Annotated in this window: 60 protein-coding genes (1 of these 60 running past the window's edge); 7 read left to right on the top strand and 53 right to left on the bottom strand. The window is 60.0% G+C overall.

All coding sequences use genetic code 11. The features are described 5' to 3' along the window. On the top strand, window positions 1-596 hold a 596-nt coding region (locus J3489_RS37710), incomplete at its 5' end, for a substrate-binding domain-containing protein (protein ID WP_242540138.1). A gap of 99 nt (window positions 597-695) precedes the next feature. On the opposite strand, the gene J3489_RS19685 is transcribed toward J3489_RS37710, so the two are convergent. After that, on the bottom strand, window positions 696-1,880 hold the full coding sequence (locus tag J3489_RS19685; protein ID WP_207000796.1) for a porin: 1,185 nt from the start codon (window positions 1,878-1,880) through the stop codon (window positions 696-698). Between the two features lie 531 nt (window positions 1,881-2,411). Between J3489_RS19685 and J3489_RS19680 the strand changes: the two genes are divergently transcribed. Further along, a complete protein-coding gene (locus J3489_RS19680) occupies window positions 2,412-2,732 on the top strand; it encodes a hypothetical protein (RefSeq protein ID WP_242540137.1) in 321 nt (106 codons plus the stop codon). Window positions 2,733-3,185: 453 nt separating this feature from the next. Here J3489_RS19680 and J3489_RS19675 read toward each other — a convergent pair whose 3' ends face one another. From J3489_RS19675 to J3489_RS19635, 10 genes are all read right to left on the bottom strand, one after another. Continuing rightward, entirely contained in the window at window positions 3,186-3,491 is a 306-nt protein-coding gene (locus J3489_RS19675; RefSeq protein WP_207000794.1) for an acylphosphatase, read from the bottom strand. Window positions 3,492-3,540: 49 nt separating this feature from the next. Beyond that, window positions 3,541-4,347: a tetratricopeptide repeat protein gene (locus J3489_RS19670; RefSeq protein WP_207000792.1), complete on the bottom strand. Its 807-nt coding sequence runs from the start codon at window positions 4,345-4,347 to the stop codon at window positions 3,541-3,543. A 29-nt stretch (window positions 4,348-4,376) separates the two neighbouring features. Next, window positions 4,377-5,303, bottom strand: a complete 927-nt coding sequence (gene ku / locus J3489_RS19665; RefSeq protein WP_207000790.1) for a non-homologous end joining protein Ku — start codon at window positions 5,301-5,303, stop codon at window positions 4,377-4,379. A 120-nt stretch (window positions 5,304-5,423) separates the two neighbouring features. Next, entirely contained in the window at window positions 5,424-7,934 is a 2,511-nt protein-coding gene (ligD, locus tag J3489_RS19660) for a DNA ligase D (protein WP_207000787.1), read from the bottom strand. 72 nt (window positions 7,935-8,006) lie between these two features. Further along, a complete protein-coding gene (locus J3489_RS19655) occupies window positions 8,007-8,249 on the bottom strand; it encodes a DUF2442 domain-containing protein (RefSeq protein ID WP_207000785.1) in 243 nt (80 codons plus the stop codon). Window positions 8,250-8,374: 125 nt separating this feature from the next. Further along, the gene (locus tag J3489_RS19650; RefSeq protein WP_242540136.1) at window positions 8,375-9,601 is read right to left on the bottom strand and encodes a type II toxin-antitoxin system HipA family toxin; all 1,227 of its coding nucleotides are present in this window, start codon (window positions 9,599-9,601) and stop codon (window positions 8,375-8,377) included. 223 nt (window positions 9,602-9,824) lie between these two features. Further along, window positions 9,825-10,079 (bottom strand): excisionase family DNA-binding protein, encoded by a 255-nt coding sequence (locus J3489_RS19645; protein ID WP_207000781.1) that lies wholly within the window; start codon window positions 10,077-10,079, stop codon window positions 9,825-9,827. A 497-nt stretch (window positions 10,080-10,576) separates the two neighbouring features. Continuing rightward, window positions 10,577-10,831, bottom strand: coding sequence for a BPSL0761 family protein (locus J3489_RS38490; protein WP_289623113.1), 255 nt, complete (start codon window positions 10,829-10,831; stop codon window positions 10,577-10,579). Continuing rightward, window positions 10,815-10,985 (bottom strand): hypothetical protein, encoded by a 171-nt coding sequence (locus J3489_RS19640; protein WP_207000780.1) that lies wholly within the window; start codon window positions 10,983-10,985, stop codon window positions 10,815-10,817. Before J3489_RS19640 ends, J3489_RS38490 begins: the two co-directional genes overlap by 17 nt. 568 nt (window positions 10,986-11,553) lie before the next feature. Then, window positions 11,554-12,048, bottom strand: a complete 495-nt coding sequence (locus tag J3489_RS19635; RefSeq protein ID WP_207000778.1) for an HAD domain-containing protein — start codon at window positions 12,046-12,048, stop codon at window positions 11,554-11,556. Between the two features lie 695 nt (window positions 12,049-12,743). On the opposite strand from J3489_RS19635, the gene J3489_RS19630 reads away from it, so the two are divergent. Together J3489_RS19630 and J3489_RS19625 are read left to right on the top strand one after the other, a co-directional pair. Then, window positions 12,744-13,046 carry a helix-turn-helix domain-containing protein gene (locus J3489_RS19630; RefSeq protein ID WP_207000776.1) on the top strand — a complete coding sequence of 101 codons (303 nt, stop codon included), beginning with the start codon at window positions 12,744-12,746 and terminating at the stop codon, window positions 13,044-13,046. A 785-nt stretch (window positions 13,047-13,831) separates the two neighbouring features. After that, entirely contained in the window at window positions 13,832-15,808 is a 1,977-nt protein-coding gene (locus J3489_RS19625) for a hypothetical protein (RefSeq protein WP_207000774.1), read from the top strand. Window positions 15,809-15,978: 170 nt separating this feature from the next. Here J3489_RS19625 and J3489_RS19620 read toward each other — a convergent pair whose 3' ends face one another. Continuing rightward, entirely contained in the window at window positions 15,979-16,128 is a 150-nt protein-coding gene (locus J3489_RS19620) for a hypothetical protein (RefSeq protein WP_207000772.1), read from the bottom strand. A gap of 364 nt (window positions 16,129-16,492) precedes the next feature. On the opposite strand from J3489_RS19620, the gene J3489_RS19615 reads away from it, so the two are divergent. Further along, the gene (locus J3489_RS19615) at window positions 16,493-17,116 is read left to right on the top strand and encodes a hypothetical protein (RefSeq protein ID WP_207000770.1); all 624 of its coding nucleotides are present in this window, start codon (window positions 16,493-16,495) and stop codon (window positions 17,114-17,116) included. Between the two features lie 167 nt (window positions 17,117-17,283). On the opposite strand, the gene J3489_RS19610 is transcribed toward J3489_RS19615, so the two are convergent. Beyond that, entirely contained in the window at window positions 17,284-19,191 is a 1,908-nt protein-coding gene (locus J3489_RS19610; RefSeq protein ID WP_207000768.1) for a hypothetical protein, read from the bottom strand. A 337-nt stretch (window positions 19,192-19,528) separates the two neighbouring features. Between J3489_RS19610 and J3489_RS19605 the strand changes: the two genes are divergently transcribed. Both J3489_RS19605 and J3489_RS19600 read left to right on the top strand, forming a co-directional pair. Next, the gene (locus J3489_RS19605; protein WP_207000766.1) at window positions 19,529-19,999 is read left to right on the top strand and encodes a hypothetical protein; all 471 of its coding nucleotides are present in this window, start codon (window positions 19,529-19,531) and stop codon (window positions 19,997-19,999) included. Between the two features lie 131 nt (window positions 20,000-20,130). Continuing rightward, the gene (locus tag J3489_RS19600) at window positions 20,131-21,801 is read left to right on the top strand and encodes a beta-propeller fold lactonase family protein (RefSeq protein WP_207000765.1); all 1,671 of its coding nucleotides are present in this window, start codon (window positions 20,131-20,133) and stop codon (window positions 21,799-21,801) included. Here J3489_RS19600 and J3489_RS19595 read toward each other — a convergent pair. From J3489_RS19595 to J3489_RS19400, 40 genes are all read right to left on the bottom strand, one after another. Next, entirely contained in the window at window positions 21,782-22,375 is a 594-nt protein-coding gene (locus J3489_RS19595; protein ID WP_207000763.1) for a hypothetical protein, read from the bottom strand. The two genes, J3489_RS19600 and J3489_RS19595, sit on opposite strands and share 20 nt — an antisense overlap. Before the next feature lie 46 nt (window positions 22,376-22,421). Next, window positions 22,422-22,682 (bottom strand): hypothetical protein, encoded by a 261-nt coding sequence (locus tag J3489_RS19590; protein ID WP_207000760.1) that lies wholly within the window; start codon window positions 22,680-22,682, stop codon window positions 22,422-22,424. Window positions 22,683-22,684: 2 nt separating this feature from the next. Further along, window positions 22,685-23,275 (bottom strand): hypothetical protein, encoded by a 591-nt coding sequence (locus tag J3489_RS19585; RefSeq protein ID WP_242540135.1) that lies wholly within the window; start codon window positions 23,273-23,275, stop codon window positions 22,685-22,687. A gap of 53 nt (window positions 23,276-23,328) precedes the next feature. Beyond that, window positions 23,329-23,889, bottom strand: coding sequence for a lysozyme (locus J3489_RS19580; protein ID WP_207000759.1), 561 nt, complete (start codon window positions 23,887-23,889; stop codon window positions 23,329-23,331). Then, entirely contained in the window at window positions 23,886-24,182 is a 297-nt protein-coding gene (locus tag J3489_RS19575; RefSeq protein WP_207000758.1) for a hypothetical protein, read from the bottom strand. The genes J3489_RS19580 and J3489_RS19575 overlap by 4 nt, the downstream gene beginning before the upstream one ends. 61 nt (window positions 24,183-24,243) lie before the next feature. After that, window positions 24,244-24,540 carry a hypothetical protein gene (locus tag J3489_RS19570; RefSeq protein WP_207000757.1) on the bottom strand — a complete coding sequence of 99 codons (297 nt, stop codon included), beginning with the start codon at window positions 24,538-24,540 and terminating at the stop codon, window positions 24,244-24,246. Window positions 24,541-24,605: 65 nt separating this feature from the next. After that, a complete protein-coding gene (locus tag J3489_RS19565) occupies window positions 24,606-25,100 on the bottom strand; it encodes a hypothetical protein (RefSeq protein ID WP_207000756.1) in 495 nt (164 codons plus the stop codon). A 9-nt stretch (window positions 25,101-25,109) separates the two neighbouring features. Then, window positions 25,110-26,060: a hypothetical protein gene (locus J3489_RS19560; RefSeq protein WP_207000755.1), complete on the bottom strand. Its 951-nt coding sequence runs from the start codon at window positions 26,058-26,060 to the stop codon at window positions 25,110-25,112. A 1-nt stretch (window position 26,061) separates the two neighbouring features. Next, window positions 26,062-28,986, bottom strand: coding sequence for a phage tail protein (locus tag J3489_RS19555; protein ID WP_207000754.1), 2,925 nt, complete (start codon window positions 28,984-28,986; stop codon window positions 26,062-26,064). Window positions 28,987-29,032: 46 nt separating this feature from the next. After that, window positions 29,033-29,455 carry a hypothetical protein gene (locus tag J3489_RS19550; protein WP_207000753.1) on the bottom strand — a complete coding sequence of 141 codons (423 nt, stop codon included), beginning with the start codon at window positions 29,453-29,455 and terminating at the stop codon, window positions 29,033-29,035. Then, a complete protein-coding gene (locus tag J3489_RS19545; RefSeq protein ID WP_207000752.1) occupies window positions 29,452-30,342 on the bottom strand; it encodes a phage/gene transfer agent baseplate hub protein in 891 nt (296 codons plus the stop codon). Before J3489_RS19545 ends, J3489_RS19550 begins: the two co-directional genes overlap by 4 nt. Continuing rightward, window positions 30,339-30,947, bottom strand: a complete 609-nt coding sequence (locus J3489_RS19540) for a DUF2460 domain-containing protein (protein ID WP_207000750.1) — start codon at window positions 30,945-30,947, stop codon at window positions 30,339-30,341. The genes J3489_RS19545 and J3489_RS19540 overlap by 4 nt, the downstream gene beginning before the upstream one ends. Window positions 30,948-30,950: 3 nt before the next feature. After that, window positions 30,951-33,650 (bottom strand): hypothetical protein, encoded by a 2,700-nt coding sequence (locus J3489_RS19535; RefSeq protein ID WP_207000748.1) that lies wholly within the window; start codon window positions 33,648-33,650, stop codon window positions 30,951-30,953. A gap of 232 nt (window positions 33,651-33,882) precedes the next feature. Further along, entirely contained in the window at window positions 33,883-34,194 is a 312-nt protein-coding gene (locus J3489_RS19530; protein ID WP_207000746.1) for a hypothetical protein, read from the bottom strand. Then, a complete protein-coding gene (locus J3489_RS19525; protein WP_207000744.1) occupies window positions 34,191-34,484 on the bottom strand; it encodes a hypothetical protein in 294 nt (97 codons plus the stop codon). Before J3489_RS19525 ends, J3489_RS19530 begins: the two co-directional genes overlap by 4 nt. Then, on the bottom strand, window positions 34,484-35,236 hold the full coding sequence (locus J3489_RS19520) for a hypothetical protein (protein WP_207000742.1): 753 nt from the start codon (window positions 35,234-35,236) through the stop codon (window positions 34,484-34,486). Before J3489_RS19520 ends, J3489_RS19525 begins: the two co-directional genes overlap by 1 nt. Window positions 35,237-35,248: 12 nt before the next feature. Beyond that, window positions 35,249-35,452, bottom strand: coding sequence for a hypothetical protein (locus J3489_RS19515; RefSeq protein ID WP_207000741.1), 204 nt, complete (start codon window positions 35,450-35,452; stop codon window positions 35,249-35,251). 8 nt (window positions 35,453-35,460) lie between these two features. Next, window positions 35,461-35,886: a hypothetical protein gene (locus J3489_RS19510; RefSeq protein WP_207000739.1), complete on the bottom strand. Its 426-nt coding sequence runs from the start codon at window positions 35,884-35,886 to the stop codon at window positions 35,461-35,463. Then, on the bottom strand, window positions 35,883-36,368 hold the full coding sequence (locus tag J3489_RS19505; RefSeq protein ID WP_207000738.1) for a hypothetical protein: 486 nt from the start codon (window positions 36,366-36,368) through the stop codon (window positions 35,883-35,885). Before J3489_RS19505 ends, J3489_RS19510 begins: the two co-directional genes overlap by 4 nt. Then, entirely contained in the window at window positions 36,365-36,961 is a 597-nt protein-coding gene (locus J3489_RS19500) for a head-tail connector protein (protein ID WP_207000735.1), read from the bottom strand. Before J3489_RS19500 ends, J3489_RS19505 begins: the two co-directional genes overlap by 4 nt. 1 nt (window position 36,962) lies before the next feature. Then, window positions 36,963-37,175, bottom strand: a complete 213-nt coding sequence (locus tag J3489_RS19495; protein ID WP_207000733.1) for a hypothetical protein — start codon at window positions 37,173-37,175, stop codon at window positions 36,963-36,965. Window positions 37,176-37,249: 74 nt separating this feature from the next. Further along, window positions 37,250-38,725, bottom strand: coding sequence for a hypothetical protein (locus J3489_RS19490; RefSeq protein ID WP_207000731.1), 1,476 nt, complete (start codon window positions 38,723-38,725; stop codon window positions 37,250-37,252). 112 nt (window positions 38,726-38,837) lie between these two features. Further along, entirely contained in the window at window positions 38,838-40,655 is a 1,818-nt protein-coding gene (locus tag J3489_RS19485; RefSeq protein WP_207000730.1) for a DUF6582 domain-containing protein, read from the bottom strand. A 9-nt stretch (window positions 40,656-40,664) separates the two neighbouring features. Then, complete coding sequence (locus tag J3489_RS19480; RefSeq protein ID WP_207000728.1) at window positions 40,665-43,034, bottom strand: phage portal protein; 2,370 nt, start codon at window positions 43,032-43,034, stop codon at window positions 40,665-40,667. Window positions 43,035-43,085: 51 nt separating this feature from the next. After that, window positions 43,086-43,382, bottom strand: coding sequence for a hypothetical protein (locus J3489_RS19475; protein ID WP_207000726.1), 297 nt, complete (start codon window positions 43,380-43,382; stop codon window positions 43,086-43,088). Window positions 43,383-43,391: 9 nt separating this feature from the next. Next, the gene (locus J3489_RS19470) at window positions 43,392-44,654 is read right to left on the bottom strand and encodes a DNA-packaging protein (RefSeq protein ID WP_207000724.1); all 1,263 of its coding nucleotides are present in this window, start codon (window positions 44,652-44,654) and stop codon (window positions 43,392-43,394) included. Then, on the bottom strand, window positions 44,602-45,222 hold the full coding sequence (locus tag J3489_RS19465; protein ID WP_207000721.1) for a terminase small subunit: 621 nt from the start codon (window positions 45,220-45,222) through the stop codon (window positions 44,602-44,604). The genes J3489_RS19470 and J3489_RS19465 overlap by 53 nt, the downstream gene beginning before the upstream one ends. A gap of 78 nt (window positions 45,223-45,300) precedes the next feature. Beyond that, the gene (locus J3489_RS19460) at window positions 45,301-45,858 is read right to left on the bottom strand and encodes a hypothetical protein (protein WP_207000719.1); all 558 of its coding nucleotides are present in this window, start codon (window positions 45,856-45,858) and stop codon (window positions 45,301-45,303) included. Window positions 45,859-46,005: 147 nt separating this feature from the next. After that, window positions 46,006-46,539, bottom strand: coding sequence for a hypothetical protein (locus J3489_RS19455; RefSeq protein ID WP_207000717.1), 534 nt, complete (start codon window positions 46,537-46,539; stop codon window positions 46,006-46,008). Window positions 46,540-46,784: 245 nt separating this feature from the next. Next, complete coding sequence (locus tag J3489_RS19450; protein WP_207000714.1) at window positions 46,785-47,432, bottom strand: hypothetical protein; 648 nt, start codon at window positions 47,430-47,432, stop codon at window positions 46,785-46,787. Between the two features lie 192 nt (window positions 47,433-47,624). Beyond that, a complete protein-coding gene (locus J3489_RS19445) occupies window positions 47,625-47,828 on the bottom strand; it encodes a hypothetical protein (RefSeq protein WP_207000712.1) in 204 nt (67 codons plus the stop codon). Beyond that, window positions 47,828-48,247, bottom strand: a complete 420-nt coding sequence (locus J3489_RS19440; RefSeq protein ID WP_207000711.1) for a hypothetical protein — start codon at window positions 48,245-48,247, stop codon at window positions 47,828-47,830. The genes J3489_RS19445 and J3489_RS19440 overlap by 1 nt, the downstream gene beginning before the upstream one ends. Beyond that, a complete protein-coding gene (locus J3489_RS19435; protein ID WP_207000709.1) occupies window positions 48,240-48,401 on the bottom strand; it encodes a hypothetical protein in 162 nt (53 codons plus the stop codon). Before J3489_RS19435 ends, J3489_RS19440 begins: the two co-directional genes overlap by 8 nt. Window position 48,402: 1 nt before the next feature. Beyond that, a complete protein-coding gene (locus J3489_RS19430) occupies window positions 48,403-48,822 on the bottom strand; it encodes a transposase (protein WP_207000707.1) in 420 nt (139 codons plus the stop codon). After that, entirely contained in the window at window positions 48,819-49,058 is a 240-nt protein-coding gene (locus J3489_RS19425) for a hypothetical protein (protein ID WP_207000705.1), read from the bottom strand. The genes J3489_RS19430 and J3489_RS19425 overlap by 4 nt, the downstream gene beginning before the upstream one ends. Next, complete coding sequence (locus tag J3489_RS19420) at window positions 49,055-49,387, bottom strand: hypothetical protein (protein ID WP_207000703.1); 333 nt, start codon at window positions 49,385-49,387, stop codon at window positions 49,055-49,057. The genes J3489_RS19425 and J3489_RS19420 overlap by 4 nt, the downstream gene beginning before the upstream one ends. Window positions 49,388-49,392: 5 nt before the next feature. Further along, window positions 49,393-49,653, bottom strand: a complete 261-nt coding sequence (locus tag J3489_RS19415; RefSeq protein WP_207000701.1) for a hypothetical protein — start codon at window positions 49,651-49,653, stop codon at window positions 49,393-49,395. A gap of 49 nt (window positions 49,654-49,702) precedes the next feature. Continuing rightward, window positions 49,703-49,903 (bottom strand): hypothetical protein, encoded by a 201-nt coding sequence (locus J3489_RS19410; protein WP_207000698.1) that lies wholly within the window; start codon window positions 49,901-49,903, stop codon window positions 49,703-49,705. Then, window positions 49,900-50,421, bottom strand: a complete 522-nt coding sequence (locus tag J3489_RS19405; RefSeq protein WP_207000697.1) for a hypothetical protein — start codon at window positions 50,419-50,421, stop codon at window positions 49,900-49,902. The genes J3489_RS19410 and J3489_RS19405 overlap by 4 nt, the downstream gene beginning before the upstream one ends. Beyond that, on the bottom strand, window positions 50,421-50,766 hold the 3' portion of the coding sequence (locus J3489_RS19400; RefSeq protein ID WP_207000695.1) for a hypothetical protein. Its footprint extends 191 nt past the window's final position; 346 of the gene's 537 nt are visible here — the last part of the coding sequence; its start codon lies beyond the right edge, outside the window; it ends in the stop codon at window positions 50,421-50,423. The genes J3489_RS19405 and J3489_RS19400 overlap by 1 nt, the downstream gene beginning before the upstream one ends.

The raw sequence follows: 50,766 nt of genomic DNA, 5'->3' as shown, positions 1-50,766 counted from the left end.
TCACCGACATACCGCTGTCCGGCCGCATCGCCTACGCAGGGCTCGACAATCGTGTCGCTGGCGCCACGGCCGCTTATCTTCTAGGCCTGTGGTTGGGACCCAAGCCGGCGAATGTGTTGATAACTATGAGCGACGAGCACTTTCGGGGCGAGGAAGAGCGCGAGATAAGCTTTCGTCGGGCATTGCGCAAACACCACCCTCAACTCAAATTGATTGATGCGAGCGGTGGACAGGGTCTCGATTTGCCAACAGAAGAACGGGTCCGCAGCGTTCTCAACGACGCCACGGGCATCGCTGCGGTGTACTCCATGGGCGGTGGCAACGTCGCGATTCTTCGCGCACTTGAGACCCACCAGAAAACGCCTCTCCTCTTTATCGGACACGACCTGGACCGGGATAACGTGCAGCTTCTACGAGAAGGCCGGATACAGGCAATCTTGCATCATGACCTCCGGCAAGACATGCGCTCAGCGTGCCATCACGTCATGCACTATCACAAGCTCTTGCCAGCATCGTCAGTCGCGCCATCTTCTTCGGTCATGGTCGTGACGCCCGAAAATATTCCGGACTACATTGCCAGTCGTTTCCGCGATTGATTCGACTGTTCACACGTGCTTTCCTTTCGAGTTCGGATGAGGTCAGTTGCGCCACCTGAGGGGCACGAGAGAGCAGCCATTCCCGGCCCCGGGAAAGCATCAGAACCTCGTCGCCAGCCCCGCAATGACGCCGAACTGGCTCGCGCCGTAGTTGGGGTTGGTGCTGGAGCCGCTGCCGTTGACGGGGTCGTTGTTGATGTTCGCGCCGTACAAGCCACCGTCGAGCCCGAGGTTGGACGTCGAACTGTTCCGCATGTAGGCCAATTCAGTGTAAAGCAGGGTTCGCTTGGACAGCGAATAGTTCGCGCCGAGTGTGTATAGGGTTGCGTTGCCGTTACCGTTGTTTGCGTTTGCGTGATAGACAGCACCGGTGATAGCGAGCGCGGGTGTTGTCTGCCAGATTGCGCCAAGCCATTCATGATTGACAGTCGTCGGGAGACTGGCACCTGCCGGCAGCGCTGAGGGAGTCGCCGTGCCGAAATAACCTGCGTTCGACGCGTCCGGGGCGCTGAGATGCTGGTAGCCGACATACGCGGTCACCGGGCCAAACGCATACGTCAGGCCAGTGAGAATCGAGCGGGAAGCGAGATACACGTTGCTGAATTGGCCGTTTCCGTCACGGACCTCGTCGTAGGTCGCTTGCCAGAAAAGACCCTTGTTCGCGTAGGATAGCTTGATGCCGTCTGTGCGGCCCTGCGAGCTCCCGAGTCCGGTGGACGTGCCGAGTTGACCGGGCGCGCTACCAGGATTGCCGGCGTTCCACGTCGGGGAGTTAGTCAAATCGTACTGGCCTTGCAGGGTGAAGCCGGCAATTGTCGGAGACAGGTACTCCACTCCGTTCGCTGCCTGCGAGAAGATGCGGCCTCGAACCAGCGTCCCAATCGCATACTTCTTCGTTTGCTGTGGGTCGACGTCGCCCGAATACTGGCTGATTTCGGCCGAGCCCATGTTCCCGAATTTAATTTGCCCCCATGTGTCGTTCTGCAGACCCACAGTCGCCTGTCCCTCGAAGAAGCTTCCATTCGCAAAGCTTCCGTTCATCGTATTCAGTCGGGACTCGAGCTGGAAGATTGCATGAGTGCCCCCGCCGAGGTCCTCCGCACCTTTGAGGCCGAATCTCGATTGCGCCCAGCCTCCACTTTGCGCGCCAAAGACGTGCCCCTTTGGCAGACCCGTCTCGTACACGATACCGTTGTCCACGATGCCGTATAACGTGACGCTGCTTTGAGCCATAGCGGTAGCCGTCGCCGACAGTGCGACTACGCCGAACAGAAGTTTCTTCATCGTTGTCTCCATTAATATAGTTGTACTACGTAATTGTCGTGCTCTCGCATGCGCACAAAGTTTCTACTCAATCGAAAACGCTTGAAGTCGCCTTGACGAGCACCCAACTTCTCATTGAGCAACTTGACTGACAACGTCTAGTTGCACAAATGCCGGTCGGCAGAAAGTGGGAAGCCCAAGCAAGCACAAGAGGGAGGCTCATGCGGAAGGCGATAATTTCCGTGATTCGCGCCTCCTGAACTGCTCCTGTGTATTTTTGCCGGAGTGTATATTCCCCATTCGCTCCAGCGAAGAGCAGAAAGGGGAATCTCTTTCGCGGAATCAGGGAAAATGCACCTTAAAGCAAGCGTGCAAAAGCCTTTCGGCGTTATGCTGTCTCACGTCCTCGCGGTTAACCCCCGTATCGCTTTCGACGTCCCATCGATTACGGTTCGGGCGTTCCAACTCGAAGAAACACGTTCTTCCCAGGAACCAGTCCAAACGGTCTGTGAGCACGCTCACGTCGCCTAACGCATCCATACGGAGATACGCATGAAGTTCAAGCAACTGTCTATCTTTGCTGTCTCGGCAATTATGGCTTCGAGTCTCCTCTCGGTCTCGGCATTGCCCGCTCACGCAGCGGCAAGCGACGCCGGTGCTTCAAATGCAGCCACGTCAAAACAGGAGTTAAAAGCGCAAAAGAAGGCTGAGCGCAAGGCGCGTCGCGCAAAGAAGAACGCTGAGCTGAAAACGTTGGAACAGAACGGGTATAACCCAGCGGGGAACCAAACGGACTATCCGCAGAATCTGCAGAATGCCCAACAAAAGGCCCAGCAGAAGGCCACCGGTCAGAAACCGGCGAGTGCGCCGTAACGCTTCGATTGTGAAGAATGGCTAGCGCGGTCAGGGCAAAGACCGGACCGCGCAGCAACATCACTTGCAATGCGTTGTGCTCTTCATGTCATGCAGCGTTGAATCATGGTCAGAAGTAACCGCGCGAAGCGGTCGAGCCGGACGGCGCAAAAACCCACTCCCTGGAGAAAGGCTGCAACGAAGAAAATGACAGCAAAGGTAGGTGGGCGGCGCCTCCTTCCGGGGAAATAGAACCCACCCCGCCAATACCGCTCCTAGCAGCGTCACGAGGTGCTTAAGCTTAACGACACAACGTCCTCGAAGTCGCAAGGACCACCCTATATTGCAAGTTTCTCGATTTATCGTCGTAGCCGAACGAAGGCCGCATGACACGTGACGTACTCGTGCACCCACGTGTCCGATAGTCTCGCTGGAGGTTGCCTACCTTCGATGATAGACGGCGCCTGATATCAACTATACCGTCGCGGCGAGTTTGAATTCATCGAACCTGGCGACTGGCGGAGCCAGCTCTTTGACTTCGAGCCGGTCGACCAGTGCCGCATGCGCACCGTCGACTAGCCAGTCGCAGAGTCGCCCGAGTTGTTCAGCATTACCCTGCGCCACCGCTTCGACTGAACCGTCCATGCGATTACGCACCCAACCAGTGACACCCAGAGTTGTCGCCTGCTCGACACATGCTTGCCGATAGCCGACGCCTTGCACGCGACCATAGACTCGCACTAGTCGAGTCTGCAGGTCGTTCACGCACGGAGACGTCATGGCATCCCTTCTTGAGAAGCGCAGAAGCGCGTTTTGGGCAATTTTCCTGTCACTCGGTCAGCCGACGATACGCACTCAGATGGCGTATCAGCCCCTGCTGGTCACCACGCGTCTCCAGCAGGATTGCGAGATTGTGATGGGCGTCCGCGTAGGACGGGTCAAGCTCGAGACATCGTTGATAACTGCGCTCAGCATCGTCTAGCCGGCCCAGTTCCTCAAAGGCGATGGCCCGATTGAAGTGCAGGACGGAGTCTTCGGGGAAGTGGGACAAGGCTTCATCAAATACATGGAGCGCGTCTTCGCAGCGCGCATCGAGTTCACACAGCAGCGCACCCAGGTCAACGTAAGCGGCGTAGTACGGTTGCGGGGAAAGCGCGATTGCCTTTCTGTATGCCTGTTCAGCGCCCATCATGTCCGACGTTCTCAGCTTTTCAGCGAGGTCGTACCATTCCTCAGCCTGACGCGCGAGGTCCTTCTGTGCCGGTGCGGTGTCAAGGAACACGACGTCGCCTTTGATTTCAGCGACCTCAAAATCCAGTAGAAGCTGTCCCGTCACCGCATCCCATTGAGAGGGGCCTGTCCTTACCGCCACATCGTTGCCGACCGCTGATACGCGAATACCGGTTAGTGGCAGTTCATCTGGGAGTGCCTCCCTGAGCCGCGAGAGCGCCTGAATTATCTTGCGAGGCGGTATCTGGGCAGCGCGCAACTGCAGCGCGGTTCGCAGCAGAACGACATCCTGAAAGGTGAAGCGATATCCGTTTCGCGGCCCCCGACTGGGCGTGACGAAACCCGCTGTGACCAGACCAGAAACCACCGCGCGGGAAACGCCGAGCATCGATTGCAACTCGCGCATCGAAATCTCGCGCGCGGAATCTCTTGACGTCACTTGCGTGCTCGGACCTTTGCGGGCTCTTCTGCAGGCGTTTTGGGAGCGCGCGCCGCAGGCTTGCGCGTCTTCGGCACCGCCGCAATTTCCGCGACGGGCTCCTCCGCGCTCTTGCGCTTAGGTGTGGAAGCGGGCTTCGCTTTTGCCCCTCCCTTTAGACTGGCGCGCAAAGCTTCCATGAGGTCAATGACCTGCGCACCGCCCGCCGTGGCTTCGTCGGGCTCGTGAATGACGACCTGCTTGCCTTCAATCTTTTCGTCGATGGCGGCAAGAATGCGCTTCTTCTCGTCATCCTCGTACGCAGTCGGGTCGTAATTGTCTTCGGCCCCCTGGTCGATAATCTGCAGCGCGAGCTTCAACTCGGCGTCGGACACTTGTATGTGTTCGATGTGCAGCTCCTCGAGCGACCGAACCTCGTCCGCGAAAAGCAATTGCTGAAAGACGAGTCCATCGGCTTCCGGCCGCACCTGTACGATTCGGGTCTTACCCTTGAATGCCCATTTGGCAAGCGCGCATCGGCCACTCTCGGCCAGCGCCTGCTGCAACAGGCTGTATGGCTTCCCACCGCGTTTGTCAGGTGCAATGTAGTACGCCTTGTCGTAATAGACCGGATTGACCGCTTTCTCCGGTATGAAGGCGAGTATCTCGACGACGTGACTGGCAGCGTCCTCCAGCGCTTTGAGTTCGTCGGCGGTGAACACGACAAACTTGTCCTTTTCGAATTCATAGCCCTTGTTCATGCTCGAGCGTTCGACGACCGCTCCTGTCGTCTCGGAAACGTACTGCTGCTTTACCCGAGAACCGTCTGGAGCGAGCATATGGAACCTAACGTCAGACGAACTCTCCGTCGCGGTGTACAGCTTCACCGGTATGGAAACTAGCCCGAAGGATAGGGACAAGGAGGCTATGGAACGAGCAGGCATGGAGTTCTCCTCTCGGATTGGCGGTTCAGCAAATCGCCGAGCAAGGGGTATGCCGCCGCCGGTGGCGCCAAGCTGCGTGGTTGCGAGCGTCACAGGTTCCTGCGCTGGCCGCCAGTCGATTTATTGTAGGCGCTTTAACGCTGACGCCAACGTCTGCTTCGTCGACCAGTAATCCGTCCACGGGTCCTGAGACTGGAAGCTGAGGTACTCGCGCGCCGTCTGCACCGTCCATTGCGCCCCGCTCTTCAGGGCAGACAACTGCTCCCAAGAGACTGGCATCGAAACTCCCATGCCGAGCCGGGCGCGGGCTGAGAAGGCTGCCGCCGTCGTTTGTCCCATCCCGTTGCGCAGGAAATCGACATAAACCTTGCCGACGCGGTTGGCGGCGCCCGATGTCGCGGAAAAACGTTCAGGAATCGTCTTCGCCAAGTGTCGAACGAACGCCCGCGAGAAGGATTTGACCGACTCGTAGTCGAGTCGGGGCGTCAATGGCACGACGATATGGAGCCCCTTGCCGCCGCTCGTCTTCAACCATGCCTTGAGCCCCAATTCGACCAGGAGTGTGTGAACCAGCAGCGCTGCCTCCTGAATCTGCCCCCATTTCACTCCTTCCCCAGGGTCAAGGTCGAAGATGACCCGGTCGGGCTTGTCGAGCCGCCGCACCATCGAGTTCCAGGTGTGAAATTCCACGACGTTCATCTGCGCCGCCGACAATAGCGCATCGAGCGTGTCGACCGTCAGCAACGCCGGGTGTCCTGGCCACAGATTCTGGTCGTGCGCCGTCAGACCGGGCATCCCCGTCTTCTCCGCGTGCTTCTGGAAGAACAACTCGTCTGTGAGGCCCGTGGGCGCGCGAAGCATCGCCAATGGGCGGTCCTTCAGGTGTGGCAGCATCCATTGCGCGACGCTCGCGTAGTAGCGGGCCAAGTCGAGCTTAGTGACGCCAGTCGACGGGTCAATGATTCTTTCGGGGTGGGTGACTTTAACCTCAGCAACACGATTTGCCGAAAGTGTCTTCCCCGCTTCGCGAATGACACTGCATGCCGACTTGTCGGCGCGTAGTCCTTTGAACGCGGCTTGTCGAATGAGACCATCCGTGGTCCAGTCAGCAAATTCGACTTCAGCAACCAACACGGGTTGAACCCAGCGCTCACTGCCAGCAGCACGCCTTGACCACCGTCGAGATTTGGCAGCAGCGACCTCCAATGGCGCGGAATCCACTTCGAGCGGGGTAAGGCGGGTCCACAGGTCCCGCGCAGTCCGCGCGTCCCAGCCGGTACCAACGCTGCCGGCGTCGTGAAGCTTGCCATCCGCGTAATACCCCAATAGCAAGCTGCCAATTTCGCCAGCCGTACCGCCACGATTGGTAAAGCCGCAGATGACGAGCTCCTGCCGGAGCCGGCATTTCGCCTTCAACCACGTCTGCGACCTCCCCGAGACATACGGCGCATCACGGCGTTTGAGCATCAGGCCTTCAAGTCCCAAACCGGAGGCGGCTTCGAATACCTGCGCCGGTGGCGCTTCGAAGTCTTGGCTGAATCGAATGCTTTCGCCCGCATCTTCCAGAAGCCGCGCGAGGAGCGTTCGCCTAGCCCACAGCGGCACTTTCCGCAGGTCCTTACCGTCGAGGTACACGACGTCAAACAGGAAGTAGACGATGTTCCTGTTGGAAGCAGCGTCCATCGCATCCTGCAACTCGGCGAAATCCGGAATGCCGTCTTTGAGCACGACAATTTCGCCGTCGAGCCACGCACTGGAGACTGCTAGCTTTTCCACCTCTACGGCAAGACCTACGAGCTTCTTTGTCCAGTCGTGTCCTCCGCTCGTGAAGAGTCGCACGCGCCCCTTGTCGACACGTGCGAGCATGCGGTATCCATCCAGCTTAGCTTCGGTTATCCAGTCACCTCCTGTTGGCAAAGAGGCTGCGGCGGTCGCGAGCTGCGGCTCGAGTTTCGCGGGAAGCGGCGCCGGCGCTGAAGCAGAGAGGTCGATTTCCCAATCGGCTCCGTGCGAGGGCCGAGTCGACTTGGGTTCGCGCTCTTCCACAAACCCAAGCGGCTTCATGACCACGCTGTCAGGGAGCGCCTTGATGACATCGTATTCCGAGAGCGGTTGCGCCCACTCGTCGCGCTTCTTGAAGAGCATCCACGGGTCTTGCTTGTCTTCTGGCTTCGCGATACGCACCAGCTCCCACAAACCGGCGAGTTTTTCACCGTGGAGGCGAAAAACGAGTTTGCCGGCATTCATTCCCTCATGCGGGTCGCCGACCGGCTCCCACGTGCCGTGGTCCCATACAAGTACGGTTCCGGCACCGTACTGCTTCGGTGGAATCGTGCCCTCGAAGCTCGCGTAGTCGACCGGATGGTCTTCAACGTGAATCGCCATCCTCTTTTCCTTCGGGTCGTAGCAGGGACCTTTCGGAACGGCCCAGGACAGCAGGACCCCATCCAGTTCGAGTCGGAAGTCATAGTGCAGTCGGCCAGCCCAATGCTTTTGCACGACAAATATCCACGGGCGGGCGTCCGCCAAAGCTCCCCCGGACAATGAAGAAGGTTCAGGCGTGACATGAAAATCACGCTTTTTGCGGTAGGTGGACAACGGTGACCGCGTCCGGTCAGAAGGGGCTGCCATAGTAGGAGTCTAAGACCGTTTGCCGGAAACAGCGGCGCCCGCGTAACGACCGAGGTGTGAAGCCGTGAGGGTCTACCGCTGCGACAAATTGCCAATGCCGTTCAGCAGTCCGTCGACGTTTATGTCTTCATCGAGTTCGTCCCAGTGCAGTCCACTGCCCGAAAGCGAGATACGCACAGAAGCGCGCTGCGCTGGCGTCGCCGAAAGCAGCCGAGGAAACCACGCTAACGGGACATGCAACTCTCTCCCGTCCGCCAAGCTGACGACAAACTCCGCTTCGTCAAGACGAACTGCTGTAGCCCTTGCTCGCCCCATTGTTTGACCTCGTACCCAAACGTCGCTCGCAGGCCACTAGATTGCTCTATCTAGCCCGTGGTAGTCCGGCGGAGAAAGCTACCGGGGAGCGCGCGGTACGAGATAGGCTTGTGCCTGCCTACTCTTCAACCCTTGAAGCCACGCCGCTGCGAGAGCAAGTCCGTGCCGTCGATGCGTTGCTCCAGTTCCTGGATATCTCCCTGCGTGACGCCGCAGGCGATGAAATGCTCTTTCCAGACGTCGACCACTGCGATGACCTTCATCACTTCAGCAGCGGCCTCAGTGGATGAGAGTCCGAACAGATTGCATTGAGACATCGCGTTGGCGAGCGTCGCCTCGCGACCATCGTCGCCGATGCCGAATTCGTGTCTGCCTTGCCCTGAGTTGGTAGGCACCACGTCGTAGGCAGGCGTCAGGCCAAGCCAGTTAATGCGCTTTGCGCCAAGGGGCTCGCCTGATTTTTTTGTGACAAACAGGGAATGGTTCTTTTCATGGTCGTCGGTATTGTCAACGAGGATGTTGAAAACCATCCGACGGAAGAGCTCTGACACTTCGTGCAGATTTCTGTTTTCGGTGACATCACCCATCCGGCGCAGGAGTTGAGCCAGTGCAGGGTAGCTGAGCTCGGGTTCCGCGTAAGGTGTTGCCTCTCTCAAGGCAGTTCCTGCGGAAATGCAGTGGAGGCGTGCAGTCCCCTTGCGGTCAAACCGTCGAACAGCGATGGCATTCTCTCCCGTCAGCGGAATAACCTGGGTTTCAGCAACAGTGATGTCTGCCTTCGCGCAAAGCGTCATGGTGGCGTGTTCGATAAGTGGCACATCGATGGGCTCGTTGCTGAAAAATTTGATGACCCATTGTTCCCCGTCGATTTCAATCAGCGCCTTGGGTTTCGCTCCACCAAAGCTACTTCCTGCTGTGACCATCTTGCGGTCGATGTCCGAGATGGGTTCTCCCGCATTAATCTTCGCGACAATTTCACTCAGAACCTGCACGCATTGAAGACTCGGAAGTGGCCCGACCCGTCGGGGAAGATATTCTGTTGCAGACGTGGAGACGGTCACGGCACCAAAGCGCTCATCGCCGGCAAAATACAGGTACTCCATTAACGACAGGCGACGAGGCCGGTCGACGTACTGGATGACGCGTTCACCCCACCGGTCCGGACGTGCGTCGTCGACTGCGCCGACTGCCGTACCCTTTTCGCGCGGCAAATGCTCAGTATCGACAAGGGGCAGGTCTTCGCTGAGCGGAAATCCGTTCTCTAGCCAGGACTGCGCGTAACGCAGGGAGACCCCGTTGTCGACGAGCCGGAGTGTTCCGACCAGGCGCGGCGAGGTCGGGTCTTCTGGCATCCAGAGGAATAACTCGTCAAACCGCGTAGCAGCGGAATTTGGCACGCACTTAGTCGTTGCGGCTCCAGTCATATCATGCGGCACTACCGCCGTCTGAAGGATTTCTGGCAACACTAAAAACGTTAGTGATGTTCACTGCGGAAATGCGCTCGCTCCTACCGTGCGTATGCCCTTTTGCCAGGCGCGGCCTGTACGAAATTCGAAGCCGTTTGACCGACTGTTGTCATAAGTCGGGGGGATTCAAGTCCTCGGTTTGGGTTCTAAAAAACGCGCCTGCTTCCACCTTCTTCTTCGCTTTGTAGTCGAGCACGTCGACCCTTCGTAAGAATCGGTTCTGGCCGGTTACGTGATGAAGGGGGAGCTTGCCCTCTTCAATAAGCTTCAACACATGCGGATGAGAAACGAATAGTAATTTCGCGGCTTCGGAGGTCGAGATGATTTCGTCGGTTGAACGCTGCACATGTTCTTTCGTCATCATCTCGCCCCCTTGGCTTTGTCTTCCCAGTTCGGTGGCATGAAGTCACCCTTGTGGTAGTCCCGCTCCAAAAAGCTTGCGGGCGATTGTGAGTACATCGTCGCCCATGTTCACAGGGATTGGAGCATGACGTATGAGAGGAATGCCGTTGCGTACAAACGTTGCCATCGCTACGCCCTCCACGACCTCGACGTCGAATCGCATGACCAATTTCCCGTTGTCGCGCGCAAATATTGTTATCACTTCACTTCGGGGATAAGGCCCATCTGGTTGCACGTGCTGCAGTGCGAGGGCAGTGCGTCCCCATAGTTGTTCACCCGGAATGCTAAAGCGCGTCCCGGTGCAGACAAGAGGCATAGCCGAAGCTAGGTCGTGCGCGAGGAACACCCCTGCATGCACCGAGACTGTGGTCAGACGCGGCACCGGTGCTGTCGACGATGGAGGCAATTCATTTAGCACGGGCGATGCTCTCTAACATCTCGCACGCAATCCTGACGACCTCATCGTCTGCGGTGGAGGGGATACATTGTAGGGAACAGTCGAAGACGGGAATCACCACCTCCGGGTTCACCCCAGACATCCGGCAGACAATGGGCAGAAAGGGCGATGTGGTGTGCATCCGGATAATGCTTCAACAATGACCTAACGCATCTCCGTAGCGCCTCCTCGTCGCGCCAGCCGGTACCGTAGGCCAGCTCTATCAGCAGATTACGGGTACGCAGAACCGCATCGCTTCTTTCAGAGGGAATTGTCATCAGGTATTCCGTCATTTGACGATTCGCTAGCCTCATCTTCCGAATCAAGCTCTGCCAGGAAAACATCGAGGTCCCGATACCTGCCGGCAGCGATATCTAGCTGTGTAAAAATCAGAATCTGGAGGAAAATTTCACGTTCAGTGGAGGTCGACATGGAGTGCCACCCGTGATTTCATCGCTTTCGACACCTACACACTGCACGCGCCTTCTCGCAGGCGTCACAGGAAGTGGAGCTGCCGACTGCCTATCGCTTAGAACACTTCCTTCGCTGCAGTCCGCCATTTGGTCGTTGAATACCGACCTCGCTGCTCCACTCTTCGACGAGACGCTCCGGCGCGCACCGTTTGCTCGACTGCGCGCGCCTGTGCGCACGGAGCGCGTCATCAGTCAGTTTTTGCTGACGTGCATCAGGCTTGAAGGATTCATTCATGTTACCCGTCGTCCCTTTTCGCGGCGTCGCTCGTACAGTTCATCTCGCAGCGCCTGCTTGAACCGCATCCCTAGCTCGAATGGGCCCATTGTCCTCATATCGACGTATGCGCGCGGAGTTATCGCGTCCCAATGCCATCGCAAGCCCTGGTCAATCGCGGCGGCGAATTGCCGCAGTACGCGTTTTTGCAATTTGCGGTTTGTGTCCTTCCGACGAGACTTGCTCTGCACTCCAAACCTCCGATTTTCTCCAGTCGCTCAAAAACGATGTATCAGACGCCCGTCACCTACACTTACGAGAACTCTTGCCGCAGCCTGCGGCGCAATAGCTCAATAACAGCTATATCTCCTAGTCCGGATTCAGATTGGCAGTGAACCAGTCGTTGCCAGTGGCCCTCAAATCCGTCCCGCCTGTCATCGATAGCTAGCCACTGTCGTAGGGAGTGACGTCGAACGTAGTCGAGTACCTGCTCGCCGCGCGACAGCATTGGCCAAAACCGTTCGTCGAACAGGCACCCCTGATACGTGGCACCTGTGACTCTTTCGCGCAAGAACTGGGATGGCAACATTTCACGGGTGTAGTCCACGCCAAATCGGTACGCCCAATCAGTAGAGAACACTATCCCTGTGTCCGGATACGGACGCAGCAGGTCCTCAAGCACAGGCACATATTCGAACAATTCAATGCTGCCCGGCGCACTGCTGACGATGCGGTCACCTGTGACATACGCATTGCCTCGGTGCAAAACACCGTCAATATCGAGAAAGAGGACCCGGCGCCGCTCCATGATTCCGAAGACCCTATTCGTCCTGGTGCTTTAATCGACATGCTCGATATCGCGTTCGTGCGAACCCTCATCGACGCCGCCACATTGCGGCACGCCGCATGTCCCCTTGCAGTAGCCCTGGAATTGGCTATGCCTCATCGTTCGTCGGTGTGGTCTCCGCGTTGCTGCAAAAGCACACCATCGGGACCAGGTCCTGGTCCTTCACGCTGAGAAATAGTTCTCCAGTTTCGAGCCGAAAAAGGCATGCCCCGCTTTCGGACAAGTGCACCTCGGTAACCAGTCGGAGAGGAGGACCGTCATTGCGGTCGACGATTGGCCTTAGCAAATATATTTCGGCCGATAGCGCGCTACCTGCCGCGAGCAAGGCTGGGATGGCACTTCCGCAAGATGTCACGACTCTCCGCTCGTTTACTCCGTTGCCAACGTGCACGAGAAAGCAGCTCTTGGCTGGCAGTTCATAAATTCCGGGCAACGGCGCGACCACGTTATCAATTGCGTCAATTTTCAAAGCCTGCCCCTCCTGCGCCTTGCGCGAAATGCGTCCTCGTCATGGCGCGACCGCAACACGGTACCCAAATCAACAGTCGAAAAACGTCGTTCGGTAGAAGAATTGTAGATGCAAACTATGTAGATGTAAACTCTGTCGATGTTTAGGCTGTAGATACAAACACGTCGTTCGGCCATGCTCTGGCTCCATGAACGAAAAGCTCAAACCTGGGCAAGCCGCACTTCGAAGCCGGCTATCCAAAAATCTAAAAAAAATCCGCGCGGCGCAAAACATTTCTCAGGAAGAGCTCGGCGACCGTGCCGGGCTGCATCGCACATACATAAGCCAAGTTGAACGCATGGTGACGAACATCTCGCTCGACAATATTTACTTACTTTCAGAGGCCCTCAGCGTGGACCCCGCAGAGTTGCTTGCCCCAGTTGACGAAGACAAAGGGATGTCGGCAGACCACCTAAGTGGCAGGCAGAAAGTCCGACGTCCGACTGCCTAAAATTTAGCCGAGGCGACACGAACTAACTTCGGACCCAACGGGAGCAACGTCCGCTCCCCAGAAATCGTAGCTTGGAAGCTCAGCACGCTGCAGCAGCAGAGATGAGTGGCAGCACGCTCGGTTGGTGACTCAGCGAAGCACTGTGCCCAGAATCGTTACTCGCCTGAAGGCGTCGCAGTAGCTGCGAAGAAAGTTTTCATGGTCGGTGCACGTTCTTCCAGATTCCGAGTGGAGTGCGCCCCTTCCCACACAAAAGCAAAGCTCCGCTTCACGAGAATCCCAACTCTGGACGGACTTTCACGCACTGTTCGACGCCAGCAGAGACTCCTATGTCTTCCTTCTGGCAATCATGGTGTTTCAATTTTGCGCTCGCGCTGTGAGTGGCGCACCCCGGCGCCGACGGCGCCGATATGACAGAAACAGTTTCTGCGCTAAAACGTCAAACCTGAGAAGTTAGAGTCTGTCAGTTAGAGACTTCTCGACATCGAAAAAGTCCTTTCTCAAAGATAGCGACCGACTTTATCCCAGCCTTCGGGTGGGTCTGGCATTTGCCCACGCCCCCAACGTGGCACGCTTAATCCTGAGGAATCTCCTCGCCGGATTTGCTGCTCCGAAGTCCACGCCACCCATCGATAGCTCCCCTCATTCTTCTCATCGCTGATTCGCAGGCTAAAAAATCGCCAGGTCGTTTGCTATACATCGGACCGCAAACACCCCGTGATTGCCATCCTGGCGGTGTAACGAATCCTCCGCCATACGACTCATAACCGTATGGTGCAGCGTCGATGAAAACTTCTATTTATTTCAACGACTTGCAAAATGTTCGTTATACCGTGACGTGTGCGGATAACGTAAACATATGGCAGACATTGCGGGGCTCAACCGATGCTCCCATGCTACTTTCTTATAACGATTTAATTGCTCAACAGAAACAATTCCTTCTCGCTAATCAGGCGGACAGCAAGTCTCACGACCAGATTTTCAAAAATCACCTAAGCACCCTGGTCTCATACCTGGCTTACAACGGGAAGACGTCGGACTCCCAGGTCGGCGTCGAGATGCTTACGAAGTTCGAGGAGCGCTCGCGTGCCTACCTTGAACAATTGCAAGTCGCACATCGAACGATGCTCGACAGGCGCAGCCATCTCCGCGCGTGGCAAGTAGCGGTGAACGATATCAAGCAGGCCGCAGAAAACCCGGCGAAACCGAACAACCCTAAGAATGATAATGTCAGCGCTTTTCTCAAAGGGTTGCGCAACGCATTTGCCGCGCAGGAGGAAACCCCGAAATCTATTGCAAAGAGAGCTGGCGTCTCGCCGTCCGCCATCGCCCGGTGGCTAAAAGGTGCTATGCCACAGCAGAGCAACCTTCCTTCGGTGACCCGCATTGAACGCGCACTTGGCCTCCAGAGAGATGCCTTGCGCGGCCTGCTTCTGGAATCTCGAACCCAAGACGAGACGGAAGTGAAAAACTCGAAAGATATTTCCTACCGAGCTCGTCACAAATCTCGAACCAAACAATCTTACGCGCTTAAGAAGGCAGAGCTGACAGCTGCGATGTTGCGTGAGTGGCGCGAGTTCTTCAAGTACAAGACCGAGACTTACACAGTGCTGCGGCGAGAACGGCACAGCATCTGGCGCATGCTGCCACAATCAAAAATCGCCTCCAAACTCAGCGAGGCCGCGCAACACCACGGTATGGGCTGCGTAACGGCAGACCTCACGTTCCAACTGGTCCGTCAGTTCCTTGGATTTCTCTGCCTGCCAGAGGCAAAGGGTGGGATGGGCCTTCGGAAGACAGATGTGATGACGCTCGCGTGGCTTGCGGTACCCGAGGCTGTCAACTCCTATCTGGAGTTTATAACGCGGCGGTCGGCAGGTATTGTTCACCGTGGCCAAAAAAACTTCGCCAGCTTTATCGCGAGCCTTACGTCAAAGGATAACGGATACCTGACCCAGCAACCCAGCTTTGCAAAGCGCCTTCCCGCCGAATTCACGACCGACTCTTTCGAGGCTCTGTGCGCACAAACACACCTTCTTGCCCGTGCCTGGAAAGACAAGGCGAACGGGCAATCGCGAAAGCCGGATGAGCCTATCCGTGGGCTACTGATACTTCCGGACCCGTTGGCGCCAGTTTTCAGAGCTATCAAGGCACTGGATGATGAAGCGGCATCTGCTGCCCCTGGAAGCATTGATGAAGCCGTGCGAAAGAGAGATGCACTCTTAATGTCGATGCTAGTTGCAAATCCCCTCCGGCGGCGCAATTTTGTTTTGATGACTTACGAAGAAGACGGCTCCGGAAACTTGTATCGCCGACACGATGGTTGGCGTCTCCGATTTGAGGCAAATGACTTCAAGAATGAGGGAGGTGCCGCGAATTCTGACTACGACGCGCCGCTGCCGTCCGAACTTTCCGACCGCATCGAAGAATACCTTGAGGAATACAGACCCCGCCTGCTCAAGTCAAACCCAGATGCGATTTGGGTTTTGCCAAGTCGCCAAGGATTGGTGTGGAGGAATCTCAGCAAGCAGTTGGAAAAGATAACGAAACGGCTCATTCCGGAGACACCGGGCTTCGGTCCGCACGCATTGAGGCACTTGGTCCCCACAGTGTATCTTCGGGAGCATCCAAATGATTTTCCGACAGTCGCACAGCTCCTACACGACCGCCTTGAGACCGTAATGAAAGTTTACGCTCACCTCAGACAGGACGATTCATTCGGACGGTGGCAAGAACATCTCCGAGCCATACCGCATAGATAAAGGCCATAGCTGCCTGAGGATAGTTGATGCGTGCCCACTACGGGCACGCTTCCTTCCGCCTAACGTAAAGGATGACAATCATCTCTCCCATTTCCAACAGCCCTCAACACCGGTGAGGCGCGCTCGCCGAACATCCGCATTTCGCTCGTTCGAGTCTTCAAAGGACGAGCTCACGCGCTGCAGTAGTTCGAAAAACCAAAATGCTCATCAAACGTCGACGGCGACAGCACCGTATCATCTTTGGGGTGGAGCTTTGCTTTCCCGAGGTATGCATTGGCGCTACCGGCCAATTCGAGGAGCAAAACCTGCGCTTCCTTCACTAGCTCTGGAGACCTCGTCACAAATCCAAACGGTACTAGTGCCGACGAGTTGCCAGAAGGCGAAAAGTGAAACATGCCCGTGAGCCTGCCCCGGCAGCATCGGGAGGAAGGGTTCGCCTCACTGACATCTCATGCACACACCGGCGCGGATGTTCGACGCTTAGTTGAAGCAACAGGCACTGGGGAGCACCGCAAAGTTTCAGCGCGGAAACTCTCGGGAGCAGCCAATGAGACCCGCTCTATTGACCGAACTCCACCGCAAATCTGACCCTCGCCCCACATGGTGGCTCCGCCGGCACTAAAGAATCATTTGAAGTTGCCGTAAGTGACAGGAGGACCACTATTCGCAATGGACATGTCATACATGAGCGCCAAAACGTTTGAACACAACGGCACTACAGTCTCGCTTGCCGAACTGGTATCTCCTCGTCAATTGAAAGACTTCGCGGAAGCACACGGAATGGGAGGCGCGGACGCTCGGCGTTTCGCGCAGGAGGACTGGACCTTACATAGCATCACCTCCCAAGAGATGCTTGACGCCATCGCAGCTACGCAGACCCAAGCGGAGATGCAACTGATGCCACTTCGCGGGGTAACGAATAATTTTGGCGTTATGGTGCATCAGGTCGGCCACCATCAGTATCGGTTCGCACTCCCCTTGTGCGATTCGGCGGGCCAAGAGTTGGTGAGCACCTTGGTACAGACAAAAGCCATCACGATTACGTGGCATGCTGTCCGTGGTGGCAGCACACAAAAGACGAAACATCAGTTGCCGTCGGAAAGCCTTTTGGCTCTCGTGGAAATATGTCAACGGGAGCTGACCAACAGCGCGGGTCTCGAGGCAAAAACATTGGCGACGGCACTAGATTCGCTTACAGCCAAAGAATTCATCCCATCCTTAATAGATGGCGTGAGTGTGAAGGCGGTGTACGTCGCAATGGTGTATGAACGCGACCAATTTGAGGTAATCGCAGATTCTTTTGTGTAGGACAGGCGTTTGGCCTTCCGCCTTCACGCAAGCACCGCTGCGGACGCCGGACACATCTCGTTGACGGCGCCGAACCAAGTCCGACGACATACATGCCGCGCGTCCGCTTGTCACCTCGGGCGGCCCCGACCTGACCAAGCTATCGCGTTATCAACCTATGAACGCCCCTAGTCATTCGACGGTCCGTACAGGTTCGCCCAGTCGGGCCACGCAATCGGCCATTTGACGCCCTCGAAGAGCAATTGGTCGAGAAAGTACTTCACGTCATCGATGTCGTAGCCCTCACCGTAGTTCGCCGCCGACCCCTCTTCCTCCTCAGTCGACGCACGGCCAGCGATGGCAAAAAACATCCCTGGTGGCCACGCGCCTTGAGTGCTCGAGGCGCGCGCCTGCGCACGTCTACGCTCGTCCTCCCACGTATGCCGCAGCCCGTACTGCACGAGTTTGAGGTTCAGGCGCTCGTGCAAAAAATCATTGAATCGCTTGTTGAACGCATCACTGTTGTTCTTGCCCCGCCGCAACTCGGGAAACAGCCAGCCCTCCGCCGTGGCATTCTTGCGACTCGCAACGAAGTCCGCCCATCCGAGGTCGAGAAGCTTCTGATGGACGGGAATCCATCGCTCGGATGCCTCCGACTTGACGCTCTTTACTCTCTCAAGCGGCCGCCGTCCGTCATCGTCGGATTTCAGCGCGATGACCTCCTCAACCCGGAGCGCATGCGTCCCGTCGATGACGGCGACATCGGTAACTCCGAGCTGACAGGCCTCTTCTGGACGAAGGTTCTGACAGAGCTCAATCAGCGGAACCCAGTAGCGGGCATGACCCACGACTGCGGCACTGCGACCAAGGTTCCGCGACTCATCCGCATACCAACGGGACGCAAACAGGACATTCAATTCATCCGTCGAAAAAGGCGCACGCTTGTTTGTCTGCGCCTCGCGCTCAGCCCTCGACAGCCTGGGTTTGCTGATATCCGGCATCGGGTCCTGGTCGATGAGCTGCAGCGATACGCCATACTTGAACACCGCCCGCAGCGCCGGCAGATATCCCGCATTGGCGGTCTTCTCGGTGAGATGACCGCCATACACCACATCCTCAAGGAATCGCGTAACGTGAAAGCTCGTCACAACGCGACATGGAATGTCGTGGACGTGTTCAATGAAGTTTCGAAATCGGGTTGCATAGAGTTTGGCCGTGCCCGGTTTGAGATGCCGAGTACGATTGGCTTGCCACTGCTCTAGGAGGTAGCCCAGTTTGTGCGAGCCGGCCGCAGGCGGTACTCCTGCAAAGCCTACCGCCTCCGTTACGTCTCCTTCGCGCGCTCCCTGAATGGCTTTATGCGACCGCATCTCAGAGATAGCAAAATTACGGACGAAAGCGACGAATGAGGGGTCGTTCGTACTCACTCGATAGCCGAGCACGGCCGCGAAATCGACAGCTTCGTCGGCGACAGCACGAAAGTCCGCGCTGCTTCGCCCCCGCTCGATGACACTGCGAAAACGCGGCTCCCACTCGCTGAAGTGCTCAGAAAGCGTGAATACGCCCGCCGGCAAGTCGCCGTCCATCGTGCGTTCGTCGTCGGACGAGACGCCGCTCACCTCACCCGTCGGCTCACCCTCATCCTTGAGCCCTTCGGACGACACGCCATTCATGTCATCTTCGGCACTCCACATCGTGGCATCGCGTCGCGCTCGACAAAGCTCTTCAATCAGCTCGTGCGTCAACGTGACCGGCCGCAGAGGAAGCTCCGGCGGCAAGTCGTTGGGGTTTGGCGGTTCGTCCGCAGGCGCCGCCGATACACCGTCCGGCGGCAGCAGCGGCGCGCACCACTCCGCTATCAGGCGCGACGCCTCCTTCCGGGCGAGGCGCTTGTCGGTCTGCTTGGTGGAGCCACGTTTACGCGTGCCCAGTTGCGCCTGCAAGGGTTCTGGCACCTCGAACTTGAGCCACCAGTATGGTGACTTTCCGTCCTTGCGCTTGTAGAGGGAGAGTATCGAGTTGGCAGTCATTTTGGCACACCATTCTGGCACACCAGCCTGCTGCAACTCCTTGATTGGTAGGGTAATCCGGTCCATCAGGGGATTATCCCAGAATTGGCGGAGAGAGGGGCACTATATTCATCAGCGGGAAGGCGCTCCAGATATGGATTCCACTCAGGGAGTTAGTCGCTACCCACAATCCTACCCACAAATTACTGGGTAGCGGGCCGAAACCGTGTTGGCGCACGGAATCGACCCTGACCACAACCCGATCTATCTAGGAGATCAGGCCATGGCTGTCCACAAGCATACCACTCGCGCGGCTGTCGCCGCCCTTACCATTTCGTGCCTGCTTTCCGCCTGCGGAGGCGGTGGCGGCTCCAGCTCGTCGCAGAGTTCAAGCGGCGGTGTGTTGGGTGCTGTCGCAGGCGCTGTGAGTACACCCGCCCAGGCAGCGCAGGTCGTCAGCGGGAATGTCTACACGTCTACCGACGCTTGGGTGACGAGCCTCGGCCTTACGAGCGGTTCGCCATACAACTTTCAGACGGTCTATTCGGTGACCATCCCGAATGTGCAACCGACCGATGCCGTTACATGCAACGCGCAGGCCGAGGTCACGAACAATTTGGGCTACGACGTTCAGGTCGATCGCGTCATCGCCTACGGCACGGTGAATGACGCTTACCCGTCGACGGGGCAGCCGGTCACGACCGAAAACGTCTCGCCGGACATGCATCACATGGCGATCAATTGGACGTGGATCGATACCGGGAACAGCGGCGCCGTCACGTACAGCCTCGATCTCGCAGCGGCCTCAACATCCGCCAGCAACGGCGCGAATATCGCGGTCGAGCAGGGTTACGGCTATTTGCGGTGCGCCGTGACGCACGCGTCGAGCAGCTAGGCGCGACTCAGGACGGCGCTGCTATACTGCGCCGTCCTCAAAACAACGTCGCCATAATGCCAACAAGATGTAAGAAACTTCTTGCAAGCGCCGTTTTGTTGTTTTCAGCGGTCGCAGTTCATGCTGGGCAGATGGCTACGGTCGATGCAAGCGGCTCGGCAGCTCGCACGATGGTCCTGCCGGCCAGTCAGAAGGCCAAGTCAGGCGTCATGCTCGCATCGGGTGCTGCGGTCGACCGGCGGTACCTGGCGCTCGTCGACTACGCGAACCTGTACTGCCTCGACACGGAAACCGCGTCGATCCGGCTTGTGTCGCGCCCGCATGGGTTGACCGGCCAATGGGTGCCGACAGGTGTCACGTTCGACCAGAAGACGCGCCGGCTGTACGTCGCTAACTACACCGGCAACAACATCCTCGAAGGCTCGCTGGATTGCGCGAAGGGCGAATTCTCGGTGACGTCGGTGATTTCCTCGCCTGAGTCGATCAGCCCTGAGAACGTCGCACTCTCCGCGGATGGCAAGATCCTCGCTTCGGCGAATTTCGATGGCGGCACGGTTACGGCATTCGAGCGTCGCGCGGACGGCTGGCGGCAGATTTGGGCGAACAAGGTGTCATTTGCGCATGCGGTCGCGATCATCGGGACCAGTGTCTACGCGACGAGTCTCGATACGAAGGCGATCTACAGGTACGAAGCGTGCACCGGCAAGCTGCTCGCGCAGGTCGGCAGCATGGGGGTGGACCCGCTCAAGGCGCAGCACATGTGGCCTACCGGGCTCGCGAATTTCGACGGCACGCTCGTATTGACGGATGCGCAGACAGGCTACGTGTGCTCGATCAATCGGCAGACGCTGCAATCCGAGACGTGCTTCGGCGGCAATGGTCTCGGCCCGACCAAATTCATCATGCCGTATGGGGTCGTGCAGCGCGGAAAGAATCTGCTCGTGATGTCGACGTTTTCAAGCCGCGTCGCCGAAGCGGATGTGAACTTCTCGCGCAGGACGATGAAGATCGTTCGCGACTGGTACTGGACTGGCGGTCATAAATTGAACCGGGATTTTGTCGAGGATCAGACGGGGGGCGAGATCCGGACGGTCGCCGCGCAGGACAATCCCTATTCGTCGGTCTGCGTCATGCCAACGTGGCTGCCCGGATTCACTTGCGGATATGACGCGCTCGTGAACGATACCCAATCGAAATTCCTTCGTTTCCCAGGTATGAGCGCGATTCTTCCGTCGGCGCGCCTTTTCTATTTCGTCCAATCGTTCCCCGGGCGCTCCGCACACGACACATACTTCTTTTCGGTTTCAACACCGAATATCTTAAATCTCCGCCTCGTGGATGGCGTGCCGTTTATCTTTTCCCGGCGCTATGTGAATGGCCTGCAATCAAGCGGAGAGGAACTTGTAGCCCCGACGCGCACCATCCAGAAGGACCGAATGCGAAACGACTTCGACCGCGCATATGCGGATCTGGTGTCGAGGCGCAACAAAGCTGGCGTCGTACCGCTGGCGGACGCAGCACCAATACTCGCGCCCAAAGAGAATACGGACGAGTTTGGCAGCGGCATGAAGACGGCTATTGATGCTTCAAAGTCTGCTGCAGGTGAGAAGTTTCTCGCCGACTACCTGCGCTGTACGGGTGACAGTTGCGACGGCGACGTCCTGCGCAAGGATGCCCTGGCGTTTGCCGCCGAGCAAATGCGCGCAAGCTACGTCCAACTCGACCGAGTCATCGTTCCGTGCATGCTGACGAACGCGCAGTGCGGCCCGGTCATATGGGGTGCTATTTCCCGTCCGGAATGACCGCGTCATCGCCGCCTGTCGACGGCAGCGTGCCCTCTTCCGAATATGCGCCATTGATCTCGATCAGGTCCTGCTTCACCCGCGCCTGAAGCGCCGTCACTTTGGCGACGAGCCGGCCGACGGTGTCGTCGGCGTCGGAGCCGACGGTAAGAAGGCTGAACGCAACTTCAGGCTGAAGCTGGGCGGTGTAACCTCCGGCTGCATCAGTACCGCCGGTGCCGGCCGCAGCTTGGCGCACGGCGTTGGGACGGCAATCGGTGACTGCGACGCGCACGCGCTGAGCATCACCAGCATTAGCGCTGCGAGCGGCCTCGTGAGAGCTGTTGAGTGCATCGATCTTCTCCTGGTAGGTGGCCACCGTTGTGGCCTGCTGTTGCGCGGCGACGTCCTGCACCTTCGCGGCGTGCTGCTCGGCGCCAGCGACCGCCTTCGCGCTCGCGGCGTCGACTTCGGCCTTGTACGCGGTGAAGGTCAACGACTCGACGTGATGGCCGGCGGCATAGCCGCCAATCAGCAGCGCAAGCGCGACGCCGACGGCGGCCAGAATGCGGTAAGGAAGAGGAATCGGGTTCATCTGAACTCCTGTGGTGAAAATCGCGCTGCCGAAACGGCCGTGCGTGCTAGGTCCCTTTCGAAACATCTGGCACGACAGCCGCAGGCTTCACGCGCTGCGACACGCCAGTCGCGATCAGCAAACCGCTGAAGCCGAGCGCGAACTGACTGAGGTCGAATCGCGGCAACAGTGACGTGAACTGGCTGATGAGATACATCACCATGCCGACGGTGAAGCCGATCGTCCCGGCAACGTTCGTCAGGTCGAAATCCTTGCCGAATTCGTCGGTGGTGCAGTCTTTCAGGATCTTGCTGATGATGGCGAGCATGGTCAGCCCTTCTTCTGAGTCGGAACTTCATCCGGCGATTCAATGAACCCGGCCTTCTTCGGAAAGCACTGGAACTGCCACTCAGGGAGCGGCACCATGTGCACTCCGTGATTCGCCGCGCGGTGCACCTGCTCATGGATGACCAGCATGTTTGGCATGCCGTCGATCAGCGTTTCGGGGACTGCTGGATCGAACGATTCCCAATCGAAGCCCGCCGCGGCGATCTGCTCGCACAGGCGCTTGATGTACGAACCCTCTGCAGGGAACGTCTCGCCCGAGCCATCCGGCCGCATCGTCTTTGGGTCCAGCACCGGCAATTCAGTGACCTGGCCGAGCGCGATCGCTTTCACGGCCGCCCAGTCGACGCCGAAGGCCTGAGCCCATTCGCAGTAGAAATGGTGATACTCGACGCCGGTTTTCTGGCCGGTGAAGGCACAGCGCAAACCCGCCTTGTGACCGGCGCGCTTCGTTGCCGCAAACGTCGGCGACTCGGTGCGCGGTTCATGGTTCTCGTAGTACTCGCGCACGACGAGCGTCACGTCTCGCTCATGCTCGTGCCTAAGCGGAATCGGGGTTTGCTTTTCTTTGGTCATGGCCGTAAACGAAAAAACCGCCCGGAGGCGGCTTGAGGAAAAGGGAGTGCGCGTCAGGCAGTGGTGGTGTAATTCGCGCCTAACAGGAACAGCGCTTTCTCGGCGTCACGGCGTTTCACGAGGCCGGCGAGCACCTTTCCGCCGGCTTCATTCCAGCGCGCGAACTCGGCGACCGCGCCGTCGATGTCGCCGGCGTTGAGCTTCTTAAGCAGCGTCGACGTGTCGAAGTTGCCGTTGCCGACGTTGAAATCGAAGTCGCAGAGCGCGATGAACTCATCGCGCGTCAGCGGGATCTGGACGTGTGCGCGCACGTTGGCCTCGGACTTCGCCATGTCGGCGAGCAGCCATACGTCGGCCTGCTCTTGGGGGATCGTCATGCCGGGCACGACGTCCGGGCCCGTGTGCCCCCAGCCGCCTGTCCATGGCGATCCGCTCAGCGAGTTGAGCAGTTCGGCGGGGATCTCCGCGCCCTTCATCACCGCCTGCCAGATGCCGCGCGCTTGCAGCTCACGCGCGAGCGGCGATGCCGGGTCCGGATAAGAAAAAAGGACGCAATTTTCTGCGTCCTTTGTGATGGCCAGGTCATCGACCGTCAGTACAAGGTCTTCATTCATTTGTCGGCCTTCCCGTCAATGCGCCGATGGAGTTCCGTGAACCCATCGCGCGTCTCTTTCGAGTTCTGGTTGACCGCCTCGATCAAGCGCTCAATCGTGCGTTCAAGACTGGCGACGGCCTTCGTCAGGTCGTTCTGCGTCGCGTAGTGCTCGGCGACGTAGAGCTTGTAGTTCGCGAGGTCTTTCTCGTTCGCGTCAGCCCGAGCAACTACGCCTCTGAACATCCACCACGCAACGGTGCCTGCACCGGTTGCGGCCAAACTACCGATCGATGCGACAGCGGTCCAATCCATGCGCCACCCCAGAAATAAAAAGCCGCCCTGCGGCGGCCTGATCGTCGAATTGTTGTTGTGCTTATTTCTTGATCGTCGCGCTCGAGAGGCAATGCCCCTTACCGAAGAACAGGTCGATGACCGGCGCGACGATCCTCGCCCAGCGCTGCCCACGGATCAGCGCGTTGCCGGTCCGCGTCGAGATGGTTTCGTTGCGTGCACCGCCGAACAGGGCATTGCCGCACTCGTCCTGCGCGATCGCCATGCTGAGCGCGCGCGAGGTCGAACCAAACAATGCCTGCCCGAGCATCGCGACAAGAAGGATCGGCGCGAACACCACGCAGAGGAGCCAGATGAAGAGCAGCTTTAGGCGGGACATGGGAGCTCCAATGAAAAAGCCCTCCGGAGAGGGCTGGTGGTCGCGTTACCACGCGTATAGGCAGTTCAGGCTATCGTGACACTCGAGCTCGGCCACGTCGGCGTCTGGCCAGAAGCCGCGTTCTGCATCGCTATGTCACAGGCGGACACGTAGTCGCGTATCGCCGACGCCAGAGCCGTGAACTGCGTCGGCGTGAGTGCATGCCTGATGCCGGTGACGTCTGGGTATCCGTATGTCGCAGCACCACCCGGGAAGCCCTGATTCGCTGCCAGAGAGGTCTCCAGTGCGACGACGTTGAACTCATCGGACGGCTGAACCCCGTAGGTCCCGTTGATCGATGGAGTGCTTGTCGAAGTGACCGTCAGGGCGCCGTCGATCGCCTGCAGGTACGTGGTGCGCGCCTGCTGCGCCAATGTCCACGCAGGCAGTTTCGTGTCGATGTCTGTGGGTGCAGGATTACCGTCGAGCCATGTGATATCGGCCGAACCACCACCCGCCGGAAGTTTCCAAATTCGCCCAGGGTACGACTGAAGCAGGAACATCGGATCGATGACGGTCATGTTCGACTCTTAGGCGTTCTGTACTTCAATGATTTCGAGCCTGATAAAAAGCGCGGAAACACTGGCGTTCAAGTTATTCGTGTACCCGAAGAGTTCGAATTGACGCGCAGTAAGCACGGTATTCGACAAGGCAGGTACAAAGATAGAAGCCGGGCTTTGCGCGCCGGTACCGCCGTTTGTGGTAGGCGCAGCCACGTTATACACGGAGCTCAGCGCAACGTTGCCGGAGGTCACCTCGTAAGCGGCGAAGTTACCCTGTGTATTGGCCGCGCTCAGATTGGCGATCTGGCCTTCAAACCAGAACTTTAGATTCAGGACTGAATTTGGCGAGACAGGTTGGTAGCTGAAGGCCGCCGAATTCAAATTCAAGGGGCTCGTACTGGCGGTCGACGAGCCGGCATCACTAAAGCTGGCAACGTTGACGATGCTCCCCTTTATCACGCGGCCGTCTGTGTAGAACTTTGAGGTCCCGTCACAGTAGATGGTCACCGTCTGACCTGGCAAAACATATACGGTCGTCGCGCTGTCGGCGTCGATCGTGTCGGAACCCGAGCGCAGGATCCGCACCTGCTTTGGTGCTGCGATGGTCGACTGATTCGAGATCATCGCCGACCACAAGCTGCCGGCCGTCGCCGCAGAAGGCAGCGTGTAATCCCCTGTATTCGTGAAGGCGATCAGTTTCTCAAAATCGCCCACCACCCCGGTGTAGCTGGCTGATTTGGTGATGACTGTCGCGTCACCCATGGGTAGACGCAAATCCCATCCGCTATTGGCGGCATTCCGTTGCTTCAGGATGCCGGTGGTCGAGTCAGCCCAGAAAGAATAGGCTTCCGCGCTCGCCGGCGCGCTGCCACCGCTGTTCATCGTGTTCAGCGAATCCAGCGCGTTGTTGATGTCATTCACCAGCGCCAGGCCAGTGAGCGTCCCGGTGTTCGGAATCGTAAGAGTGTTCTGCGACATGTCAGTATCCTTGCGAAAAGACGTTGGCGTTTCGCGCCACACCGACGCCGCCGTTCAAGACCTGCACTGTTACGCTCGTGAGCCCACCCGGCGTCACCACCACCGTGTCGCCCTGCTGCGCATTGAGAATCGTCACCTGTGTGTTGGGCGTCGATGCGCCTGACGGACCGCCATTGAACGGCGTCGCATAGGTGATGGTCGTGCCGGCTGCCGGAAGCGCCACGTTCGTGAAGGTGTCAACACGATCCGGGACGTCCACCGCGAAGGTCAGCGCCGTCACAAGCGGTGTGACCTGCGGGTTGGACGTGCTGATCAGCAGTTGCGCCTTGAAGTACTGGCCGTTGTAAGTCCCCGGCTGGTAGTTCTGCCATGCACCGAATACGCCGCTAGCCGGCGCGGTCGCGATCTGCGGGGTGATCGTGACAAACTGCCCGAGTGCAGCACCCAGCACATCGGTCATCGTCAAGACGTCCGGCTGCGTGAGCATGTTGTCGTAGATCGACTGCCCGTAAGCGGTGAAGCTCATGCGCACCGAGCATGACGCCGACCGGCCCACGTTGACCGTGTGAGCCGGCGGCAACGCATAGCCGCCGCTCATCGACAAGCCGCCGTAGTAAATGATGTCCGTGACCGTCAGGACGTTCGCCTCGGTCAGGATGTTTCCGGCGCCTTGAAGAATGATCTGGTCGTTGACCGCGGCCGCGCCACCCGAGAACGTGCCTTGCAGGTTCGTCGCCATCTCGTCGACAGAGGCGACCACGTTCTGCACGAGCACCGTGCCGGCCAGCACGATCTCGACAGGGACTGGCGAGTAGATATCGATACCTAGAGGGGTACGATAATGCGCCGCCACCCAGTAAGTGCCATCCCCTTGCGTCGGAATATTCGTCAGCGGTGTCCGGGTGACCATATGGCCCGATGCCCAGGTTGCACCCATGCGAACTTCATAATCGACCTGCCTGAAGTCCGTTACCGGAGTCCAGAAGATTTGCATGATCCCGGCGACGAAGTTCGTGTTCAGACCCGTCACATTGGGCAGCGGCGCATTCAGCGCCGTGCCGGTGAGGTTGTAGGTGAACGTCGGTACCGTCGCGAGCGATTGCTGACCACTTCCGTACTGGTTGAACGAGACGAACTTCAGATAGAGCGGGCTGCCGATCAGCGACTGCGCATACGTGTACTGGAAAACCGACTGGTCGAGCCGAGCGAATTTTCCGTTGGCGTTGTGGCTGCTGAGCGTCGTGCCGTACACACCGCGGCGCAGGTAGGTCAGGTTGTACTTGCTCGTCCCGGTCAGCGTTGCCGTCTCGTAGCTGATCAGCTCCCCATCAACCAGACACAGCGTCTGGAAGGTGTCGGCAGCCGCCTGCGTACCGGAACTCAGCACGCCAGTGCTCTCCGTCAAGTCGACGGCCAGTGTGCTGGTCGTATCGGGATCGGCCACCGCGCCCAGGCTCGATGACAGGACGCCCATACGTGCGCCGCCATTGATCGTCCCGACTCGCTGGAACGTCGAGTTATCCGTCGACACCCAGACGTCGCAGCCGCCCCAATTTGGGCCGCCGCAAACCGCCGCCCAGACCTCCAGCGCATTACCGGTGAGCCGGGCGGGCGGCTCGAAAATAGTCGCATCGGTCACGTTCGGTGCCGAGACGTTGTAGTTCTGCTGATAGCCTGCCGCGCCTTGCGCCGTGTACAGGGCCGGCGTCGCTACGCCAAGCGGAAACTCTTCAGCGGTGAAGGTCAGGTCGCCGTTCTCGTTTTCCACGATCTGCGTGATCCGCACCGGCTGGTTCGTGAGACCCATCCGGGTATCGGTGATCGTGACGATGTCCATCGGCTCGAGCGCGCAAAAAACCCACCCGAGCGTGAATGTGTAGGTGTTCCGGATGTAGACGTTGCGCTGCAGGATGAACTGCGCGACCGCCTGCGCCGCCGCCTGCGTCGTGATGAAGTGATAGCTGCGCGTGCTGTCCGGGCGCGGACCATACTGCTGGATGTAGAGCTGGTCCTTCGCTTCCGCGATCGAGATATTGTACGAATTCAGCCGGTCGTACCACTCGACGTCGACGAGGTTGTAGGCATCCGCCGGCGAAGACCGCGCGATCTGCACCGGATCCTGACCGGCATTGAAGATGAAGTTGTCATCGTTCAACGCATAGACCGGTGTCACATTTGGGGTGAAGGTCGTGCCGTCTCCCGTCACAGTCTGGTCGCCATACGGAACGATCTTCAGCAAGCCTTCGGACCAGAAGATTGCGGAGTTCGTCGCATCAAGCAGGTCCTTGACGTTCTGCATCGCCTGAGACTGCGAATCGTAGACCGGACTGAACAGCAGACCCATTGCGAAGCAATAGTTGTTGTACTGCGTCCAGTCGCCGAACCACGCGGTTTTCATCCCGGCGCCGTAGATCGAGTTCGACAGGTAGTCGTATAGAACCTGCTCCGGGCTGACATCGCCCACAACCGCCGTCAGCTTGCCGATTACCTCGAACGACAGGTTCGGCAGCGAAGGACTGCTTCCGAGGTCGAAGTTCGGATGCACAACGTACGCGATGTTTGCATAGCTGAGCGCCTGACTCGGGAAGTTCGTCGTCAGGTAGCCCCACGGCGTCTGCGGCTGCGTTCCGGCGAACTGGGTCAGTCCGAGCGCCAGCGTATTCGTTATGCTGTTCGACGACCAGACCTTGCCGATGCCGGTGGTCGTGCCGTGACACAAACCGATCGCGACGGCGGCCGTGTACGTGTACGAGGTTGAACCAGAACCGCCACCGCCGCCCTTGCCTCCCGATGCCTGGTTGTGCGGGATCGCCTGGAAATTGCCGTACCAGATGATGTTTCCGGTGACGCGGTTCGTCCCGTAGACGATCGGAATCGGGCGGGCATATTGCGAGGTCTGGACACGGATTGCGGTCGCAGCTGCCACCTGCTGTGGCTGCGGGGCTTTGCCTCCTCCGAAAAGACCGCCCACGCTACGCCTCCCAAAGAGTGAAGAACCTGACCTGCCGGTCCATCAGATAACCTGCATCGCCGCGGTCAAGCAGCACGCCCAGATCCCGGTACGAATGGATGATTTCCCCGGGCCAGTCGATGACGATCACGCCATGCGAATAGCAGCGGCCGAAGCGGTACAGCGCGAGATCGCCGCGCTGCGGTACCGCTACTTCGTGACCGAACTTCTCGACCCAGCCCAGATACCGCTCTTTGCTTCGGTGCAACGCCCAGTCCTGCGGATATGGCCGCGGGTCGATGTACGGAATCAGGCCCGCTTCGTGGTAGACCTCGCACAGCAACATCGCGCAATCCACCCCGGCGCCCTTCACCCTTCCTTCGTGCCGATATGGCGTACGCAGCCATGTGCGTGCGATGTCGATCACCTCGTCGCGTGTGCTCATGCGCTCGTTTCCGGAACCGGGATGTAGGGGAAGCCGCCGAAGTTCGCGAGATTGTTGAACTTGTTCTGGCAGGTGCTCTGGGAATGATCGCAACCGGGAGAGATCGTGAACGTGTCACCGATCGCAGGCGCGGCCGGGAATGGATAGGCAACGGTCACGGTGCCCCTGCTGACCGTGTACCCGGTCACCATTCTTGCGATACCGGAATTCACCCCCGAGTTGAAGGTGATCACGCCGAGCGCGTAGTAGCCGTCGCCAGCGCCCACAATGTTGGTCAGGTTCGTGTAGAACGTGATCAGGGGCGTCGGGGAAACCGGACCAATTACCGATGCACCCGTGCTGAACGGGCCCTTGCTCAATGTGCAGCCACTGTCGTACAGCGCGTGGTAACAGCTCGGCTGATACATGTTGCGCGGCATGTAGATGTTCAGCAGCTCGAGCGGCGACTTGATCGTCATCTTCCCGCTGCTGCGCCCAATCTGGCAGTCCGAGACGCTTCCAGAGAACACGTTCACGGCACCGACCTGAACGCTTGGCTGCGGCTGCCACGCGCTCATAAAGAGACGCTGCACCGTCACCCAGCAGCCGTCGAACACGCCGGTCGCAATCGCGGCCAGAAACGGCTGCCCGAGCACCGTGTCGGTGATATCCGGATACACAGTGACGTCGAGCTGGTCGACCTGCACGCCGACCATCACCTTGACCTTGTCGCGCATGAGCTTTGGCCCGAGCGCGGTATAGGTGTTGCCGCCGTACGTGATGTTGATGTCGGCCGACGTGTAGTAAAGCGTTGTGCCGCTCAGCAGCGCGAACGAATACAGTTCAGCAAAGACGAATTCCGTGTTCGAGTTGAGGAATGTCAGGAGTGCCCCGGAGATGTTCTTCATGGCTTCAGACTCTGGAACTCGAGCTTCTGCACCTGCCACAGGCCGCTCATGAACTTGTCGAAGTCGCACGTATCGGCCAGAAACCGGCAGCGGTAGTAGTAGCCGTAGGTCGCTGTGATCGCCACGCCAGCGCCTGGTGCAGCCGTGAAAGTGATCGTCCCCGGGTCATTCGACATCGACCAGTTGCCCGGCTGCGACAGCGAGACTCCATTCAGGTACACCAGCGGCGCTGGGCTCGGGTTGAAGTAAATGACCGGCTCGATGAAGCCGCCGAACGACTTGAGGACGGTGAACGTCGTGGTCGAACCGTCGCCCGTTCCGATCTGTTGAGCCGTGACGAAGTTGTCATCCGGATCCTGAAACAGGAATGAGTCGTACGAGCCCTGCCGCGCATTGAAGAACGCCATCAGCGTTTGCAGCTCGGTGAATCCCCCCGAGTTGCGCAACACGTCGAACGTCAGCGACCACTTGTAGAGCGGATTTGCCATGTTCGCGATCCGCAACTCCCGACCCGATTGGGTCTTCTGTATCAACGTGCTCCAGATGGGAGTGCGGACGAACGACCACCCCAGCCCGGCGAGGGTCGGGAAGACGTTATTGGACATGGGTTATCGTTGGTTATTGCGCAATGCCTGCTTGACGGCCGCATGCACCGCGTCGCTGTTGTTCACGAACAGACGACGTACGCTGTCGGAGTCCACCGCGTTGATGTGGACATGGATGTCGCCGGCCGAACCCGAGGAAGCCGATCCTGGCGCAGCGGCGGAAGGCGGATTGCCCTGCAGTATTCCGCGCATGCCCTGGGCCGCCCATGCAGGCAAAACCATTTCATCCTTGTGGATGTTGGCGAGCATGTCGTCAGGCACCTGGTAATAACCGCCGGCTGCCGAAGCCAAGCCTTCGAACGCCATCACGTTTGCGTAGGCTTCCGTCGCCGCGGCGGGTGCCAGCCCCGGCCCAACGATTGGAATCGCCGCTGTCGCCGCATATGCCCCAGCAGCCGCAGCCGCAGCCTGCGCCGCAATATCACCGACCACCTCGGTGGTCGTCGTCGTGCGCGCCGCGATCATGTCCTCAAGACCGAGCGCTTGTAATACTGCCGAGCCTGCCTGGGTTGCGGCAACGCGCGCGGCTTCGTTGGCCGCCCACCGGGTCACCATCTGGACACCCATGTCGATGAACTTCGCGAGCACGGAGTCAGCCATCTTCGCTATGGCTGACTGCCACGTCGTGGTGCCCTGGATCATGCCATTGACGGACGTGGTGAACGCTGCAGAGATCGGCGAGAACGCCTTCTGCCACGCCTTCTGCGTCGCATCAGCAGACTGCTCCTGGAGCTTCGAGACTTCCAGAGCATGCTTTTGCGTCGCCGCCAGTTTCGCATCGAGCGTCTTGCGGTACTGCTGCTCGTCATCAGCGTAGAGGGCCAGCTCGTCGTCGAACGCCTTCATCTCGATCGCGAACTTCTGGTTTTCTAGATTCAGAAGTTGGGCGATTTCCTGCGCAGCCGATTCCTCGCCGCGCGCGAGCTTGTTCTTATCGGCCTGCTCTTTGACCGCGATCTCGTCGAGCGCGGCCTTCTGCTGCTGCACGATCTGATCGTCGAGCTGCTTGGTCTGGTCCTTCGCCCACTCCTGCGCCGCTTTGCGCTCCTGCTGAAGAGCGGACTGATACTCGCGCGACTCGAAGCCGTAGGCCTGTCCGATCTTCTGCGCAATGTCGTTCGCGAGGTTCACGCGTTCGAGACTGCCCTGGCGCGCCTCGTCATATTCGGTCTTGGTCGCGGCAACGGAGTCGGCGAGATCCTGCTGCGCCTCCTGCTTCTTGACCGCGAACAGTTCGTGATAGACCGCGAGATAGTCCTTCGAACCCTTCTGCAGACTGGCCAGCTTCTCAGTCCAGAAGGTGTCCTCGTCGGCGAGGTTGTTCTTGAAGAACTGGCCGGACGCTTCTTCCTGTTCCTGAAGCTCTTCTTTCCACAGTTGGGTCTTCCCCGCGCCGCTGCTTTTCTTAGTCGAGCCGAGCTTCAGTTGGCCCTTTTCGCCCCAGCCATCCTCGCCGCCGCCGCTTTCCCCAATGTCGATCTGACTGCCCTTCTCTTCGGACGCCCAGAGCTTGTCCAGCGCCTCCTGCGCACGGTCCGCCGCGCCTTCGATCTTGTCGAGCCCGACCTCGATCTCGGCAGCGGCGAGCTTGAAGTCTCCATGTGCCACTGCGCTAGCAGTGACGGCAGCGGTCGCGATCACCTCGGCCACGACATCGAACGTCGCCATGAGTTCTACGCCGACCGTGACCAGCGCCTTCATCGCGATACCTAGACCGACGAACAGCGTGTCGAGCACGCCGCCTTTCTCGGCCGTCGCGGCGAACGCTTCGGCGATGCTGGCCAGCGCCGGCGCGAGTTCAGATCCGGCGCGCAGCTTGACCGCTGCCATCTGCGCGTCCATTTCCTTGAACTGCTCGTTCAGTTTGACGGCCGCCTCGATGTCGTCGCCACCCATGACGATGCCGAGCTCCTGCGCCTTCTTCCGCAACTCCTCGATTCCCGCAGAGCCCTTGTCGAGCAGTGGGATCATCTCCGTGCCGGCGCGCCCGAACAGCTGCATCGCGATTGCCGACTTCGTGGCACCGTCTTCCGTAGTGGAAAACGCATCCGCAACCTTGGCCAGCACCTGGTCGATCGACATGTCCTTCAGCTGCTCGGCTGAAAGACCGACCGACTTGAAGGCCTGCTCAGCCTGTGCGGACCCCTGTTGCGCGTTCGCCATCGAGCGCGAGAGGCGCATCATCGCCTGGTTCATGCCCTCAGCCGACACGCCGGTCATCTTCGCGGCGAAGTCCAGCTCCTGAATGGCGGACGTCGACAGTCCGCTCTTTTTTGAGGCGATCTCGGTCTGCTCACCGAACTCGGCGAACTCCTTTCCTAGGTCCGCGATCTTCTCGCCGACGAAGCCGAGCATGGCAACCTCGGCGAGCAGCGCGAATGCACCCTGGATGCCCTTGATGCCGTTCGCGAAGCCCTCTAGCGACTCCTTCGCCTCGGCCGTGCTTTCGCGAATGCGTTCGGTCATCCGCGCCATCGAGGAAGCCGACTCCTCAGACGACTCCTCGATGGCAGCAGCCAGCTTCTGCTCGTTCGCGACGATCTCCTCGGTCGAAGCAGTGCTCGCGGCGACCAGCTTCTCGAGCAGCTCGATCATTCGCTGCGTGCCGGCGTCGACGGCGGACGCACCTGCTTCCATGCCGGATTCCAGCTGCGCGACGTTCGCGCCTAGCTGAACCTCAATCTTGTCGCCGTCCTGTGCCATTACATGCCTTCGCCCGCGAGCGCCTGAAAGAGTCCGTCAAGTGGAACGTTCTGCTCGGCAGCGACAGGTTCCTTGCCGTAGCCGAGGTAGATGCCGACCATCATGTGCAGCGGCGGCCATTTCTTCCACCGCTTCCAGATGGCCTTCAGTTGAATCAGGGTGACGTGGTCATCGATGTATTCCCACGTCCACTGGTAGGTGCGGCACAGATCGTCGTAGACCTCATCCCAATCTATGCCGCCGGCGTTTCCCCCGGCGCGTCGTCCTTCTTCGTCTCAAAGCCGGACGCGGACTGGATCGTCTGCATGACGCTCGACAGATTGCGCATGTCGAGCCACTGATCGAGGAACTCCATGTCGAGATCCGGATGGTTGCGCTGCAGCGTCTCGAGGATGAACTGCATCGATACGTCGAAGCGCGCCGGATCGCCGACAGGGTGATCCCTGTATCCGGCCATCTGGCGCTTGACCGCGCCGATCGTCGCGGGCGCGACCGTGAATTCTCGGTCTCCGATTGTGAGTTTCGGTCCGTCGATCATCGTCATACCTGTTTGGTTTGCGCGGTGCGCACGCGGACCAGCTTCGCGAGCGCAGGTGCGTCGAGATCCAGCGTCTCGAGGATGGGAAGGAGTGTCTTGCGGTTCTGGAGCGCGTCGATCGGCTTCTGGCACGCGAGATACGGCATCGCCTCGAACACCTGATGGCCGGCAAGCTTCAAGCCGACCTCGTCGAACATGTCCTTTGCGTGCTCCTCGCTGATGCCGAGATCGCGTGCCACCTTTTCAGGCGGCACGCCGCAGGCCACGTTTTGATACACGAGCTTGCGAAGATCCATTAGTTCACCTCGGCCAGACTGAGCGTGCACAGCGTGTTCGATGCATCGCAGTAGCAAGCGAAGTCGAGCTCCGGCTGCATGAAGTCTTCCAACTTCGTCGCCATGGACAGCTTGCTCGACGTCGCCGCGTTCATCGACAGCGTCAGCTGCTGCGACACACCCGCCGGGTTCGTGTAGATCTGCTTGAGCACCGGCTTGAACTGCGGCGCCACGCCAAGCAGCGGGTTGCCGACCGTGATCGTCTGGCCCGTGGCGGCGACCGTGTACTCGTAGCTGATCAGCACGCCCAGACCCGTATCCGCCGCGGCGAACGTGTAGACACCAGCAGCCACCGAATACTGGCCGGTAGCCGGCGCCGCTGCCACGCGCGTGAGCGGGATACCGGTCAACGTGTAGCGCACGCCGAGATCGACGGTCCAGGTTGCCGAGTTGGCGACAGTGACCTGGTACGGCGTACCGGGAATCGTGCCGGCTTCGTTATCCGAAACGTTGATCTGGCCCGTCGCCGACGTGCCGCCGAAGAACAGATCGTTCAGCAAGCGACCCTGCATCTGCGCAAACTTGGCCTTCCCGGTCACCTTGACGGTGCCGCGCGCGACGGTCAGCGGAAATGTGTATTGCCCGTACAGTTCCTTCACCGTTGCCGAGAAGTCCAACTGCACGTCCTGCAAGCCGCCAAAGCGCGACGGCGTCGGATTCGCGACGGACGCGGTGCCCCAAAGAGCACCGGAACCGAATGCATACTGACCCATGATTGATGCCCCTTAGAGTGCTGCCACGCGCCGCTTCAGTTCTTCTTTGGCGGACTGGCAGTAGTTGAAAATCTCGGTGTCGCGCGAGGTGATCGCGTTGTGGAAGTGATCGACGAACCACTGGTCGATCAGAGCCAGCATCGGGTTCGGTGCGGCGTGAGCAACGGGCGCGACTTCGCCCGCCGCCGTTTCCGGCAGCGTCTTCGTGTCTTCCATGGGAAACCTCAGTGGTTGGCGAGGATGCGGACCGGGATGATCGCGATCGCCTGCGGGCCGAGAACGCCCTCGTCGGTTATCGTTTCGCCCTCGATCCAGCAATGGGAAACCGTGCCGCCGAGCGTCTGGACGCCGTTGACATCCGGCGCTAGCGCGGCCTCGATCGCGTCCATGAACTGGTTAAGCTGCGTCGCCGGCACGACGTTCATGTCGTTGCCGGAATAGACGTAGAGATAGACATTGACCTCAAGGATGACCTTCGCCGGAAGGCCCTTGCGCGGCTCCTGCCGTTCCTTCACCTGCGCCTGGAATATCGCAGGCTGGTTCGGCGGTTGAACGTCCGACCAGAGCTCGAGGCGGCGCGAGAACGTGTTGACGCCGGTGATCGTTTGCAGCTTCGCGAACAGCGCCTGATAGATCGGTTCTCGCGTCATAGCTTGCTGGCCTCGGTCACTACCTCACGGATGCCCTGCGTGATCTGGTCGCTCATGTCGGCCAGCGCCGAGCGCAGGAACGACTTTTCCGGCAGGTTCATCTTCATCGAGTACGACCCGACATTGACCTGCACCGGATCCTTCAGCTGCTTGCCGAAGGCCTGCGTGATGGTGCGCAGGTGCGCCTTGACCGTCACGGTGCCCTGGAAGCCATATTCGTGCGGCTTCGCATAGACGACGTTCGTGCTGACGACGCCGAGGATGTCGTCGCCAGTGGAAACCATGGCCTGGTCGATCGAGCGCTGCAGACGGCCGGTGCGCACGTTCAGCACCTGTCCTTGCAGCTTGTCGGCCACGACCTTGCGCTGCAGCTGGATCGTCAGCCGCTGGATCTTTTGTTCGAGTGCGGTCCGCACGCGCGGCGTGATGGCGCGCAGCTGCGCGACGACCTTGTCGGCACCAGTGACCTTGGCTTCGATCATACGGGCACGACCTTACGGTAGTTCTGCAGGATCGTCTTCACGCTGTCAGGCATGTCCTTGACGATGAACGAGACGGTCTCGCCCTGAATGGACTTGCTCTGCTGACCGATGCGCGTGCGCTCGGTATAGCGCAGCGCGATCAGCTCGATCACTGCCTGCTCGAGCTCGGGCGGCGTGACTGCGAAGCCAGCCGTGTAAGCGATCTGGATACCCAGCGGCGGCCACTTCGGAAATTGGTTCGGTGCGCTGTTCGGGAAGTACGGACCGAAGCCGACATTGCCGATCAGATAGATGAACCGGTCGTCGAACACGTAGCCGGCCTGCACGCCGTCGGGGGACGGCGCGACGCTGAAGCCACCGACGGTCAGCGAACTCACTGCGGTGCATGGATAGTTCGCAAGCGCCATCGTGTTCGAACCGCTGCCGGTGCGTTTTTCTGTGTAGGGCGCCGAGGCGATCGTGCGGTTCAGCCACGTCTGGATGTACTGGCTGTACGAGGTGATGATCCGCGTCAGGATCGCGTCATCGATAGCCGTGCCGCTCCCCAGCCATGACTTGACGTTTGCCAGAGTGGTGAGATCGCCGGCGGCCACGCTATGCCCCTGCTCCGCTGGTCTGTTCGCCCGATACTTCGTCGGCAGCAGCGGCAGCTTCAGGCGTGCCGTCCGCAGCGATCAGCCCATGTGCTGCTGCCACGTCGACGGGGAAGCCGTCGGGCAACGTGACGAAACCTTTCTTGTCGGCCTTGTACGACTGGCCGCCCGTTGAGAATCCGCCGAAGTTTGCCGGCGCTTTGAACTTTGCCATTTGCGTCTCCGCTCAATGAAAAAAGGCCCCGACCGAAGCCGGGGCCAATCGCTGCTGCCTCTCGCAAAAACCGCTTAGCCGTTGCCGATGTTCGTGATGATGGCCATCGCGAACGGCGCATACACCGCCAGCACTTCTTCCGCGTAGACACCCGATTCCCACATGCGCTTCGTGAGCGGGTAGTCCAGCTGGTAGTAGTCGTTGCGGCAGTGGACCTCCGCAACGTTGCCGACGTTGTTGTTCTGATACCAGAGCGGGAGCTCTTCGCACCATGCGACGATCGTGCCCGGCGGCACCTTCGGGTGCAGCATGACCGGGATCATCTGGCCACCCTGAGCCGTGAACGGGTTGAAGTAGAACGTGATCGTGCCGTTCGCGACCAGGCCGTACGGCTGCTTCCCGTCGGCCGGCAGGTCGTAACGAAGCAGCGGGCCGCTGTTGTTCGTCAGGACCTTCGTGGTCATGTTCTTCAGCTCTTGCGAGTTGACGTACAGGACCGTTGCGCCGAGCTGGAAGTTGTCCCACATCGTCTTCAACATCGTGTCGATCTCGTTGATCGAACCACGACCCGAAGCCGTAAGCGGCGTGCCGGTACCGGCGGTGCCGGTCGGCTGCGACACGTAGTAGGCGCTGTTCGCCGGCTTCATGGCGGTCGTCATCAGACCGTCGAAGCCAAGCGCGTTGGTCGACATGTCGCCAGTGATCGCCGAGACAGCCTGCCCGGCGCCAAGCGGTGCCGAGAACGTTGCGCTGTTGATCGTGGTGATCGCCTGCAGCGTTTCCGCACCGGCGGTACCGACGTACCAGGCGTAGGCGATCGCGCCCGTGACGTTCGCTTCCGTGGCCGACAGCGTCTGGCCGAGCGTGATCACCTGCGTGTTGTTGGCCGACTTCATCGACGAGCCACCGTTCAGGACGTAGGTCTGACCGTCCGCGCCGGTAATCGTCTTCTGCGTCGCGACGCCGTTGGCGACCGAGCTGTTGATGAAGCCTTCGAGCGTGAGCGCCACGACGATCACGCTGTAGGTGGCAGCCGGCAGCGTCGCGCCGGCACCAGCGGCCGACAGCGTGGGCGCCGACGGCGTGCCGAGCTGCAGCGAGGTGTTGCCGCCGAGGATGGCGTTCTCTTCCTTCAGCATCGTCTTCTGGAGGAGACGAGTCGCCATCGTCGCGCGCACGTTTTCGAAGCCTTCACCGGCGTGTTCGGCTTCGAACGTCACCGCGTCTTCTTCACCGATCGTCACGTAGTTCGCCGCGACCGCTGCGGTGTTGTACGACATGCGCCCGGAGCGCTGACCTTCCGGAATCCATGGCGACGAATCGTAGCCGGAGCCGACGATCGACTTCACCGTGCGCCAGTTCGTGGCGACGCCGCCGTTGCCCTTGACCCGCGGGATCTTGTTCCGTAGAGGCGTGACGACCGGGTAGAGGTTCTTGGCCGGCGCCTGCAGATCGTAGGCCACCAACTGGTTGCTGGTGGTGATCGTCTTGTTCAGGGCGTATTGCCCCTTGATCAGCTCCAGCGTCTCTGCAACTGTTTGACCGTTCATTTTTCTGCTCCGCAAATAGAAAAGGGCCGCGCAATGGCGGCCCTTCTGGCGTGTGACGGGTTGCTGACCTAAGTCAGCGGGTTAGAGGTGGATGGGAGACTGCTGGAGTGGATCAACCGCGCTGGACGACGACGCCGCCCATGCGCCGGGCTTTCTTGATGGCTGTTGCCGTCTCGTCGATCGTGCCATCCGCTTTCCGGACAGGTTCGACTTCTTCGACAGCGGCCGGATCTGCATTCACGATCAGGTCGTGGCTCTTCTCGATCGCGCGCAGCGCGCCCTTCGGCACGGCCGGCTCGACCTTCATCTTCTCGATCAGCGCCGCCTGCTCGTCGGCTTTCTTTTGCAGGGTGTCGCGCTCGACGGTCAGTTCGTCGTGCTTCTTCTGGAGCGCGTCGCGCTGCTCGGTCAGTTCAGTCTTCGACTTCGCGAGCTCGTCGCGCTCGTCGGCGACCTTGACCAGCGCTTCGTTCGCCGCGGCCAGGTCACCGGTGAGCTTTTTCAGGGACTCGTCAGCCGTGGTCAGCTTCTTCAGCGTCTCGGCGTGCGCCGCCTTGTCGGCATCCGCGCTGGCGTAGTTGTCAGGATTGCAGCCCGCACCGAGCTCGGCCAGGAGATCGTGCGCGTCCTGCACGCGCTGCTGGTCGGCCTTCGAGTTACGCGCGCCGACTTTATGCAGGAACTCCTTGCGCTCGCCGCCGGCGGCCACCGCTTCCTTCTCAAGGCCTTCGGCCATCGCCGCCCACCCGCAGTAGTAGTAGTCGGGCATGCAGACCACGCCGTCACCGTCGACCATTTCCTCGACCTCTTCGGCGACCATCGCGGACAGCAGATCACCGCCTTGTTTGAGCCACGCCTTTAGTTCGTCAGGCATCGTCGAATCGTCGCCTTCGCGTGCCTCTTCAGCAGCGCTTCCTTGCTGCAAAGACAGCACGGAGCTCAACAGGTAGGCGAACGAGCCAACCCGGTCCATGCCCTTGTGCAGTGCGAGGAAGCCGACCTTGCGCAGGTTGTCCGAGGAGAGCACGACTTTCTTGCCAGCCTTCGTCAGCACCGGCTGGACGGTCTTGTCCGCGGCTTCGGTCGACTCCGGGGGGCCGTCCTTGTCGATCTCCTTCTTCCAGGCGGCGATGATCCGGTCCTTGATCGTCTTCAGTTCGCTCGCGCTGTACTCGTCGGCGTTTTTCTCCTGGTGGATGTAGTTCCAGGCGGCGCGGATGTGTTCGGTCGTGTCGATCGGGTATTTCTTGTTCTTTTCGTCGGCATAGGCCACGTCGCCGTACTCGCCCTTCGGGTTGCCGTCGTCGTTGCCGGTGTCCTTCTTCGCCTTGGCCAGGCGGATCGCCTCGAGCATCTCGGCCATCGTCAGCACGCCGCTCTTGGCGAGCTCGGCAACCTCGTCGGAGAACGAGTCGGCGGTCACCTCGGCCGGCTTGAACGCCTTCTGCATCACCGAGCCGTCGGCCTTCTGGATGTCGAAGAACGACGCGGTCGGCACACACGGCAGGTCGACGATCGACAGCTCGCACGGATCGGCGGTGAACCGGCGCGCCTTCGCTTCGGTGTCGGTCCACGTCTTGTGGTACGAGCCGCCGATCGAGAAGCCGGTGTAGACGCCTTCCAGCACCTTGTTCCACTCGGCGTCGTCGACGATCTTGGCGCACACATCGATGGCCTTTGCATCGTCGAGGAAGTCGATCGCGGTCAGCTTGCCGGCCGCGACGTTGCCGTGCATCGCACGCACGTTGCCGAGCGACTTGCCGTCCGTCGCCTTGGCGATCTCGCCGGACCACTTCTCGAAGAACGGCTTGCTGGACGCGTAGTCCATGATCTCGCCGGCGCGGTCGACGACTTCTTCCGTCGCGCGGCCGTACACCAGTCGCTTTTCCTCGTCGACCTTCGTCAGTCGCGCAAACAGTTTCATCGTCATCACAGGCTCCTATTCACCGGCGTCGCCGGAATCATTGGTTTCGTCGGACAGCACAGGAAGAACGTTGCAGCGGCAGTTCGGGTGCGCAGGTGCACCATCGCTGCCGTCCGAGAACGGCTCGTCGAGGTCGACGATCTCGCCGTCGAGGTCCTGGCACTCGTCGCAGCAGTCAGGCGCCGCGATCCACTCTTTCTTGTCGACCACGCCGCTCGCCGCCCAGCCCGCGATATTCCCGTTCACGTCGGCCATCGCCGATTCAGTCCGGGCGATCGTCTCAGCGCGCGCCTCTGAGAAGGCAGATCCGTCCTGCAAGGCCTCGGCCAGCTGATCGGTCGACCAGCCTTCCGCCTCGGCCTGCGTGACCGTGCTGCGGACGTAGTCGCGCGTGCCCTCGGTGATCTGCCAGCGCGCATCAGGATTCGGAACCATCTCGCCGTCGACGATCTTCATGCCGACCATCTCGGCGGCACGCGACTGCGCGTACTCGGTGGCGCGCTGGCTCATCAACTTCACGACGTCGTCATCGAAGACGCCAAGCTGCTTCAGCGCATCCTTGCCGCCGGCGACAGCGACGCCGGCCAGCGCGTCCTGTAGAAGCGGCGGCAGCGCCTGCCAGTCCTCGAAGTCGAGGTTGGCGATCGCCTCGTCGATCTTCTTCTTCGGATCGTCCTCGGCCTTCGACAGACCAAGCGACGCGGCCAGCTGCTGCGCGATCTTCGGCGCCTGGCCAGCAAGGAACTTGGCGATCACCGGCTTCAGCACCTTCGTGCCAGCCGCTGCCCACTTGCTGTGCGGATCAGTACCGGTCACGCGGGACTTTTTTTTTTCGAGGTGCGCGTGAGCGTGCTTAGCAGAAGCCGCCGGTTCGCCTTTCGGATCTTCGCCCGCAGGCTTGTCGCCGGGCGGCGCGCCATTCGGTTCCCCTGCTGCGCCTTGCGGTGGTTGCTGGGACGGATGCGTGCCGTTCGCGATCACGGCGGCTGTCGCGGCGTTCTGCTTTTTCTCTTCTTCCTGCTGCTTGTCGAAGTCCATGATCGACACGGGACCGGTCGCGGTGTAGACCGCATTGCCCATGCCGATCGGTGTTGTGCCGTCGTCCTGACGTGCTTCGTCGACAGACAGCGTGCCGTTCTTGATCTTGATGTCCTGGATCTGGACCGCGACCAGCGGATCCATCGACTCTTCCTGATCCCAATCGAATTCGAGATCAGTGAAGCCGAAGTACTTCCAGATGATGTAATTCAGCAGGTTGCGCACCCAGTTCATGCGCGGCAGCAAGCCTTCCTGCGCGGCTTCTTCCTGGGCGTTCTGAGCCGTGGCGCGGTTCACTGCTTTGATAAACGGCGTCGGCTGCGTGCTGAACGCGTAACAGATGACGCGCGCGAGCCACTCGTCGTACTCGTCTTTCAGCGCAAGCGGCTTCGTGTCGTGCGGCGCAATGCCGCCTGGAATGAAGCGGCCCTGCTTCTTCGACTGGCCGGCCGTCAGCGAATCCCACCACGTCTGGAACTGCTTGATCTGGTCTGGCTGCCACGTGTCCGGCACGCCGAACAGCAGGTCGGGCACATTGCCTTCGGTGTAGTACGACAGCTGGTTCAGCGCGCGGCGGATTGAGATGTTCACCGTCATCAAGATCTGCTCGACCGGGCTGTAGCCGTAGATCTTGTTCGTGCGCACGTTGCGCGGGCGATAGATCAGCTCGTCGCGCGTGTAGTCGACGGCCTGCATTCCCTTCAGGATCTGCTGATAAGCAGGATCAGGCGGCAGCGGCGTGCGGCCGTTCGGCTGAATGAAGCGCTTGATCGTCGCGCCGTCCATCGGCTCGAAGCCATACCAGTCGGCGACGGTGCCAGACGGCATCACATCGCCACCCTTCGTCTTCAGCGGGTAGAGCGTCGGCGCGTCGATGACGAACAGATCCTCGAGCAGCATGCGCAGCCACTCGTCCCACGTGTGTTCCTTGTCCGGCATCGCGAAGAAGTCGGTCAACTGCTTGCACCGGTCGTCCGGCTGCTTCTTCTCGTCCTTCGGTTTGATCTTCCACTTCAGCTTGGCGAGGTTGTCCTTCTCGTTCTCGATCACCAGGCGAAGGATGTCGCAGTTGTCAGCCAGCGACCGAAGCTGCTCGAACGTGACCGCCTCGTTCGTCCGAGGACGCGGCACGAGGTTGACGTTGACCGGGAAGTCGAACTGCCGCCCGCGCGCCTGGTCCTGGGGACGATCGGCAAGCGGCGCGAGTCCCGGGCCCGGCGACATCCATGCGGTGTCGGTGCCCCTGACGACGTACGTCACGCCCGAGTAGCCATAGTTCGGCCGCTGACCCGACGCCGCCTGGACCGCGCTGCTGCCGATCGGGGTTTTCGTGCCGCCTGATGGCATGGGTCAAGCTCCGGGAATATTTCTGGGAATAATTTGCAGCGTGTTCTGTCGTTACGACGACGTGCCGGATTGCGTATGGCGCCACGTCGCGCCGTCCCAGATCACCTCAAAGCCGACCGTCGTGTCCTGGTAGCGCGTGTTGAGCGGGGGATTCTTCGGGCGGCCGGACGTCGGGCCGGTCGCAACACCGAGATTGGCGCTCGCCAGGATCCAGCCGTTCGCGCACAGGATCTGCGCGTCGAAGTCAGGCACCGAGAGCGGCGTGCCGGGCGTGGTCGAATAGGTGCGACCGTTCACCTTCAGCGATTGCGGGCCGACGGCCGGCGCGTGCACGAGTACGTTTGCCATGTCCTGCTCCTATTGAGGTTGCGTAGCGGCTTTCTTCGCGGCTTCGGCAGCTGCAGCTTCGTTGCTCATCCACGAGAACAGACCCAGGCCAGTTGTGTCGCTCAGGTCGGTGATCGCCCATACCAGCGCGTCCATGCGGTCTGGCGACTTCGTAGACGTGATCGGGTTGAAGTCGCACATCTGGTCTTCGAGCTTCGAGAACGTGCCGACGTGATGAACGCGCCCCTGTTCGTACAACGCGCTGACAGGTTCGGCGCGAATCAGCTTACCGCGCGTCGCGGTGACCTTTCGGTAAGCGACGTTTGTATCGACCGTCCGGATGACTGTCTCAACTAGATCGCCGCCGTTGTTCACTTCCGCGACGATCCGATCGGCCTTGCGGTCGTGGTATGCCTTCACGCCAGCACGCGCCCACTCGCTCGGCTTGGCGATCAGTGAAACGTCGTCTAGCACGTAGTAGTGCTGGTCGGTACCGAGACCCGCGATCACGATCCCGCTTTCGTCGCTGTCTTCGTTGCTCGTGACAGCCGGGTCGATGGCTACCACGACGCGCAGCAATGGAGGCGCTACCTTGACGCGGGCGGCGTCAATCTGCGATAGCGTCCACAGCGCGTTCGGGTTGTCCTCTAGCAGCTCGGCGTTCAGCTCCTGACGCCCGAGGCGAGTGCCCTCATACTTGGTGATGATCTGCTTGAAGAACGACGGTGCCAGATTCTGCTGGTTGTCGTACGTCGAGCCGCGCGTGACGACGGTGCCGTCGGCCTTGACAAGTTCGCGGATCAGCTTCGTCGGGCGTGGTGTGGTGGTAACCACCGCCTGCGGGTTGTCGCCCAGGCGCAGACCGAACATCGCCTGATCCCACGCTTCCGGGTAACGCCACGAGCCGAGTTCGTCGGCCCACAGCTTCATGTGCTGCTTGCCGCGTAGACGCTCCGGTTCGTCAGCCGTGAAGATCAGGCTGACCGCGCCATTCGGCCACAGCAGTTTGCGCTCGCTCTTCTTATATAGAGGGCGCTCACCCTGCGGGCAGACAGCGAGAATTCCGCTCTCGCCCTCGATCATGATGTCGCGGGCGTCGTCGCTAGTCGCGCCGATCAGGTTGCAGAACTGGTAACGCTTGACCTGCTGGCGGATCCACTCGGCACCGGTGCGCGTCTTGCCGAACCCGCGCCCGGCCAGGATCAGCCAGACATACCAGTCGCCGTCAGGCGCAAGCTGATTAGGTCGTGCTATTCGGTACCAGTCCCGCCGACGCCTCTCCAGCTCCGCCATCGCCAGCTCCGCCGCTAGTTGCGGCGAGCTTGAGAGCAATTGAAGCAATGGATTGGAGTTCATCGTCGGAGAGTTGCGACAGGTCAGCTGGCACAGGTTGAGTCTTGACCGTTCCGCTCAACTCGATCTTTTCCTTGAACAGGCCAAGGTGACGACCCAGCATGTCGAGCGCGCGGAGCTTGTCGTTCAGCTTCACCTTCAGCGTGCGACCGTTCTCGGTGAAGCTTTCAGAAACCTCACCGATGATCGCCGCGTCGTCTTCCGACAGCTGATCGCACGCTACGAGGTCGACGCCTTTCGGTCCCCAAGTCATCACCTTGCGCGGATCAGCCAGCGCAATGCGGGCGATTTCGCGCAGCACTTTGTCCTGCGTGATCTGAGTGCGCGCCTCGCGATCTTTCATGCGGGCAGCGATCGCTTCGGCGACTAAAGTTTTCCCTAGCAGTTGCGTGGCGATCTTGTCGGCCGTCTTAGCGCTGTAGCCCGCACGGATGGCCGCTTGGGTCGCGTTGAGGTCGACCAGATATTCCTCGACGAAAACTGCCTGCTTTTTCGTGAGTTTCTTCATGGTGACCACACACTTTTATGTGTTTTCAGCACCTATTGCGGCTGGAAACAGAGTGAAGGGGGAAGGGTTTCGATGGGATCAGGGATTGACCGGCTTCCAGCGCACGCCGCCGTCGTCCGTGAATTCGAACGACAGGCCTAGATGCTGCTCGATCGTCGCGCGATCCTCTGGTGAGGCGTCCTGCAGATGGACGGTGTAGAACTTGCCGTGCGTCGTGGCGGCGGCGGTCGAGTACCGCACCCACCGTTCGCGATCAGGAAGACGCTCGCCGGTGCGCTGGTCGTACTGAGGTTCCAACACAGATTCCCAGCCCTCTCCATCGGGTTTGAAATTGGCCGAAGAACGGATTTCGCGCATACCTTCATGCGGATTCGGGATGCCGTCGAAATACGCTTTGTGCGGCCAGCCGTACTTGAAGTCGGCCCAATGGCCCCTCGCGCCAGCGCGGATCGCCGCGGCGACGTCGGCCGGATGCATGGAACCGCAGTAGCCGCAGCTGCGGAGTCTCCCCACCGAATGACCACCTTCGATGTCTGGCGCCTGCGCATCGTGCCACGGCACCAGGCCATCCGGGTAGCTCGACTGGCCGTAGTGGTTCATGTCGTGCTTATGCGCGATGCTTTTCGACTCGTCCATTGTGATATCCAAGCAAGAACGTTTCTTTCAGCCCGCGCGGGCACCGAGTAGTTCTCGCTCGACGCGCGGCGGGGCTGGAGAATAAAAAAGCCCGCGACCTTTCGGGAGCGGGCGAATCTCGGTCTTTCGACCTGAGAGGAGACTCGGTTACAGCAGATTCTTCAGGTCGGCGAGGATGGCTTTCGCTTCATCCGTCAGGCCTTCCAGCGCCCCAGCACCAGCCGCGGCAGCATTTGCACCCGTGAGGTGGGTGTGAAGCCATGCCATCAGGTTGTGCTCTGCGGTGTTTGAAGACTGGTATGCACGTAAAGCTGCCGCTTCCACCCGTTTGAGCAGGGAGAGAGGCTCAGTCACAGTGGCTTCGACCTTATTCACCACCGCACCGGCTTCGCCAGCAACTTCGGCAACCTTGTCCGCGTCCGCGTCGACAGAGGCCAATGCTGCACCGGTAGCAGACTCCACGGGCGCAGTGCCGGCAGCATTTTGGAGTTCACCGGCTTCTGCTCCAGTCAGAGGCGAACCAGAGCTGGCCGCACTCGCATCGGAACTGGTCAAGTGGTCGTTCGAAGAGACTTCCTGGGCGCCGGAGCCAGACGCTTCGGTACCGGCGCCCATCGTTTTTCCATGCTCACCTGCTTCAACTTCCGGTTTTTCGCCGGGTTCTGCGTTCACATCGGACATTGCTGTCTCCAGTCGAATTGGGAATGTCCGTATCGCAGGCACTAGCGGCAGCTATCCGGCTGCGCGGTACGCGTCGGTGGCCAGTCCGAAGGCGATCTGCGGCGCCAACCGCCGCATGACTGGCCGAAATGCAAAAGCCCCGCTCGGCGCGAACCGGGCGGGGCTTCAGAGACAGCTTCGATAAATTAGCCGGAATCATAGGCATCTGTAACACGAAATGTCAAGGAATGTAATCTCAGGTCATGCTATGTCGTCTCACTAGTCGCCTCTTCGATTAGCCCGGTGCACTCGAAATAAGGCTTCAGACTATCGATCGCCTCATTCTCCAGCGAGTGGAGCCGTCCTTTGATCGTGTCATACGCGCGCTTGTAGGTCATATGGCTGGCACCGAACGAGGCGGCCAGATCACGGAAGCTGATTTCGCTGCGCTTGTGGCTCATGTAGTGCCGCGCGACGATGCAGTCCATCGCCTGGATGCTGATCGACGTGAATCCCGGAATCACCCATGCCGACAGGTTCTGGATCGCCTCTGACCGCTCTCGCAGGAAGAAAAACCGCTTAACGCCGTCTGGCAACCGTTCCTCGCCCATCTGACCGAACCGTGCCCAGATCGCCCACTGCTCGCGATCGGACAGCTTTGTCCGCACTGCGCTTTCCACCGCGGCGCACTGTGCGCGCACCTCGTCGGACGTCAAGCCGCCAAAGTTGACGGTGCTCGACCGCTCGCCGTAAAGCTGCTCCAGCCATGCGGCCTGCCGTCGATTCAAGGTGCCCAGCGATTCGATGATCTGGATCAGGGTTAGCCGGAACGCGTTCTTCTGACTCGGCTCGACCGACAGAATCAGGAACGCGACATGCAATGCCTGACGGGTATCTTTGAATACGGCGTCCATGTTTTTCCTTTTAGTCGCGCACTTTGATGTTTTCGTTGACGATTCGCCACATTGAAACAGCGCCGCGACAGCCGAGGCATTCAAGGATGTCTTGCATGAGCGGACGACTGCGCGACGGGGCTGGGGCACGGCAGTCGCAGCGCGGCAATCCTGCCGTTCCGCGCGGGTCGTATCTGACGTCCTCTTGATTTTTCAAGCTTTCTCCTCGTAGAGCGCGCAGCGCTCGCTGTCCTCGATCTTCTCTACCCCGTTCCGCATGTCCATCCGGCAGCCGATGCCGACCAGGGTCGGGCGGTTGTGTCGGCAGCCGGCGCACGTCAAAACCTCGCGTCGCTCATAGACCTCGGCCGGATCCTTGAACGTCCAGCGCCGGCCGTCCGTGTCTGGCCGCTTCATCAGTCCAACTCCATGCCTTGGTTTGCGGCCCAGACCTGCGTCCGCGTGATGAGATCGTTGAAGTCCCCGACCGAGATCTTTCCGCGCGCCGTCGACTTGCGCTGGCGCCGAATCTTCCCGCTTTCGCTCACCTTCTCGTCCATGCCGAGGAACTCCAGCACCAGCTTCTCGTGCCAGTACGCGACAGGGTGGAGTTCGCCGTCCTCATCAGGAATCTCATCCGCGATGCGCGGCAGCAGTACACCTTGCCAATAGGCGCGCTGGCCGTCGGTCGCGTCGTGCTCCTGGCTCGTGATGATCACGAGCAGCGGCTTGTCGCGATCGATGTAGGCCTGCGCGTGCGCTTTCACCACCTCGACGACGAACTGCCAGACGCCAGGCGTGCGCAGGACGAAAGCCTTGTAGAGCCGGTCACTCATTCGGCCGCTCCTTTCCTCTGAGCCGCTCGACAGCCTGCAGCAACCCGATTGCGAAGGCTCGGTGCCACGGCATCTTCTCGTCGGCATCCCGGCGCGCCACCGACGTTGCCTCGGCGATCAGCCAGTCCCATTCGGCATCCGTGTACTGTTCCATCTCAGACCTCGCACTTCCAGTCGGCCGGGATGCCAGACATCAGCCGCGCGAGGCAGCAGTCCTGCATGGCCTTGATGTTCTCTTCAGCCCGAAATCGGCTCGCAGCCTTCGGCTTTTCCTTCGGAGCTTCCGGTAGATCGTTGAAACGCCGGCCGGCTTTCTCGAGCATCTTCATCGCCCGGTCCAGCGCGCCAGTCTTGCGCCACTCGTCGAAACGGCGATACACCGTCGCTTGAGCCGGGTAACCGCGGTTATCCGGCAAGTTGTTCCAACCACACTTCAAGGTGAGAACATGCAGGACCGCATCGACGCAGACTCGCGAGTCCACGCGCGGGCGCCGCACTAGAAACGGTGCGTGTTCGAAGAAGCTCTCGACCTTCGCCCACTCGGCGTCGGATAGCGGCGTGTATCCTGGCTTCATGGCGCCTCCAGTGGCTCGGCGCGGTAGAACGCCACATGCATTCCCTCGCACGGCTGGACCGTTTCCCAGTCGAAGCCGTGCAACTGGCCCATCGCCTCCCAGAACTCCTGTGCGCGGGCGAACTTGTTCCAGGATGGCGTCTCGCCGTTGCGCACGACGAGGAGCGCCGGCGGGTTGCAGCATTCAGAGAACAGACCGTGTTCGGCCGGGCTCATCACGTAAAGCCGCTTCTTCATTTGACGGTCCTCAAAAGGCCGCGCTCGATCAGCGCGATGTAGGTTTTGGCGATCATTTCCAGTTCGAACGCGCGGCGCTCTTCCTTTCCCATGGCGCCACCCTGGTCGAGCATGGCGTGGCATCCACGGACGCCGGGCCGGTCGCAGCACAGCGCGGCGATGGCGGCATCGCTCGCCTTCAGGCCTTGGCCCTTGTCCGTGTTGCCGTGCGCGGCCTGCGTGTAGCGCTCGATGCCGCAGTTCATGCACGGCAGCGTCACGACGGCACGCCGCAGGTCCTCCGAGCGGAACGTGACCAGCTTGGGGATGCCGACGAGGCGCGCCGTCATGGTCTTCAGATCCGCGTGTAGCCGTCTTCAAATGCCTTGGCGGGCGAGTAAGACTTGTAGCCGTCCTCGTACACCACGTAGTAGCCGCCGACTTGCGGGTTGTGTTTCGTGACGTAGGAATCGGGCACTAGGAATGGCGCATAACCCTCATCCTCGGGCGTGATTTCAAACTCTCCGAGGATTCCATCGCCTTGGATTGACTTGATCTTCAGTGCCCAAACTTTTTTGTGACATACGTACTTCGGCATTTCAGCGCTTGCATCCATCACTCTCTCCTTTCGGTTGGAACGGGTTCAGAGACTTTCTTCAGCTTGCTCACGGACGCCGCCGGTACTTGAGCTTGCGAAGGCGGCGCATCTTCGACGTACGCGCGATCGGCAGCGGCGGGAAGATGATCCGCATCAGCGTGCGCTCGGCTTTCGGCGCGACGATCAGGCAAGTCGGCGCGATCGAGTGGCGGTTCCACATGTCGCACATCAGCCGATCGAGTTCAGAAACTTGGACGTTCGTGCTCACCAGGGCCATCCTTTTGCCGATGACGGCAGGAACTCGCGCAGCAGGTAGTGACCGCCGTGCGTCGGGATGCGCCAGCTGCGTAAGAGGCGTTCCGAGCCGACCGTCTCCTCGCAGTGGTCCGGCAGAGTGAACAATCCCTCATACAGCAAGACCGTCTGTTTCGGGTGCAGCGGCGCGCCGCCGTCCTTCGTGTAGATGACGTTCTCGCCGAGGTGGATGGTGAAGCTCATCCCTTCTCTCCTCGCGCCGCCGCGCAGCGCTGACACACTTCGAACTCGCCCGGGCTGCATCAGGCCGACTGCGCCGACTTCAAACCGCGTATGCCCGCACGCGGCGGCGACCGGCGTGATCAGCATCGGCACGCCGTCGATCGACACCGCGCGCGGCGCATCGCGCTTGAACCAGTGCGCGCGCCGCCCGAATGCCGGCAGCACCGCATAGCCTTCCGTCCACTGCAGCGGCACCGGAGCACCAGCGGCGATGTCGGAGACGCGGCCGTCGACGATGAGGCGTTCCATCAGGCAGCCTTCAGCTGCTCGACAGCAGCGCCGAACTGGTGACCAGCACTCAGGTGCGCGAGCGCCGCACGGCGTTCGCGGCGCCGACGGTTGATGTCGTCTTGGGTGACACGCCGCGGCCTGGGCGCGTTTTCACCGTCACCGAGCATCCACAGTTCGGTCCACAAATAAGCGCGCCCGGCCCGCTTCCAGCGAAGAACGTAGACCTGCTGATCCTCTCCGGTGCAGCGCGCTTTGAGCACGTCCGTAACGTTGCGCTGGCATCCTCCCGTCAACTCGGCGAGCTCTCGGGACGTCAGCGGCTTTCCCTTCTCAAGCTCGCGCCGGATCTGTTCCCATGCTGCG

Origin of the sequence: Trinickia mobilis (assembly GCF_017315705.1) — a bacterium.
Classification (GTDB): Bacteria; Pseudomonadota; Gammaproteobacteria; order Burkholderiales; family Burkholderiaceae; genus Trinickia_A; species Trinickia_A mobilis.
This window is presented reverse-complemented; position numbering and strand designations above follow the sequence as displayed.

Excerpts from the sequence above, each read along its gene's own strand:
- J3489_RS19685 (WP_207000796.1), bottom strand. The coding sequence starts at position 1,880 with ATGAAGAAACTTCTGTTCGGCGTAGTCGCACTGTCGGCGACGGCTACC.
- J3489_RS19680 (WP_242540137.1), top strand. The coding sequence starts at position 2,412 with ATGAAGTTCAAGCAACTGTCTATCTTTGCTGTCTCGGCAATTATGGCT.
- J3489_RS19675 (WP_207000794.1), bottom strand. The coding sequence starts at position 3,491 with ATGACGTCTCCGTGCGTGAACGACCTGCAGACTCGACTAGTGCGAGTC.
- J3489_RS19670 (WP_207000792.1), bottom strand. The coding sequence starts at position 4,347 with ATGCGCGAGTTGCAATCGATGCTCGGCGTTTCCCGCGCGGTGGTTTCT.
- ku (WP_207000790.1), bottom strand. The coding sequence starts at position 5,303 with ATGCCTGCTCGTTCCATAGCCTCCTTGTCCCTATCCTTCGGGCTAGTT.
- ligD (WP_207000787.1), bottom strand. The coding sequence starts at position 7,934 with ATGGCAGCCCCTTCTGACCGGACGCGGTCACCGTTGTCCACCTACCGC.
- J3489_RS19655 (WP_207000785.1), bottom strand. The coding sequence starts at position 8,249 with ATGGGGCGAGCAAGGGCTACAGCAGTTCGTCTTGACGAAGCGGAGTTT.
- J3489_RS19650 (WP_242540136.1), bottom strand. The coding sequence starts at position 9,601 with ATGCCAGAAGACCCGACCTCGCCGCGCCTGGTCGGAACACTCCGGCTC.
- J3489_RS19645 (WP_207000781.1), bottom strand. The coding sequence starts at position 10,079 with ATGATGACGAAAGAACATGTGCAGCGTTCAACCGACGAAATCATCTCG.
- J3489_RS38490 (WP_289623113.1), bottom strand. The coding sequence starts at position 10,831 with ATGACAATTCCCTCTGAAAGAAGCGATGCGGTTCTGCGTACCCGTAAT.
- J3489_RS19640 (WP_207000780.1), bottom strand. The coding sequence starts at position 10,985 with ATGTCGACCTCCACTGAACGTGAAATTTTCCTCCAGATTCTGATTTTT.
- J3489_RS19635 (WP_207000778.1), bottom strand. The coding sequence starts at position 12,048 with ATGGAGCGGCGCCGGGTCCTCTTTCTCGATATTGACGGTGTTTTGCAC.
- J3489_RS19630 (WP_207000776.1), top strand. The coding sequence starts at position 12,744 with ATGAACGAAAAGCTCAAACCTGGGCAAGCCGCACTTCGAAGCCGGCTA.
- J3489_RS19625 (WP_207000774.1), top strand. The coding sequence starts at position 13,832 with ATGAAAACTTCTATTTATTTCAACGACTTGCAAAATGTTCGTTATACC.
- J3489_RS19615 (WP_207000770.1), top strand. The coding sequence starts at position 16,493 with ATGAGCGCCAAAACGTTTGAACACAACGGCACTACAGTCTCGCTTGCC.
- J3489_RS19610 (WP_207000768.1), bottom strand. The coding sequence starts at position 19,191 with ATGGACCGGATTACCCTACCAATCAAGGAGTTGCAGCAGGCTGGTGTG.
- J3489_RS19600 (WP_207000765.1), top strand. The coding sequence starts at position 20,131 with ATGGCTACGGTCGATGCAAGCGGCTCGGCAGCTCGCACGATGGTCCTG.
- J3489_RS19595 (WP_207000763.1), bottom strand. The coding sequence starts at position 22,375 with ATGAACCCGATTCCTCTTCCTTACCGCATTCTGGCCGCCGTCGGCGTC.
- J3489_RS19590 (WP_207000760.1), bottom strand. The coding sequence starts at position 22,682 with ATGCTCGCCATCATCAGCAAGATCCTGAAAGACTGCACCACCGACGAA.
- J3489_RS19585 (WP_242540135.1), bottom strand. The coding sequence starts at position 23,275 with ATGACCAAAGAAAAGCAAACCCCGATTCCGCTTAGGCACGAGCATGAG.
- J3489_RS19580 (WP_207000759.1), bottom strand. The coding sequence starts at position 23,889 with ATGAATGAAGACCTTGTACTGACGGTCGATGACCTGGCCATCACAAAG.
- J3489_RS19575 (WP_207000758.1), bottom strand. The coding sequence starts at position 24,182 with ATGGATTGGACCGCTGTCGCATCGATCGGTAGTTTGGCCGCAACCGGT.
- J3489_RS19570 (WP_207000757.1), bottom strand. The coding sequence starts at position 24,540 with ATGTCCCGCCTAAAGCTGCTCTTCATCTGGCTCCTCTGCGTGGTGTTC.
- J3489_RS19565 (WP_207000756.1), bottom strand. The coding sequence starts at position 25,100 with ATGACCGTCATCGATCCGATGTTCCTGCTTCAGTCGTACCCTGGGCGA.
- J3489_RS19560 (WP_207000755.1), bottom strand. The coding sequence starts at position 26,060 with ATGTCGCAGAACACTCTTACGATTCCGAACACCGGGACGCTCACTGGC.
- J3489_RS19550 (WP_207000753.1), bottom strand. The coding sequence starts at position 29,455 with ATGAGCACACGCGACGAGGTGATCGACATCGCACGCACATGGCTGCGT.
- J3489_RS19545 (WP_207000752.1), bottom strand. The coding sequence starts at position 30,342 with ATGAAGAACATCTCCGGGGCACTCCTGACATTCCTCAACTCGAACACG.
- J3489_RS19540 (WP_207000750.1), bottom strand. The coding sequence starts at position 30,947 with ATGTCCAATAACGTCTTCCCGACCCTCGCCGGGCTGGGGTGGTCGTTC.
- J3489_RS19535 (WP_207000748.1), bottom strand. The coding sequence starts at position 33,650 with ATGGCACAGGACGGCGACAAGATTGAGGTTCAGCTAGGCGCGAACGTC.
- J3489_RS19530 (WP_207000746.1), bottom strand. The coding sequence starts at position 34,194 with ATGACGATGATCGACGGACCGAAACTCACAATCGGAGACCGAGAATTC.
- J3489_RS19525 (WP_207000744.1), bottom strand. The coding sequence starts at position 34,484 with ATGGATCTTCGCAAGCTCGTGTATCAAAACGTGGCCTGCGGCGTGCCG.
- J3489_RS19520 (WP_207000742.1), bottom strand. The coding sequence starts at position 35,236 with ATGGGTCAGTATGCATTCGGTTCCGGTGCTCTTTGGGGCACCGCGTCC.
- J3489_RS19515 (WP_207000741.1), bottom strand. The coding sequence starts at position 35,452 with ATGGAAGACACGAAGACGCTGCCGGAAACGGCGGCGGGCGAAGTCGCG.
- J3489_RS19510 (WP_207000739.1), bottom strand. The coding sequence starts at position 35,886 with ATGACGCGAGAACCGATCTATCAGGCGCTGTTCGCGAAGCTGCAAACG.
- J3489_RS19505 (WP_207000738.1), bottom strand. The coding sequence starts at position 36,368 with ATGATCGAAGCCAAGGTCACTGGTGCCGACAAGGTCGTCGCGCAGCTG.
- J3489_RS19495 (WP_207000733.1), bottom strand. The coding sequence starts at position 37,175 with ATGGCAAAGTTCAAAGCGCCGGCAAACTTCGGCGGATTCTCAACGGGC.
- J3489_RS19490 (WP_207000731.1), bottom strand. The coding sequence starts at position 38,725 with ATGAACGGTCAAACAGTTGCAGAGACGCTGGAGCTGATCAAGGGGCAA.
- J3489_RS19485 (WP_207000730.1), bottom strand. The coding sequence starts at position 40,655 with ATGACGATGAAACTGTTTGCGCGACTGACGAAGGTCGACGAGGAAAAG.
- J3489_RS19480 (WP_207000728.1), bottom strand. The coding sequence starts at position 43,034 with ATGCCATCAGGCGGCACGAAAACCCCGATCGGCAGCAGCGCGGTCCAG.
- J3489_RS19475 (WP_207000726.1), bottom strand. The coding sequence starts at position 43,382 with ATGGCAAACGTACTCGTGCACGCGCCGGCCGTCGGCCCGCAATCGCTG.
- J3489_RS19470 (WP_207000724.1), bottom strand. The coding sequence starts at position 44,654 with ATGGCGGAGCTGGAGAGGCGTCGGCGGGACTGGTACCGAATAGCACGA.
- J3489_RS19465 (WP_207000721.1), bottom strand. The coding sequence starts at position 45,222 with ATGAAGAAACTCACGAAAAAGCAGGCAGTTTTCGTCGAGGAATATCTG.
- J3489_RS19460 (WP_207000719.1), bottom strand. The coding sequence starts at position 45,858 with ATGGACGAGTCGAAAAGCATCGCGCATAAGCACGACATGAACCACTAC.
- J3489_RS19455 (WP_207000717.1), bottom strand. The coding sequence starts at position 46,539 with ATGTCCGATGTGAACGCAGAACCCGGCGAAAAACCGGAAGTTGAAGCA.
- J3489_RS19450 (WP_207000714.1), bottom strand. The coding sequence starts at position 47,432 with ATGGACGCCGTATTCAAAGATACCCGTCAGGCATTGCATGTCGCGTTC.
- J3489_RS19445 (WP_207000712.1), bottom strand. The coding sequence starts at position 47,828 with ATGAAGCGGCCAGACACGGACGGCCGGCGCTGGACGTTCAAGGATCCG.
- J3489_RS19440 (WP_207000711.1), bottom strand. The coding sequence starts at position 48,247 with ATGAGTGACCGGCTCTACAAGGCTTTCGTCCTGCGCACGCCTGGCGTC.
- J3489_RS19435 (WP_207000709.1), bottom strand. The coding sequence starts at position 48,401 with ATGGAACAGTACACGGATGCCGAATGGGACTGGCTGATCGCCGAGGCA.
- J3489_RS19430 (WP_207000707.1), bottom strand. The coding sequence starts at position 48,822 with ATGAAGCCAGGATACACGCCGCTATCCGACGCCGAGTGGGCGAAGGTC.
- J3489_RS19425 (WP_207000705.1), bottom strand. The coding sequence starts at position 49,058 with ATGAAGAAGCGGCTTTACGTGATGAGCCCGGCCGAACACGGTCTGTTC.
- J3489_RS19420 (WP_207000703.1), bottom strand. The coding sequence starts at position 49,387 with ATGACGGCGCGCCTCGTCGGCATCCCCAAGCTGGTCACGTTCCGCTCG.
- J3489_RS19415 (WP_207000701.1), bottom strand. The coding sequence starts at position 49,653 with ATGGATGCAAGCGCTGAAATGCCGAAGTACGTATGTCACAAAAAAGTT.
- J3489_RS19405 (WP_207000697.1), bottom strand. The coding sequence starts at position 50,421 with ATGGAACGCCTCATCGTCGACGGCCGCGTCTCCGACATCGCCGCTGGT.